The sequence below is a fragment of the Microcoleus sp. POL10_C6 genome, assembly GCF_036701585.1.
Lineage (GTDB): Bacteria > Cyanobacteriota > Cyanobacteriia > Cyanobacteriales > Microcoleaceae > Microcoleus.
In genome coordinates this window covers 172,224-229,894 of the sequence record NZ_JAUBRB010000002.1, presented here as the reverse complement: position 1 = coordinate 229,894, position 57,671 = coordinate 172,224, and the positions used below count along the sequence as shown (strand labels likewise).

Annotated in this window: 45 protein-coding genes (2 of these 45 cut by a window edge); 27 read left to right on the top strand and 18 right to left on the bottom strand. The window is 45.4% G+C overall.

What is annotated here, in order from left to right:
• Window positions 1-1,295, top strand: partial view of an NAD(P)/FAD-dependent oxidoreductase gene (locus QUA34_RS02125; protein WP_333383729.1) — the 3' portion only. 409 nt of this gene lie to the left of the window's left edge; only the last 1,295 of its 1,704 coding nucleotides appear in the window; its start codon lies off the left edge, out of view; it ends in the stop codon at window positions 1,293-1,295.
• Between the two features lie 146 nt (window positions 1,296-1,441).
• Here QUA34_RS02125 and QUA34_RS02120 read toward each other — a convergent pair whose 3' ends face one another.
• Window positions 1,442-2,665: an RNA-guided endonuclease TnpB family protein gene (locus QUA34_RS02120; RefSeq protein ID WP_333383726.1), complete on the bottom strand. Its 1,224-nt coding sequence runs from the start codon at window positions 2,663-2,665 to the stop codon at window positions 1,442-1,444.
• A 629-nt stretch (window positions 2,666-3,294) separates the two neighbouring features.
• Between QUA34_RS02120 and QUA34_RS02115 the strand changes: the two genes are divergently transcribed.
• Window positions 3,295-5,004, top strand: a complete 1,710-nt coding sequence (locus QUA34_RS02115) for an ABC transporter ATP-binding protein/permease (protein ID WP_333383723.1) — start codon at window positions 3,295-3,297, stop codon at window positions 5,002-5,004.
• 462 nt (window positions 5,005-5,466) lie between these two features.
• Here QUA34_RS02115 and QUA34_RS02110 read toward each other — a convergent pair whose 3' ends face one another.
• Entirely contained in the window at window positions 5,467-5,673 is a 207-nt protein-coding gene (locus QUA34_RS02110; protein ID WP_333327235.1) for a tyrosine-type recombinase/integrase, read from the bottom strand.
• Between the two features lie 219 nt (window positions 5,674-5,892).
• Here QUA34_RS02110 and QUA34_RS02105 point away from each other — a divergent pair, with 219 nt between their 5' ends.
• The gene (locus tag QUA34_RS02105) at window positions 5,893-6,333 is read left to right on the top strand and encodes an FxLYD domain-containing protein (protein WP_333383720.1); all 441 of its coding nucleotides are present in this window, start codon (window positions 5,893-5,895) and stop codon (window positions 6,331-6,333) included.
• Window positions 6,334-6,639: 306 nt separating this feature from the next.
• Entirely contained in the window at window positions 6,640-8,367 is a 1,728-nt protein-coding gene (locus QUA34_RS02100; RefSeq protein WP_333383717.1) for an ABC transporter ATP-binding protein, read from the top strand.
• Window positions 8,368-8,477: 110 nt separating this feature from the next.
• On the opposite strand, the gene QUA34_RS02095 is transcribed toward QUA34_RS02100, so the two are convergent.
• Both QUA34_RS02095 and QUA34_RS02090 read right to left on the bottom strand, forming a co-directional pair.
• Window positions 8,478-8,693, bottom strand: a complete 216-nt coding sequence (locus tag QUA34_RS02095) for a hypothetical protein (protein WP_333383715.1) — start codon at window positions 8,691-8,693, stop codon at window positions 8,478-8,480.
• A gap of 19 nt (window positions 8,694-8,712) precedes the next feature.
• A complete protein-coding gene (locus QUA34_RS02090; protein WP_333383712.1) occupies window positions 8,713-13,233 on the bottom strand; it encodes a WD40 domain-containing protein in 4,521 nt (1,506 codons plus the stop codon).
• 374 nt (window positions 13,234-13,607) lie between these two features.
• Between QUA34_RS02090 and QUA34_RS02085 the strand changes: the two genes are divergently transcribed.
• Window positions 13,608-13,964 (top strand): hypothetical protein, encoded by a 357-nt coding sequence (locus QUA34_RS02085; RefSeq protein WP_006631047.1) that lies wholly within the window; start codon window positions 13,608-13,610, stop codon window positions 13,962-13,964.
• A 52-nt stretch (window positions 13,965-14,016) separates the two neighbouring features.
• On the opposite strand, the gene QUA34_RS02080 is transcribed toward QUA34_RS02085, so the two are convergent.
• The 3 genes from QUA34_RS02080 to QUA34_RS02070 form a co-directional block, all read right to left on the bottom strand.
• Window positions 14,017-14,985 carry a YegS/Rv2252/BmrU family lipid kinase gene (locus QUA34_RS02080; protein ID WP_333383709.1) on the bottom strand — a complete coding sequence of 323 codons (969 nt, stop codon included), beginning with the start codon at window positions 14,983-14,985 and terminating at the stop codon, window positions 14,017-14,019.
• Window positions 14,986-15,158: 173 nt separating this feature from the next.
• The gene (locus QUA34_RS02075; RefSeq protein ID WP_333383707.1) at window positions 15,159-15,887 is read right to left on the bottom strand and encodes a DUF3891 family protein; all 729 of its coding nucleotides are present in this window, start codon (window positions 15,885-15,887) and stop codon (window positions 15,159-15,161) included.
• A gap of 145 nt (window positions 15,888-16,032) precedes the next feature.
• Window positions 16,033-17,634: a metallophosphoesterase gene (locus tag QUA34_RS02070; protein WP_333383705.1), complete on the bottom strand. Its 1,602-nt coding sequence runs from the start codon at window positions 17,632-17,634 to the stop codon at window positions 16,033-16,035.
• A gap of 353 nt (window positions 17,635-17,987) precedes the next feature.
• On the opposite strand from QUA34_RS02070, the gene QUA34_RS02065 reads away from it, so the two are divergent.
• Window positions 17,988-19,163, top strand: a complete 1,176-nt coding sequence (locus tag QUA34_RS02065; RefSeq protein ID WP_333383703.1) for a DNA cytosine methyltransferase — start codon at window positions 17,988-17,990, stop codon at window positions 19,161-19,163.
• Here QUA34_RS02065 and QUA34_RS02060 read toward each other — a convergent pair.
• Window positions 19,129-19,353 (bottom strand): type II toxin-antitoxin system HicB family antitoxin, encoded by a 225-nt coding sequence (locus QUA34_RS02060; RefSeq protein ID WP_006631052.1) that lies wholly within the window; start codon window positions 19,351-19,353, stop codon window positions 19,129-19,131. The two genes, QUA34_RS02065 and QUA34_RS02060, sit on opposite strands and share 35 nt — an antisense overlap.
• Window positions 19,354-19,625: 272 nt before the next feature.
• Between QUA34_RS02060 and QUA34_RS02055 the strand changes: the two genes are divergently transcribed.
• From QUA34_RS02055 to QUA34_RS02035, 5 genes are all read left to right on the top strand, one after another.
• Window positions 19,626-21,659 carry a hypothetical protein gene (locus QUA34_RS02055; RefSeq protein ID WP_333383702.1) on the top strand — a complete coding sequence of 678 codons (2,034 nt, stop codon included), beginning with the start codon at window positions 19,626-19,628 and terminating at the stop codon, window positions 21,657-21,659.
• Window positions 21,652-22,662 (top strand): hypothetical protein, encoded by a 1,011-nt coding sequence (locus QUA34_RS02050; protein ID WP_333383698.1) that lies wholly within the window; start codon window positions 21,652-21,654, stop codon window positions 22,660-22,662. The genes QUA34_RS02055 and QUA34_RS02050 overlap by 8 nt, the downstream gene beginning before the upstream one ends.
• 11 nt (window positions 22,663-22,673) lie before the next feature.
• Window positions 22,674-28,373, top strand: coding sequence for a DEAD/DEAH box helicase (locus QUA34_RS02045; protein WP_333383695.1), 5,700 nt, complete (start codon window positions 22,674-22,676; stop codon window positions 28,371-28,373).
• Between the two features lie 219 nt (window positions 28,374-28,592).
• On the top strand, window positions 28,593-29,888 hold the full coding sequence (gene purB, locus QUA34_RS02040) for an adenylosuccinate lyase (protein WP_333383692.1): 1,296 nt from the start codon (window positions 28,593-28,595) through the stop codon (window positions 29,886-29,888).
• A gap of 300 nt (window positions 29,889-30,188) precedes the next feature.
• On the top strand, window positions 30,189-30,914 hold the full coding sequence (locus tag QUA34_RS02035; RefSeq protein WP_333383689.1) for a M15 family metallopeptidase: 726 nt from the start codon (window positions 30,189-30,191) through the stop codon (window positions 30,912-30,914).
• A gap of 73 nt (window positions 30,915-30,987) precedes the next feature.
• Here the strand turns inward: QUA34_RS02035 and QUA34_RS02030 are convergent, their stop codons facing one another.
• The gene (locus tag QUA34_RS02030) at window positions 30,988-31,830 is read right to left on the bottom strand and encodes an SH3 domain-containing protein (RefSeq protein ID WP_333383686.1); all 843 of its coding nucleotides are present in this window, start codon (window positions 31,828-31,830) and stop codon (window positions 30,988-30,990) included.
• Window positions 31,831-32,075: 245 nt separating this feature from the next.
• On the opposite strand from QUA34_RS02030, the gene QUA34_RS02025 reads away from it, so the two are divergent.
• On the top strand, window positions 32,076-33,449 hold the full coding sequence (locus QUA34_RS02025; RefSeq protein ID WP_333383683.1) for an NACHT domain-containing protein: 1,374 nt from the start codon (window positions 32,076-32,078) through the stop codon (window positions 33,447-33,449).
• A gap of 102 nt (window positions 33,450-33,551) precedes the next feature.
• Here QUA34_RS02025 and QUA34_RS02020 read toward each other — a convergent pair whose 3' ends face one another.
• Window positions 33,552-34,124, bottom strand: coding sequence for a Uma2 family endonuclease (locus QUA34_RS02020; protein WP_333383680.1), 573 nt, complete (start codon window positions 34,122-34,124; stop codon window positions 33,552-33,554).
• A gap of 194 nt (window positions 34,125-34,318) precedes the next feature.
• Between QUA34_RS02020 and QUA34_RS02015 the strand changes: the two genes are divergently transcribed.
• The 4 genes from QUA34_RS02015 (at window position 34,319) to QUA34_RS02000 (ending at window position 38,670) form a co-directional block, all read left to right on the top strand.
• Window positions 34,319-35,302, top strand: a complete 984-nt coding sequence (locus QUA34_RS02015; protein ID WP_333327202.1) for an alpha-ketoacid dehydrogenase subunit beta — start codon at window positions 34,319-34,321, stop codon at window positions 35,300-35,302.
• 151 nt (window positions 35,303-35,453) lie between these two features.
• A complete protein-coding gene (gene secD, locus QUA34_RS02010; RefSeq protein ID WP_333383678.1) occupies window positions 35,454-36,851 on the top strand; it encodes a protein translocase subunit SecD in 1,398 nt (465 codons plus the stop codon).
• Between the two features lie 215 nt (window positions 36,852-37,066).
• Window positions 37,067-38,035, top strand: coding sequence for a protein translocase subunit SecF (gene secF / locus QUA34_RS02005; RefSeq protein WP_333383675.1), 969 nt, complete (start codon window positions 37,067-37,069; stop codon window positions 38,033-38,035).
• Between the two features lie 254 nt (window positions 38,036-38,289).
• Window positions 38,290-38,670: a hypothetical protein gene (locus tag QUA34_RS02000; RefSeq protein WP_333383671.1), complete on the top strand. Its 381-nt coding sequence runs from the start codon at window positions 38,290-38,292 to the stop codon at window positions 38,668-38,670.
• Between the two features lie 307 nt (window positions 38,671-38,977).
• On the opposite strand, the gene QUA34_RS01995 is transcribed toward QUA34_RS02000, so the two are convergent.
• On the bottom strand, window positions 38,978-40,462 hold the full coding sequence (locus tag QUA34_RS01995; RefSeq protein WP_333383668.1) for an ATP-binding protein: 1,485 nt from the start codon (window positions 40,460-40,462) through the stop codon (window positions 38,978-38,980).
• Window positions 40,463-41,017: 555 nt separating this feature from the next.
• On the opposite strand from QUA34_RS01995, the gene QUA34_RS01990 reads away from it, so the two are divergent.
• Window positions 41,018-41,203 carry a hypothetical protein gene (locus QUA34_RS01990; RefSeq protein ID WP_333383664.1) on the top strand — a complete coding sequence of 62 codons (186 nt, stop codon included), beginning with the start codon at window positions 41,018-41,020 and terminating at the stop codon, window positions 41,201-41,203.
• Window positions 41,204-41,367: 164 nt separating this feature from the next.
• Here the strand turns inward: QUA34_RS01990 and QUA34_RS01985 are convergent, their stop codons facing one another.
• Window positions 41,368-41,493, bottom strand: a complete 126-nt coding sequence (locus tag QUA34_RS01985; RefSeq protein ID WP_333169341.1) for a hypothetical protein — start codon at window positions 41,491-41,493, stop codon at window positions 41,368-41,370.
• A 398-nt stretch (window positions 41,494-41,891) separates the two neighbouring features.
• On the opposite strand from QUA34_RS01985, the gene QUA34_RS01980 reads away from it, so the two are divergent.
• Window positions 41,892-42,290, top strand: coding sequence for a DUF4342 domain-containing protein (locus QUA34_RS01980; protein WP_015175606.1), 399 nt, complete (start codon window positions 41,892-41,894; stop codon window positions 42,288-42,290).
• Window positions 42,291-42,880: 590 nt separating this feature from the next.
• Window positions 42,881-43,717 (top strand): hypothetical protein, encoded by an 837-nt coding sequence (locus QUA34_RS01975; RefSeq protein ID WP_333383661.1) that lies wholly within the window; start codon window positions 42,881-42,883, stop codon window positions 43,715-43,717.
• 430 nt (window positions 43,718-44,147) lie between these two features.
• Here QUA34_RS01975 and QUA34_RS01970 read toward each other — a convergent pair whose 3' ends face one another.
• From QUA34_RS01970 to QUA34_RS01960, 3 genes are all read right to left on the bottom strand, one after another.
• On the bottom strand, window positions 44,148-45,533 hold the full coding sequence (locus QUA34_RS01970) for a hypothetical protein (protein WP_333327188.1): 1,386 nt from the start codon (window positions 45,531-45,533) through the stop codon (window positions 44,148-44,150).
• 452 nt (window positions 45,534-45,985) lie between these two features.
• The gene (locus QUA34_RS01965; RefSeq protein ID WP_333383657.1) at window positions 45,986-46,147 is read right to left on the bottom strand and encodes a hypothetical protein; all 162 of its coding nucleotides are present in this window, start codon (window positions 46,145-46,147) and stop codon (window positions 45,986-45,988) included.
• Window positions 46,148-46,338: 191 nt separating this feature from the next.
• Complete coding sequence (locus tag QUA34_RS01960; RefSeq protein WP_333327184.1) at window positions 46,339-47,868, bottom strand: YifB family Mg chelatase-like AAA ATPase; 1,530 nt, start codon at window positions 47,866-47,868, stop codon at window positions 46,339-46,341.
• Window positions 47,869-48,074: 206 nt separating this feature from the next.
• Between QUA34_RS01960 and QUA34_RS01955 the strand changes: the two genes are divergently transcribed.
• The 3 genes from QUA34_RS01955 to lnt all read left to right on the top strand — a co-directional run bounded on the left by QUA34_RS01955 (window position 48,075) and on the right by lnt (window position 52,035).
• Window positions 48,075-48,422 (top strand): histidine triad nucleotide-binding protein, encoded by a 348-nt coding sequence (locus QUA34_RS01955; RefSeq protein WP_333071428.1) that lies wholly within the window; start codon window positions 48,075-48,077, stop codon window positions 48,420-48,422.
• Window positions 48,423-48,967: 545 nt separating this feature from the next.
• Window positions 48,968-50,050: a photosystem II q(b) protein gene (gene psbA, locus QUA34_RS01950; RefSeq protein ID WP_333327182.1), complete on the top strand. Its 1,083-nt coding sequence runs from the start codon at window positions 48,968-48,970 to the stop codon at window positions 50,048-50,050.
• A 188-nt stretch (window positions 50,051-50,238) separates the two neighbouring features.
• Window positions 50,239-52,035, top strand: coding sequence for an apolipoprotein N-acyltransferase (lnt, locus tag QUA34_RS01945; RefSeq protein WP_333383780.1), 1,797 nt, complete (start codon window positions 50,239-50,241; stop codon window positions 52,033-52,035).
• Between the two features lie 66 nt (window positions 52,036-52,101).
• On the opposite strand, the gene QUA34_RS01940 is transcribed toward lnt, so the two are convergent.
• Window positions 52,102-53,007, bottom strand: a complete 906-nt coding sequence (locus tag QUA34_RS01940) for a bestrophin family ion channel (RefSeq protein ID WP_333383654.1) — start codon at window positions 53,005-53,007, stop codon at window positions 52,102-52,104.
• A gap of 356 nt (window positions 53,008-53,363) precedes the next feature.
• Here QUA34_RS01940 and recJ point away from each other — a divergent pair, with 356 nt between their 5' ends.
• Window positions 53,364-55,445 (top strand): single-stranded-DNA-specific exonuclease RecJ, encoded by a 2,082-nt coding sequence (gene recJ / locus QUA34_RS01935; protein WP_333383652.1) that lies wholly within the window; start codon window positions 53,364-53,366, stop codon window positions 55,443-55,445.
• A 121-nt stretch (window positions 55,446-55,566) separates the two neighbouring features.
• Here recJ and psb30 read toward each other — a convergent pair whose 3' ends face one another.
• The gene (psb30, locus tag QUA34_RS01930) at window positions 55,567-55,707 is read right to left on the bottom strand and encodes a photosystem II reaction center protein Ycf12/Psb30 (protein ID WP_333054512.1); all 141 of its coding nucleotides are present in this window, start codon (window positions 55,705-55,707) and stop codon (window positions 55,567-55,569) included.
• A gap of 356 nt (window positions 55,708-56,063) precedes the next feature.
• On the opposite strand from psb30, the gene QUA34_RS01925 reads away from it, so the two are divergent.
• From QUA34_RS01925 to QUA34_RS01910, 4 genes are all read left to right on the top strand, one after another.
• Window positions 56,064-56,432, top strand: a complete 369-nt coding sequence (locus QUA34_RS01925; protein ID WP_333383650.1) for a YkgJ family cysteine cluster protein — start codon at window positions 56,064-56,066, stop codon at window positions 56,430-56,432.
• Between the two features lie 74 nt (window positions 56,433-56,506).
• Complete coding sequence (locus QUA34_RS01920; RefSeq protein WP_333211073.1) at window positions 56,507-56,830, top strand: hypothetical protein; 324 nt, start codon at window positions 56,507-56,509, stop codon at window positions 56,828-56,830.
• A 230-nt stretch (window positions 56,831-57,060) separates the two neighbouring features.
• Window positions 57,061-57,348, top strand: coding sequence for a YggT family protein (locus tag QUA34_RS01915; RefSeq protein WP_333083660.1), 288 nt, complete (start codon window positions 57,061-57,063; stop codon window positions 57,346-57,348).
• 89 nt (window positions 57,349-57,437) lie between these two features.
• Window positions 57,438-57,590, top strand: coding sequence for a hypothetical protein (locus QUA34_RS01910; RefSeq protein WP_333383646.1), 153 nt, complete (start codon window positions 57,438-57,440; stop codon window positions 57,588-57,590).
• Here QUA34_RS01910 and QUA34_RS01905 read toward each other — a convergent pair.
• Window positions 57,587-57,671: the 3' portion of a hypothetical protein gene (locus QUA34_RS01905; protein WP_333083661.1), read on the bottom strand. 347 nt of this gene lie beyond the right edge of the window; 85 of the gene's 432 nt are visible here — the last part of the coding sequence; the start codon falls outside the window, past its right edge; its stop codon occupies window positions 57,587-57,589. The genes QUA34_RS01910 and QUA34_RS01905 overlap by 4 nt on opposite strands.

Genomic DNA, 57,671 nt, shown 5'->3' with positions numbered 1-57,671 from the left:
TTGACACCGGCCACACTAATTTAATCTCGCTGGCGACGGAATTGGGTTTGCGGGCGATCGACTTAGCCCAAGTGCAGAGTGGACTGGTGAAGGATACTTTTTTCTTTCAAGGGCGCCGCTTTTCTCTTGAGCAAATAATCGCGGAATTTGCGCCACTAGCGAGTAAAATTACTGCTGATTTGGAGGCGGTTGGCGATGAAATTAGCTATCAAGATTTTACAGAAGCAGCGGAAAGATTGGACAATCTTTCGATCGCTGAATATGTAGACCAAGCTGAGACTAGCACGATTGTCAGGCAGTTACTCCGCATTGCTTACACGACTGAATACGGTCGAGATCCTGAAGAACAGTCGGCGTTAAATCTGCTGTTTTTAATCGGTTCTGAACCTGGCAGTTTTGAATTGTACGGCAACAGCGATGAGCGCTATCAAATTGACGGCGGCAACAGTCAAATTATCAACCGTTTGGCGGGTCAATTGTCTGGTTCGATCGAGGCGGGGACGGTTTTGGAAGCGATTACTCTTTTGCCGGATGGCCGCTATCGGGTAAATTTGCGATCGGGACAAAGCGCCTTCGAGCGCACTTACGAGCGAGTTTTGTTAACTTTGCCGTTCAGCACTCTGCGAGACGTTAAAATTAACGTACCTTTGCCCCAACCGAAGCGTAGGGCGATCGAGCAGTTGGGTTACGGTACTAATTCTAAGTTAATTACTGGCTACCGCAGCCGAATTTGGCGGGAACCTTATCGATCGACGGCTTCTGTTTATAGCGATTTAGGATTCCAGAATACCTGGGAAGCTACGCCTTTTGCTCCTACTCCTAACGGTTTAGTTACTAATTTTACAGGAGGAAAGCAGGGTTTGTCGATCGGTGCCGGAACTCCCGAAGACCAAGCACAAAGATTTTTGAACCAATTTGAAAGAGTTTTTCCCGGAGTGAGAAATTTGCGATCGGGCAAAGCTGTGCGAGCTTATTGGCCGGGAGAACGCTTTTCTAAAGGTTCTTATTCCTGCTATTTAGTCGGACAGTGGACGCAAATGTACGGCGTTGAAGGCGAACGAGTTGGCAATTTATATTTTGCCGGGGAACACACTTCGCTAGAAAATCAAGGTTACATGGAAGGCGGTTGCGAAACTGGACAAAGGGCGGCTGTTGAAATTTTGCAAGACTTGGGTTTGATACCTTCTGCTGATGCTTTGAATGCTCGATCTGCTAGCAGTTTGAACAGTCGCCGTCCCAGCCGGAAAATTCCCGGAGCGCGGAATCTTGGCAATAGAAAGCCGAGTATTAGATAATCTCGTAAGGTGTACATCTAATTCTTGTTGGCCGTTGCTCCTAGCCCGTGCATCTAATTCTTGTGGGCTGGCTTCTAGCCCGCCCAAAAATACAATTTAGATGCCCAACAGCTTAAAGCCATTTTACTGATTGTGAACTACCCACACTAAATCGAAACGATTATAGTGTCGGCTTCTAACATCACGGAGGAATGCCTCAGAACAGACTTGCGTCCAATCTTTGGTCTTACTTCCCCTCCGTTAGCAAAAACGGCTGTTCCATCCGTCTGTAGTATCCTGATGCCTTCCGCTCTAATGTTTATTGCAGCATTACCATCACGGTCATGACGAGTACCGCAATTAGGACAAGTCCACTTCCTAATATCAAGCGGTAGCTTATCAATCTGGTAATAGCAATTAGAGCAGAGCTTGGAGCTGGGGAACCAACGGTCAATTTCAACCAACTTACCACCTTTTTTCTCTAGCTTGTAAGCTAGGAAATTGACAAATATTCCCCATCCCGCCTCAGATATGGCTTTAGCTAAATTGTGATTGCATACCATGCCTTTGACATTAAGATTCTCTACTACGACAACTTGGTTTTCATTGACGAGCTTTCTCGAAAGCTTATGTAGAAAATCCTGACGGGATTTAGTTACCCGTTCGTACACTTTAGCTACAGTCTTTTTGGCTTTGTTCCTTGAATTACTTCCTTTCTGTTTTTTAGCTAGCTTTTGTTGCTTGCGTTTGAGGTTTTTCTCGTGTTTGGCTAGATGCTTGGGGCGATCATACTTGGAGACTTTGCAGCCATTGCTCGTAATAGCAAACTGAGTCAATCCCAAGTCAATTCCAATTACTTTGCCTGCCGTTGAAACAGTTGGATTGTCGCCTTCACTCTCCGTCAATATTGAGGCAAAGTATTTCCCAGAAGGATCTAAGCTAACCGTTACGGTTTTGATTGTTCCTTCTATGTTCCTGTGCAACTTGGCTTTAACTTTGCCGACTTTGCCCGGAAACTGAACAAACCCATCAAGTACCTTGACATTTTGAGGATACTGAATCGATTGCTTATCATGCTTTGACTTGTAGCGCGGGAACCTAGCACGACCTGCAAAAAAGTTTTTATAGGCAGTTGTGAGGTTGAGCGTTGTTGCTTGCAAAACTTGGCTATAGCATTCAGACAACCAAAGTGTTTCTTCGGCTTTCTTGAGTTTGGGTAAAAAGGCATTGAGTGCTGACTGACCAAGGCTTTTACCCGTTTCTTTGTAAGTCTCAATTGACTTGTTTAGAGCATAGTTCCACCACCATCTGGCACAGCCAAAGTGCTGAGACAGTAGGGCTTGTTGCTCTAATGTTGGATCAAGTCGAACCTTGATGGCAGTATGCAGCATCTCATTACCTCCTTACTGTATTATACACATTCCAGTAAAACAGCGACCTCGATAAAGATTTGGAGATTTCCGTACCTACAATCTCCCTGCCTTTCATCCCACCGCTAAACTGGGTACAGTTATAGCGGGGGACAACAGGAGCGAGGAGTTAAATCGGAACTTACCCCCTGCGGGGGTAGTTCTGGGGGCTGTATTCTTTTTCCCGTCTCGGTTTTAGCGACTTGACTGCCGACAAACCGTAGTCATGTATTTAAGATTTTCTCAATATTTAGGGCGAGAGTATTGTTCGAGGATGAATTTAAGCAAAAACCCAGCCACATAAGGGTTGTAAGAGATTGTATTTATGTAAAAGACTTGGAGGCTCCGGGCAAGTCTCACCTCGCAATGGTTTCAGACGGAACTTACCCCGTGTGCCGGGTAAGTTGCATTAACTCAGTAAAATTACTGATGTTTAAAATCTGTCATCTACCTTAAGATATAAATTCTGAAGTTATCCGAGCATCATTAGGGAAGTACCACGGGAGCATCACCCATACCAGGTGTCGCTGATGGACAAGAACGATGAGAATTGCCCCATCCGCTACAGGTAGTTTCCACCAAAGCACAATTTTTCCTACCCATAAGAAAAGATGAATCAATTGAAGCAGTCGGTAAAGCAGTTTTGGTCGATCGCAAACCCCTACTTCTTTTCCAGAGAAAAATGGGGAGCTAGGGGGTTGTTCGCCCTCGTAATGTTATTAATGCTAGGTTTCAATGCTGTGAGCATAGTCCAGAGCTATATTATGCGGGACTTGATGAATGCAGTCACGGGAAAGAATGTTTCAGACTTCTATAAGATGTGGCTGATGCTATTGGGTCTGTTTGCCATATTCACGCCCATTATGGTTTTCTTCTTCTATTCGCAAAATGTACTGCAACTCTACTGGCGAAAGTGGCTAACGAATCACTTACTGAAGAAATATTTTAGCAATCAAGGTTTCTACAAAATTAAGTTCAATGATAAGGTTGATAATCCCGATCAACGTTTAGCTGAAGACGTTAATTTGTTTGTTAAGCAAAATATTGATATTTGGGGATTATTATTCAACCAAGTTGTCACAATAATTTCTTTTCTCGGCGTTCTCTTTACAATTGACAAGGCACTGACTTTAGTTGTATTTATACTGGCTGGTTTTAAAACTGTTTTCACTATCTTTATAGGGAAGAGATTAAGTAGATTAAAGTTCAATAAGTTACAACGAGAAGCAAATTTTCGCTATAGTTTGGTTCATCTTCGAGACAATAGTGAATCCATTGCATTTTACCGAGGTGAAGAGCGTGAATATAGTGCAGTATCACAGCGATTTAATGAAGTTTTGAATAATTTTAATAACCTGATTGTCTTGCAGCGTAACCTTGGTTTATTTACCCAAGGAACCGGGATGATATTTACAAATTTACCTATAGTTTTTTTAGCTCCTCGATACTTTGCGGGTCAGATAGATTTTGGGCAGGTAACGCAAGCTTCTGGAGCGTTTGTGTCTATTTTAAGTGCCCTGGGCTTTATTGCCGAGAATTTTGATATGATAACTAACTTTACCACTCAGATTAATCGTTTAGGAACATTTGATCGGGTTCTGTCCGAGCAAATGGCAGCACCTCGAGCCGGCATGGCAACGATTGATGTTGTGGAACAGCACTATCTAGCCCTCGAACGGGTTACCTTAGAGACGCCTAACTATGAGCGAATCTTAGTTAGAGATTTATCTTTCAAGGTGGGGCACGGTGAAAGCGTCTTGATTGTTGGACCTTCTGGCGCTGGCAAGAGTTCGTTAATGCGAGCGATCGCAGGATTGTGGAATGCGGGTACGGGTTGCATTGTCCGTCCTAAACCGGAGGAAACGCTGTTTTTGCCCCAACGGCCTTATATGCTGCTAGGGGACTTACGCAGCCAATTGCTATATCCCAACACCAGCGGTCAAGTTACTGATGAACAACTGCACGAAATACTCGCACAAGTCAATCTTTCCCATTTGCCAGAACGGGTAGGTGGATTTGATGTGGAATTGGAATGGGCTGATGTTTTGTCACTAGGAGAACAACAACGGTTAGCATTTGCACGCCTACTGCTGACTAAACCTCGCTACGCTATTTTGGATGAATCAACGAGTGCATTGGATGTGGCTAACGAGAGACGGCTCTATCAGTTGCTCAAAGAAACAGGAACTGCCTTTATCAGTGTCGGTCACCGTCCGACTTTGGTACAGTATCACGAGCAGGTCTTAAGGCTAGTTGGTAATACCAATTGGCATCTGATATCGGCTAAAGATTACAGCCCCGATCTCGCCGAGTTTACTTAAAAAATGCAATGGCCCCACTGCAAGTAATGGTCTTTACCGTATCCGCCTCAAAATTCCAGGCGTGCGATCGGGTAGAACAGAATAACTTTTGACCGTACCCGTCCATCACTTCCCTTTTAGGAGTTTTTCAATAGCGTCGCGTGTTGCCCTAGCATTGACATCACTTGAAAGCAGTTGATGAAGACTCCAACGCAGTATAGCAATCCTAAATCAATCAGATAAATTTGTAGGGGTAGTGCTAAGAGTGCCTACCCCCTATCTATCGGGGCAACCACGGGGGGATTGCCCCTACAATAATTACGCAAATCATTTAGGATTGCTATATACTGATAGCGATCGCCCTGTTGTAAAAGATGTAGTGGAGAAAGCAGTTATAGTTCTGCTGCCCTAGTCCTAAACCAGCAGATGCAACCCGCTACTATCAGCAGGGTTCGCGTGAAGATAGCGACCCGTCGTCTCAATTTAGCTGTGTCCCAATGTTGCTTGCACCAAGTGGATGGGCACGCCCCTATTCAATGCTTGACTGGCGGGAGAATGCCTTAGCCAGTGCGGCGAAACTTTCCCCTCAACCTCGGCCCGCTTGCCGGCAGTCGCTACAATTTTGAGAACGTGGGATGAGGTCAAGTGCTCTCCTTTCCTGCTCAAGAACACCACAATCAGTTCTAACATTTTTTGTCGTGGGTTATCTTGAGTAACGACAATGACTTTACTTTACTTTCTAAAGTTTGATGTCTTATCATAGCACTATGCAGCGTGAGTGCGACGACCCCTAAATATAGATATGCTAGCCTAAATTTTAGCTGTATTGTATTGTAGCAATTAATTTCCTAACTTGCCTAAAAAAGCATGATTTATTTACATTTAACACTAGCTTTCTCTAGTTTACTAATGTCCCCGATATCAGCTAGCCCTTTGATAGCATACGCTACAAATACAATTGCCCAAAACTCCGAAATTGACGAGCCGTTTTGCTACATGAAAACCCCCGACGGCAAAACAGTAGACTTAGGCAAGTTATGCGAGAAACAGCCATCTTTAGGAAATTCCCAAACTTGCATTCCCGGTTCCAACATTGCTGCGAAAGTGTCTATTGCGGCGACTAATTATGACGGCTACTTTTTCAGCGGTCAAGTCCTTAATCAAGGCTGCAAAATAATCAAGAATGTCAAAGTCAATTATGAAGTTTTGGACGAGTCAGGCAATTTAATTGACAACGGATTTATCTACGCTGAACCAGTTACTCTTGCACCCGGACAGTCAGCCGCCTTTCGGGGCGAAGTTGTCGCGGGGGCTAAAGTACAGGCTACTCATGCCGACGGTCAAGAATGATTTTAGATTTTAGATTTTAGATTTTAGATTGAAGAATTGGACAGTTAACCCACGGATGAATCCGGGGGCTTTGTATCCCGGATGCTTTCGGTGAAGAATGATTGTTGAGATTTGTCCGATCGCTGTTATCATGTTTTGGCTCAGATATCTCTATGACTTACGCAGAGATCCCCCTAAATCCCCCTTCAAAAGGGGGACTTTGAATAATAATCTTGTCCCCCCCTTATTAAGGGGGGTTAGGGGGGATCGAAGTTTGAATATTCTTGCAGAGATCCCCAAAAACAGAATTTGCGAGGGCAAAATATCTTGAAAACTCGATCGACATACTGGCAAATCTTACCCTACCTCCGTCCCCAAAAACAAACCATCGGTAAAGCATTAGCTTGTACCGTAGTATTTACCATATTTTGGCCGATTATAGCGTGGCTAGTTGGCGAAACAGCAAAATTTATAGGCAAAGGAGATTTACAAGGGTTCGCTCAAATTGCTGCACTCAGCGCCATTATCTTTCTAATTCGCGGTACAGCCCAGTACGGTCAAGATACGCTGATGGCAAAAGCTGCTTTGACTATTGCTTTAGAAATTCGCAAAAAAGTCTACTCCCACCTGCAAAAACTCAATATCGGCTACTTTGAAACTGCCAAAACCGGAGACTTATCCTACCGCCTCACCGAAGATATTGACCGCATTGGCGAAGTCGTAAATAAATTTTTTCATCAGTTTATCCCTTGTGTTTTGCAGCTAATTGCGGTTCTGGGATATATGATTTATCTCAACTGGCAATTAACCTTGGGTGCATTAATTATTGCACCGCTGATGGCTATCTTAATTGGCTGGTTTGGCGAAAGACTGCTGAGTTACTCGCGCCAAAGTCAAAATCGCATTTCTGATTTATCCGCTTTGCTGACAGAAGTATTCAGCGGCATTCGTTTAATCAAAGCATTTGTGGCTGAAGACTACGAAATTGCCCGCTTTGCAGAAGAAGCAGAACAAAACCGCCGCGCTAAGTATTTGTCAGAAAGAATAAAAGCACTTCAGTTCGTTGTAGTTGGCTTTCTGGAAGCGATGAGCGTGATTTTGCTCTTTTTCCTGGGAGGTTGGCAAATTTCTCAAGGAAACCTCACAGGTACTCAATTTATCAGTTATATCGCAGCGGTGGCACTTTTAATTGATCCCATCGCTATTACAACTGCTAATTACGGGGATTTTAAGCAGGGAGAAGCTTCTAGCGATCGCATTTTTGAACTATTAGCAATTGAACCCGCTGTAGTCGAAAAACCGGGTGCAATTGAACTTCCCCATGTTACCGGAAAAGTCGAATACCGCAATATTAATTTTGCCTATAACTCAGAGACACCCATTCTGCAAAACATGAGTTTGTTGGTGCTTCCCGGAGAAATGATTGCTCTCGTGGGTGCATCCGGTGCGGGTAAAACTACTTTAGTAAACTTGTTACCCAGATTTTACGATCCGCAAGCGGGACAGATTTTAATTGACGGTATTGATATTCAAGATGTCACCTTAAATACTCTGCGGAGGCAAATCGGAATTGTACCGCAAGAAACGATTTTATTTTCGGGTACAATTGCTCAAAATATTGCTTTTGGGCGATCTTATTATGAACTGAAAGATGTGCAAAAAGCTGCGGAGATTGCTAACGCTCATCAATTCATTAGTGAGTTTCCTGACGGCTATCAAACTTGGGTAGGAGAAAGGGGTGTAAATTTATCTGGGGGACAAAAACAAAGAATTGCGATCGCCCGTGCAGTTTTGCTTGATCCGAGAATATTGATTTTGGATGAAGCGACATCGGCGCTGGATTCGGAATCCGAAGGTTTAGTGCAGGAAGCGCTGGAAAGATTGATGCGCGATCGCACTGTGTTTATTATCGCTCATCGTTTGGCGACTGTGCGGAGAGCCGATCGCATTTTAGTTTTGGAAAAAGGCAGAATTGTGGAATCGGGGACGCATGAGGAATTGCTCGAAAAGGGCGATCGCTATGCTGGCTACTACGCTCAACAGTTTAGTCAGTAGGCTACGTTAGAAACCGGGTTTTTGGCCATTTCTGCTGGCCTCAACGAAGTATTCTCGAAAAAAACCCGGTTTCTTGTTACCCGTGCGTAAGTCCTAATCTAGCAAAAATTTCATTCAAAAGCCTCTCTCGTCTCCAAAGACAATTGATCTCTGACTAGCATAAAGTCGTCAGAAAACCTATTCAAACTATCAAAAAAAGTTTTCCAAGGCTTTTCTGGTCTCATCACAAAAACTTCAACCTCTTCGCCCACAGATCCAGGCGGCACTTGAATTTCAAGTTTATTTCCTGCAATAACTTTGGTTGTAATCCGTATTGCTGACTGCATACTTCCTCCTTTGCAATGATTAATTTTCAACAGCCCCTAAAGCTTTGAGCGTGGCTTTCTCAACTTCAGTTAAACCCGTAACGCCCGTGATATTCATCTCCTCATAAGGTCTGTCACTTTTAAGTATTTTGAGGCACTCACCAGTCTCAAAATCCCAAATTCTAATTGTGCCATCCCGACTACAAGCAGCAATGATTTTTCCATTTGAACTGAAGGCAACAGAGTTAATTCTACTGGTATGATCTTGCAAAATTTTGAGACATTCACCTGTACTGATATCCCATAATCTTACCGTTCCATCGACACTTCCACTAACAACTATTTCACTAGAAGAACTAAAGGCAACTGAACGTATCCAATCAGTATGCCCCTGTAAGATTTGAAGGCATTCACCGCTGCGGACATCCCATAGTCTAATTGTTCGATCGATACTTCCAGTGGCAAGTATTTCACCGTTGTGGCTAAAGGTAATCGCGCGTACCCAATCCGTATGCCCCTGCAATATTTGGAGGCATTCACCAGTATGGATATCCCACAGCCTCACCGTTCCGTCCAAACCTTCACTGGCAAATATCTCGCCCAAAGGACTGAAAGCAGCCGAGTATACATAATTGTTATGTCCGTGCAACGTTTTGAGGCATTCGCCAGTACCGATATCCCACAGCCTCACCGTTTGGTCATAACCTGCACTCGCAAGTATTTCACCATTTGGACTGAAGGCGATCGATCGTGTTTCATTGCCAAATTCTGGCAAAGTATGAAGGCATTCACCACTGCGAATATCCCACAGTTTCAGTGTTTGGTCATAACTAGCGCTGGCAAGTATTTGACCCGAAGGATTGAAGGCAACTAAGTTTACCCGATCGAGGTGCCCGTGCAAAATTTGGAGGCACTTACCACTGCTGACATCCCACAGCTTGACAGTTTGTTCGTCATCGCCGCTAGCAAGTATTTTACCGTTTGGACTGAAGGCGATCGATATTACTTGATTGCGATGCCCTTGCAGTGTATTCAAGCATTCACCGCTGTCGATATCCCACAGCCTCAGCGTTTTATCGTAACTACCGCTAACAAGTATTTCACCGTTTGGACTGAAGGCGACTGACCCTACTTGATTGCTATGTCCTTGCAAAGTATTCAAGCATTCTCCAGTGCGGATATCCCACAGCTTTGCAGTTCGATCGTGACTTCCACTTGCGAGTATTTCGCCCGAAGGACTGAAGGCTATTGACCGTACTCGATCGCCATGTCCCTCCAAAGTTTTGAGACATTCACCGCTACTGATATCCCACAGTTTCACTGTTTTTTCGCTGCTGCCACTAGCAAGTATTTCACCCGCAGGATGGAAAGCTACTGAAAACACGTTTTTAGTAGGACCGTACAAAATTTTGAGGCATTCACCAGTACCGACATTCCACAGCCTTACTGTTGTGTCGCCACTTCCACTGGCTAACATCTCACCAGCAGGATGGAAAGCCACTGAAAATACAACTTTAGTATGGTCTTGCAAAATTTTGCAGCATTCACCCGTGTGAATATCCCATAACCTGATCGCGCCATCAAAACTCCCGCTAGCGAGTATATTTCCATCAGGATTGAAGGTGACTGACATTACCGATCCGGTATGTCCCTGCAAAATTTTTAAACATTCACCAGTCTTGACATCCCATAACTTGATTGTATTTTCATAACTCCCGCTAGCAAGTATCTTACCGTCAGGACTAAAGGCGACTGACTCCACCACGTTGGTATGTCCTTTACAGGTCAATATTTCTCTGCAACTGCTAGCTTCCCACAAGCGAACTATGCCATCAGTATCACCTGTAGCTAACAGTTTGCCATCGGGACTAAATATGACCGATCGCACGCTGCTGAAGATTTTAGTAAAGGTAGAATTAGCTAAATTTGCTTCAGCAAAATTGACGCGGCGCAGACTAGCATTTGTAAAATCAGCACCTAAAATAACGGCACTAGAGAGGTCTTTTCCTTCTAAAGCAGTCTTGTCCTTTTTTAACAACAGAGTTGCCGCATTCCCTCCCACATAACCCACCTCGCTTTCAGTTTTACCTCGCGTTGCTTCTATAATTTCGAGTAGGGGCAATCCCCCCGTGGTTGCCCCTCTTTCGGTGGTTGCCCCTAAACCAGGGGCGGGCGGGCACGGGGACACCGCCCCTACTAGCATCGGCAACAACAAATCCATGACTGCTTTCGTCAGTGGTGCTTGTCCGAAACTCTGAAGAAGTTGACCTAAATCTTCAGCAACAAATCCTTTCAAAGGTGCGATAAGTTCGTTGTTATTTCTCTTCTGGGCCTGAAGCCGACAATAATTTGACCAAGTGTATAATTGAGGCGCTGCATTACGATCTAAACAAGACTGTTCCGGCGCAACTAATTCGGTAAAATCTGCCGCCAAAACTCCCAATTCTGCTGCAAATTTATAAGCGACAAAAAACTCTAATAACGAACGGTGCGCCGGAGCATAATCGCCATCTGCATTGCGGATCAGCATCGTTTGACCCATCATGTCGTAGTGCCAGTGGTCTAAGTCTTTTTCTTCTTGGACGACGGAACCAAACAAGCTGCGAATGCGATCGGGAAAACCGCGATAATTCAGGCTCATTTGGTTGGTTGACAGCATTTCCCACGATAACTCGCACAAAAAGTAAAGCTTATCTGCCAAAGAAGTAAAAGTCCGTTCTGCTTTGATATCTCTCTCTATTTTCCGCCGCACCGCATACAGATAGATTCGCGACATATCCACGGGTTTTCCAGCTTCAATATCGGGCAATGCTTCCAAAATTAACTCGGTCATCACCGGGCGGCGCGCTAAATCCAATAACTGCGGGTTTCCCATCACTTTTTCGACAGTCGCGGCTTCTGTTTGAAATGACAGCGCTTGCCCAATTTGCTCGTCGTTAAATTTCTCTAATTCTAAGACTTCAAATTGGGGAGTTTCGCCTGTTAAAATCGTTGTTGATGCTTGCAGTTCTGCATTGAACAATGCCCGTCCTTCCTTGCCTTCAGGAAAGTGTTCGGTACGGCAAGTGAGGATGACTTTTGCGCCAGGAACCACGGCTTTTGCTAGTTCCCAGAAGTTGTTGATGGTTTCTTGCCGATCGCACTTAGCGGCCATTTCATCAAAACCATCGAAAATCAACAGAAACTTGCCCATGCGATTGAGTTGTTCAAAGGCAGAATAACCCGCCAAAGGTATCTCGTGCTTCCGAAAGAAAAACTCGGAAAATAGCGACTCGACACTCACTGCTTTGGCGTAATCTCGCAAAGGAATTACTAACGGCAAACGCGGACGTTCTAAGCCGCGCTTTTGAGCATCTCGGTAGCGTTGTAGCGCCATCCAAGCATAGTGCATCGCAAACCAAGTTTTCCCGGTTCCAAATTCTCCTAAAACTGAAATATGTTCTTTTACTGGGTCTTCTAACCACAGGTCAATATAACCTTCGATCCAGCCATCTCGCCCGTCATAATGACTCACGCCTATCTTGCGGTGAGTATCGGGATCAATTTCTTCTTTCGTACAGGCTAGCGGCACATATTTGGTATCAATTTCTCTGCTGGTTATTTCTTTTTCTAGCCAATCCAGATAAGCGGTAAAATCGGCATCTTGGTCGAGCAATTCATCGAAAGTATAACAAGCTAAATTACGATTTTCGGCTTTCTCTATCTCATCCCGCGCGGCGCGACTGATGCGGCGGGCTGTGACTAACCACCCTTCATCGGTGCGCTGTCTTTCTACCGACTCGCGCAAAGCTGAGATATCCCTGAGTCCCGCTTCTCCGGCAATTCCGCGCACTAAAATGCGATCGTACCGATTGCGTCTGACGGGGACATTGATAATCCATTCAAAATAGTTATCTTCCGAGATTTGATAGGTTTCAAACTTATAACTTAATGTTTCAAACCACCCGCGAACTTGTTGTGATAAAATAAAAGCTTGAGACTTTTGAATATTAGTTGATGCTGCGGCGGGAAGTGCGGGATAATCTTCAGCTTCCAGTCGTGCAAACTCGGTGCGAATTCCTTCGATAGTGGGGAGGCGTTCGATGCGATCCATTACCATAGATAGGCGTTTTTGCAAAGAGGCGATCGAATTTCCCATCATCACATCTCCCAGCGTCCGCGTCCGCTTTGCTACTTCCATAAACACGGCGGCAAATGCCATGAATTCCCGTCTGGGGTCAATGCCTAAATCTCGAATTTCTTTGCCTAAAGCACTCTTATTCAGATATTCATCGCCTGCTTGAATTAAAATGGCTGGGCTATCGGACTCGAAAGCTTTGCGAAATGCTGATTCAATCTCTTTTTGGCGAAACAGTTCTAAAATCTGCTTGGGTTTGCCAGCGCCGTACTCTACTAAAGTATAAACATAAACTCCGCTAAAATCTGCGGGCGGAGCATCGGGGTCGAGGTTAAATCTTTTTAAGATTTTGATGACACTTTCATTGCGCTGAAACTTGTCTTTGATGGTGCCGAAGGGAATTGTCGTCAGGAGGCTGATAACTAAGTCGAGACTAATTAGCATGATTTAGGCTTTCCTGTTTTTCCGTGGAAGTAATGCTCAAATCTAGAATCGGTAGGCTGTGTCCCTGAAATGCGCTGCGTATCGCAAACTGCTCTAATTTTATGTTAACAGGATTTACGCGCTCCGACCAAAGAAACCGGTTTTTTACCGAATCTGCTGGTAGGAGCGAAGTATTTTCGTAAAAAACCCGGTTTCTGACCCACGGCTTGTAAGTTATATCCAGTTAATTAAGTTAGCATTTTTTAGTAAAATTGACAACGATTAAATATAGAAAATACCGACACATATTGTAGTGTAAATAGCTCGGATATTAGTTGTTATATCATAGTGCAAAAGTTAAAATATAGATAACTAACAAATAAAAGTTGCTATCTATGAAAATACAATCTTCTGTCTTAGTCCACCTGGGGTTTGGCAAATATGTACGCTCCGATCGAGTAACAGCAGTAATACCAATTGAAGAAGAACGGGGGCCTGGTCGGCGCACTTTCGTACACGTAGACGGCGAAGCAGACCCGATCGTTGCTTCACGCGCCGAAGATACAATTGTTCGTGATTTGGTGCAGGAACCGCGCGAAATAACTCAAGCTCGGCAGCAACAAGAAATCCTGCAAGATTTGCTGGCAGATTTGAGCAATGTTAACGTCACCGTGCGCCGCATCAGCCGCGATGAAGGCGGACTCGATCTCGAACGTTTGGAGCGTCGCATTCGCCAAATTTTAGACGCCTAAAAAAGAAAGACCGCCCGCGCGGTCTTTCTTTTTATTTGTGTAGCTAAAAATTTTAAGTTACGGGTTTCAATGTAATTTCGATGTCCGCTAAACCCGTGAGTTTTTCTACCACTGGCTCTTCTTCAATTCGCGGTACAAAAATAGTTAAACCTCCCGGAACGCACTCAATTGAAACCGGAGTCATACCGATGATTTCCCCGTCTAAAACCACTTTTTGAGGCGGATCGGTAGTAATTTTTATTTTTTTTGCCCGCAAATAACCGATGTCGTCGCGATCTGTAGGATTGCCGCTCAAAGCTGTTTGCAATAGGTGATAAGAAGCTGCGATCGCCCCTGCTTTATTCTGAGGTGCAACCAGCGTTACGTCCAGCAAGCCGTCATCAAAAACAATCCCCGCCGGGCCTTGAGCTAAAATGGAAGTAGGTGGCGCTGCATTCGCCACGGTGACGGCCACAGCAGTAAGGCTGATAATTCTATCTTCGGTTTCGATTTCGGCTTCAAATCTTTCTAAATTGTTTAACTGTTTAATTCCTGAAAGAATGTAAGCCAGCATTCCCCAGCGATTCTTCATTTCGCGATCGGCTAGTTCGACGGTTTCCGCCTCAAAACCCACTCCGGCTAACAAAACCATCGGCATTTCATCGTTGCAAATCGCCGCATCCACCACCCGCGTCAACCCTCCCAAAATATTTTCGCAGGCGGCTTCAATTGTATTCGGAATATCTAAAGCATTAGCAAAAGCATTAGCAGTTCCCCGCGAAATAATTCCTAAAGGAATATTGGTGCTGACAATCGCCCCAGCAACTGCGGATAATGTGCCGTCGCCCCCGCAAGCAATAATTGCCTCAACTCCCCTAGCAACTGCTTCGCGGGCGATTTGATCTGCGTCTAATTCTGGGGTTGTCAGCCGAATGTCTAAGTCAATAAAAGGCTCTAAAAGTTCCTGAATTCTAGCTAAGTCTTGGTCGGGGTCGCTGTTACCGGCGACGGGATTGAAAATTAGGCAAGCTGAACGTTCCATATTTGGTAATTGGTAATGGGTAATTGGTAAGGACTCATTGATAATATTATGTCCGGTAAATCGCCAACAATCAAATTGGTGTGTAGCGAGAACTTCAGTCCTCATAAAACTCGATAAAACTGAAGTTCTCGCTACACACCTAGAACGGTGCAGTATTTGTGCGAGAGGTTTAATTAAGACTTGACAAAAGTCCACTCTAAGACTTCGCGGGGAGCTTTGTGCAAGGCTTCCTTGATTTCCTGGTTGCTGTCGAACTTGACTTTATCCAAAAGGCACGCTTCGACGTTCACAGTAAACTTATCTTCTTCAAAAGGCCAAGGAGTTACAGTCACGAGTTCGTTGCTGTGCTGTACAATATCGTAGCGCTTGCCGTCCGGGCCGACACTAATTTCTAAAGCTCGTTCTCCTGCGGGTAACTCGCGGCTGCAAAGAATTAATGATAGCCGATCGCACCACTGGAAAAAAGCATAAGCTGCCTTAGCATCATCCTCGGAAATATTCAACTCTTTTTGCCATTTTTTTTGATTTTCCAGTTGTTTGTCCAAAAACTCGTCGAGTTCCTTCGACTCTCCCCGCTTTCCTTCATTGAGATAGCTCATGTGCATAGAAATCAGCATTGCTACCCACCTACCGCGATATAGGGAATTCTCCGTCATGGCTTTAATTTTCGGCAGAGAAGTTTCCGTCTGCAAGGTAAAATCAAAGGGCGCGCCCGCTTCAGTCAAAATATTTTCTTCCCATTCTTTCTCCAAATCGTCGTGATGGGAAATAGCCGCTATGGTTTCATAGAGGCGAAGCGGAGATTTCGAGCGCTTCCACTGTCCGCCCAGTTGCGCCGCGAGTAAAGCGTGGGCGCGGTGGTAAATAATTTCCCAGCCGGTGGCGGTTAAGTTAGCAATCATTGAATTTTTCTCCTGAATTAAATTGATACAAGTATTTTGTGCGAGCATTCCGCTCTCGATCCCCCCTAGCCTTAAAAAAGGGGGAACCGGAATCGGTCAAAGCCCAGGTTTTTAAGGGCGATCGAGACTTACAGAAAAACGAAAGTTAAATCACAAAAGGTTCGATCGGGATATCCTGCCATTTCCCCTCAAAGCGTTCGACAACCAAAGGTCGGATGCGGAACTTCGGGGGACACCCATCGAGAACATCAATCCGCAAACACGAATAAGGACGGCGTTTGTGGGAACCTTGACCGCTGCGGCCGACAAATAGCAAAGATTCCGCTACCCGCCGGCTGGCTGTTTCGGAACCAGACTGCCGCGCCAACCGATAAGCTTCAGGACTCAATGCTTCCTGCAGCATCGGCCCTTCCGGGCGCTGGCGGCGGAGACTGTGGCCGCTTCCCCCGCAGACAATCCAATTAATCCCAGAGTCGCCGTGTCCGGTATCCCCAGTCCGCAGGTATTCCAAACAGTGAGCGTGGCCCGTCAGCACCAAATCTACTAGCGGACGCCCCCGCGCCACATCCCCAACTGCATCGGCCACCCCGTCGAGTACCTCGCGCAATCGCAACCGAACCGCTAAAGTTTGAGCTTGATTCCACTTTGTCGCCTCGGTCACGTAGGGGGGATGGTGCAGGTAAATTACCCGCCCCCGCACCTCGGAATCGCGCCAAGAGTTAATCAGCCTTTTTTTCAGCCATTCGAGCTGTTCAACGTCCGTGGCGGCTGTTTTGTGGGACGACAGTTGTTTGTCAATATCCATCAACATTTCGTCAACTTGCTCTAACTTGGCGCCCAAGTCGTCTAGCTGTTCGGCTTCCTCGGGAATTTCGGGGTTGAGCCGATCGCACATTTCGATCATTGCCAATTTTTCTTGTTCCAACTTCTGGCGATCGAGTTCCAAATCCTGGCGGCGGATGTCGCCCTGTTTGGTTTTCGGGATTGGTAAGGGCTCGTTGAAGGTGTTGGAGTCGAGGGCGAAGAAGTCGATGCCGCCGCTGCGGAAGGTGTAGTAGCGGTTGGGTAAGCGGGTAAAGCGTCCGGGTTGGTAGCGGAGGCAGCGGCCTGTGCTGGTGCTGGCGGTGTAGTGGGCGTCTAGGTGGCGATCGAGTTCTCCCGGTATTTTGTGAGCTTGCAGGTAGTCGAGAAACGCTTTGGCGTAGGCATTTCCGCGATCGGAACCGTGCCAGCCGACATCGAGATCCAACTTGGAACCCAACAGCCGCCGCAGCGGTAAGGCTGTGGCCGAGAGAATGCCGTAGACTATCGGCAAGTCGTAATAGTCGTGGTTTCCCGGTACTGGCAAAAACGGAAAATTAAACACCATGCGATCGTAGGCAATCCGAGAGGGATGCTCGCCGCCGACGATAAATTCTCGGTAGGGGCGAATAAAGTTTTGCAAGTAATATTCGCTGGAACCTACGAGATAAACTACATCGCCCGTGTGGAGGACGAAACGGCAAGTTTCGCGCTCCGAGACCATCAGTTCGGCAATCTGCCGCTGGGGATTGTAGCCGCGGTGGTTGCCCGTGCCGCTGTCGCCTACGACTAAAAACGAAAACTCTGGAGAGTCGGTGGTTTGAGATTCCAAAACCATCCGAGTTTGGTCGATTCCCCGATCGACGATCGACTGTTCTTGCCACCGCACCCGCTCTTTCATTTTGCGGATTTTAACTTTTATTTGCGGGTCGGAAACGAATTTCAATTCACCTCTTCTCCAAAATTGCTGAGTTCCTACTTAATAGTGTAGCGATCGGGGAAGTTTTTACATCTCTCTAAAAGCTGAAAATCGACGCGCGGGTACTCAGAAACCGGGTTTTTGACGACAATACTGCCTGACAACTGAGATATTGCACCTTTCTCAATCAGCCTTTTATGGGCGGACTCTGGGGTTCACCCCCAAGAAAATTCACTCTTTGTGGAACAGGTCGTCGGGTTTTTTAAGCGAGAATGGTGCAATATGTGAGACGATCGCACTCTCCGACTCCAAGCGCGATCGATCCCTACACCCTGCCCCAAGTGGGCAACATCAGATAGAACGCAGTAAAAAAATATAAAATGGAAGCAATACAACTGTCTTTATTCTCAAAAGAGGAAGAACCAATTCCTGCCAAAAAGCAGAAGAAAGCAAAATTAGGGCGTTACGAACGCATCCAACGCGAACTAGAAGCAAATGACTGCGACCCCTACAAGATATTCATTGATATTGAATCTCAGTCACTGCCAAAATCAGACTATACATTTGTCGATCTTTTTTGCGGTGCGGGCGGCATGACCCAAGGTTTATTGCAAGCAGGTTTTCGACCAGTAGCAAGCGTTGAAATTAATCCCATAGCCTCGGCAACTCATACAAAAAACTTTCCCGATTGCCATCACTTGTGCGACGATTTAAAAAACTTAAATCCCCAAAAGTTGCTCGCTGAAATTGGTTCGCCAGAAGTTCATCTTGTTGTAGGTGGGCCGCCGTGTCAAGGCTTCTCAGTTGCAGGAAAACGCGACCCCAACGACCCTCGAAATCGCTTATTTAGAGAGTTTGTCCGCGTAGTCTCTGAAATACGTCCTTGGTATGTTGTCATGGAAAATGTACCGGGAATATTGACTATACAAAAAGGATCTGTTAAGCAAGCCATTTGCGAGGCTTTTGAGGAAATTGGCTATCCCAATATGTCCGTTGCTGTTCTGGAATCAGCCGCCTATGGAGTCGCGCAAATCCGCCCGCGAGCTATTTTTATTGCCAATAGATTTGGGATGCAAAATCCCTATCCGAAGCCACAATTGTTGCCCGAACAATATAAAGCGATTGAGTCAGCCATTGATGATTTACCAGAGTATACTCCCATACCGGAAATTAACCACCAATGGACTCGTCATTCTGTTGAGTACATGGAAAGACTTGCTAAAGTTCCACCAGGCGGTTCTTTGTATGAAAGCTACGCCGATGCTTTCAAGCGACAGTATCCGGGAAAACCGAGTATGACTGTTAAAGAAAATCACGGCGGCACTCATATTCATCCTTATCTTAATCGCGTGATTTCCGCTCGCGAAATGGCTAGATTGCAAAGTTTCCCGGATTCATTTATTTTTGAAGGTTCAATGAAAAAGGCTATGTGGCAAATTGGAAATGCCGTGCCGCCCCGTTTAGCAGAGTGTATCGGTTTTGCACTTATTCCATACTTGACTGATATTGCTGTAAACAAATTTAAGCAGCCTGAAATAATCGTTCTAGCTTCTTAGTTGCTGGCAATGGTTTACCTTCAGCTTGACAACTCTCGATTAGTAACTCTAGTACCTCTCGCGCATTGTAGATAGCTTCTTCATAAGAATCTCCGTGAGTTACCGGTTGCATGACATCCTCAAACTCCGGCAAAAATACGACAAAGCATCGATCTTCTTCTGACCATTGGATAACAACTGTATATTTCATAGTTCTGTCTCCTCTGCTTTGATTTCCCTAAGCAACTCAATTGTTTCGTTGACTAACTTCTCTAAATAATGCTTCTAACAATTATTGTCCCTGTTTGGCGGTTTCCTCGTAAGTGTGCCGATTGAAAAGCTACCTGCTCTCAGTAAATTAACGCAAGCTGACAACAAAAATTTTATCTTCTTTTGACCACTGGACGATCAGACTATAATGGCTATTCATGGGCTATAATACTTAAAATTACCAAGCTCACTTAAATTATATGAAATATTAAAATGGATTATTTAAAATGGAATAATTCCATCGCAGCTCATTTTTTCAATAATGAAATGGCAGGGCGCAGCGTTCACCTGTATGTCACAGAGGAACTAATAACAGATATTGGTCAAAATTACGGTGCGGATCTTCCCGATTTTATTAAGGCAGTTAAGGCTGGTCCTATTGGGGTGCAAGGGAAGGGCATCTGCGAGAAAGCCTTGCAGAGTATGGATGACTGGAAGTACCGACACGGACAAAAAGGTTATCCTCTTTACATCGGCTATTTGGCGCTATTCGTCCTCGCTGCTGGTATCGAAGAAGATTTTGCAGCCCATGCCTACTACCGCCGTCTCCGGGCATTACTGCGCGAACAATCTACATCTGGACAGTATCGAGGGTTCGACCAGATGAGGAGGCTTTGGGATGACTTAGCGCGGTGGGCAAATGAATACAAATCAGGTGAAGTAGGGATCTTCAATATCAACAGTGCTGGGCGTCGGATTCATGTTGGCATACCCATCGCCCAAACTCTTTTGACTGAAAAAGAGCGTCGCGCACTACCTGCTATATTTGCGGCTGCTGACTTAGATCCTGTTTCACATCCTACTGAGGGGGCGATCGCACTTTTGTTAGCCAAGCACGGGCGTAAACAACTGCGACCACCGACGCTGCGCTTATTAGAAGAAACCAGGGACAGTGACGAACATCGCCAAGCATTGCTCGAATGGATTATTGATGAATTGCGTGGTTGGGATGGAACGGCTGAAGTTTCAGATAGAACGCAGATTTACGGACTATTGAGATTGTGCTGTCAACTCGATCCAATTGCCAAACGCGCCACTATAACCTTGCGTTGCAGTACAAAACACGAATTTTCAGAAGACGATTTATTGTTATTTTCAGATGGTAATTGTCAGCCCTTCTCTTGTTACGAAGATAGTGGGGGTTGGTCTTCAACTCTGATATCTGAGTCAGACGGAAAACCACTGGTTGCCTCTGAATTTGATTGGTTGAAAGGTTTGCAAGTGCGATCTGATGACTCTAAATGGTGTTTTAGGCTGCCAGCATCACCCATTCGAGTATTCATTGATGGAGGTAGTCAGGGATTACCGGGATTTGTAGAAGTGCGACAGTTGCCCATTCAAAAGCCATTTTATTTAGCAGCTCATCAAGAGTGTTTGGAATTGCTGACAAGATGGGGAGACTCTAGCTGTCAAGACTTTGAAAATGTGCAAATCATAAATGGTTTGCCCAGTGGGTGGCACTTCTTCAAAGCGAAGGGTGCTTACAGTGACGAGCTTGTTAAACGAGAATACCCAATCTTAGCTTTCCCGACTAATATACGCCTAGAGTTAGCTGGGGGAATACGCCTGGAAAAAGGTAATAAATTCTTTAAATTTGCACCGCCAAAATTGGTGCTGCAAGGTGGCAGCGAATCAATAAAAGTATATTGCAACGATCGCCTATTAGATTCCACGGAAGCAGCAGATATTTATGAATTGCCAGCCGATACTCCAGCGGAAACAAAGTTGCTAATTGAAGCACGCAGTGGAGAGGATATTATCAAGCGCTGTTCTCTGTTATTGGTAGAAAACTATTCTTTGCCATCCCAAACCAATTCCCAACAGTTCGATCGCTTCGGGAAGCTCCAGACAGGAGATAATGGGAGCGCGGGCGTTGCTGGCGCATTTGTGCAGGGTCTTGATTTCCCGGACTTTAACTTCAACACTTTTTTACCAATACAAGGAAAGCAGCGGATTTTCTTTGTTGGTAAAGAACCAGGTCAAATAGCAATTTGGCCGGCGGAATCACTGCCTACAAATTGGGAGCCTGTTTGGGCTATTTCCAAAGGTCGTCATCGCGGTCAAGTAATGTTTTGCAGCACCAATTTAGCCGAATCACAACCGTCGATGTCAAAGTGCAAAGACCGCAAGAAGATTCGGGCTTGGAAAGAAATATTGTGGCACGATCGCAAGAAAATTTCCCCGCCCGATCGTTCTAACTTGAAAGTATTGTGGCAACAGTTTCAAAAGGAGGCAGAACGTGTCTGAAACTAGCGAAAAACTGCTCTACATTATTTCTGCAAAAAAGCAAGTTACTTGGCTATCCTTTAAGGAAACCTTTGATTATTTGTATAATCTTGAGACGGGTGTGAGGGAAGAAAACATGGACAAAGACGGAATTAAGAATAAAAGATTTCAAGTAATTCGCGCCCTCGATTCTCTGGGTCACTGTGACTTTAATTTTAGCGATGATAGCAGCAAGAGTAAGGCTTATTCTGCTCCCCCTCTATTGGTACGATTGCCCAGTGCCGGCTTTCCTCAAGCCATTTTAGCAGGAGCGCGATCACCTACTACTATTCAACAATTATCAGATGCTTGTCAGTCTGTGGGAAATCACATCAACGTTGAAATCCAAGACCAAGCGAGTGAATTAGGGCTGATACCGAAGCGAGTGGCTGTACAAGCAGAGGATATAAGGGAATTACAGGCGATCGCATCTTCTCTCGGCATACCTTTTATCGAAACGCCCTCAGCCTGGTCTTTGCTGCATTTTGCCGCCAGTATTGACGACTACTTAGCTACTCTCAAATGGGCTAACGCTCCAGAATTGAACTGGAAAGACCAAACTTTTGAACCTAATTCATTACAATTTAAAACTATCAAAGAAACCGACACTAATATTCGTCTCAGTCGATACATTCATCCATCGCGAAACACCCTATCGTACTATCATTGGCGAGATGGAATTTGTACAGAAATAGACCTTGATTGGGGAAGGTATGCTATTCTTAAAGCACTGCGGCGGAATGTCCTAATCTACGACAAACGCAGATTCACTATGGCAGTACCTGCCAGCGCCAATCTGCCACGACTTCTAGAAAGAGCCTTAACCCTTTGTTCCGGTTATGCAGCAACATATGTAAAAAAATTGCCGCACGATCCGCAAATTCAGGGATTCAAGTTATTCTTCGCAATTCCCCCTCAAATAGCAGAAATGACCGCAGCTAAATTAGGGCAAACACTTTTACAGCAATCTTTAAATATAACATAGTGAGGTAATTTATGCACGATCCAATTAACGCCTTTAATACAATCCGTGACAACTTCCTACTGTACATAAAAACCGCTTTCGGAACTCAATTTACTGAAATAGAACAAGAGCGCGAAAGACTGCTGCGCCAACCCGGTGCATTCCATCAAGAACCCTGGATTGAACCGATGCCCCGCTATCAAAGATCGGGTAAAACTATCTATGATTTAGATACTTCAAACGTACCAGGATTAGATGAATCTGCCATTCAAGATTTTAAACAGCTTGCCTCCTGCGGACTTGTAGGCAATTACGAACTGTACAGCCACCAAATCCAAATGCTGCGACAGGCATTAGAAGGTCAAAATGCTGTAGTAACGGCAGGTACTGGTTCAGGGAAAACAGAGTCTTTTATGTTGCCGCTATTTGCTTACCTTGCCCAAGAATCGAAAAATTGGGATAATCCTAAGCCAGAGAAACCTCATCTCAACGACTGGTGGAAAAATGAGGATTGGCAGAATGAATGTAACCCTGTAGGGAAGAAAAACCACAGTTTTAAGAAATCTTATCGCGTTCCTCAGAGAAGTCACGAAAACCGGGATGCTGCTGTTCGCGCCCTCATTTTATATCCCATGAATGCCTTAGTTGAAGACCAACTTACCAGGCTGCGCCGCGCTTTAGATTCTGAAGCAGCGCGAGAGTGGTTTCAAAATAATAGAAAAGGCAACCGAGTTTATTTTGGAAGATACAACGGCGTTACGCCCGTACCGGGACATGAATACACAGAAAATCGTAAACCTAATGGCAAAAAAATAAAAGAACTGCTGGAAGCAATACAGCAAATGGAGCAATCAGCCACTAAAGCTAGCGAACACGCAAATCAAACTGGCGATGATGATGTCAGGTTCTTTTTCCCGCGTTTAGATGGGTCAGAAATGCGCTGTCGCTGGGATATGAAGGATGCCCCGCCAGATATTTTAATTACTAACTATTCTATGCTCAGTATTATGCTGATGCGGAATATTGATCAAGATATCTTTGAAAAAACGAAGGAATGGTTAAACAAAGATGGTAGTGTCTTTCATTTAATTGTTGACGAATTGCACTTGTATCGTGGCACTTCTGGGACTGAAGTAGCTTATTTGCTGCGACTGTTGCTGCAACGATTGGGGCTCCATCCAGGTCATCCAAAATTGCGGATTCTTGCCTCTAGTGCATCTCTGGAACCAGACGACCCAAAAAGCTTAGAATTTCTGAATCAATTCTTCGGTGTCGAATGGCATTCCCAACAGATTATACCCGGTCATTTAGAGCCAATTCCGTCAATTGAGGGTCAAGAATTCCTTGATGTCGAACCGTTCATCGCATTGGCCGAAGCACCTGAAATCAATAATATAGAACGGTTGCAGGAAACTGTGGCATACAGTGCTTGCCGCGAAATTGTGGAATCAGAAAGCGCGGCTATTGGCGCTAGAATGGTCGATGCTTGTAACGTTGATGACAAAATTCGTGCCGTATCGATCGCTGATTTTGGTCAAAAAATGTTTGGCAATAACTTAACAAATGAAAGCCTCAAGCTGGCAGTAAGAGGATTGCTTGTCGCTCGCGGTTTGTCCGACCAAACATCCTTGCCATCTTTTAGGCTGCACTGGTTTTTCAGGAATATCGAAGGGCTTTGGGCTTGCACTAAACCGAATCACGGGTGCGAGGAAAACGAAATCAGCGAAAAGCGACCTGTTGGCAAACTTTTTGTAGAAAATCCTCCCATACTTTGCGATAATTACCGAGTTTTAGAACTTCTTTACTGCGAACAGTGCAAAACTGTATTTCTTGGGGGAAACAGGCTGACCAGACAGAATAATGACGGATGGGAACTTTTGCCTACCGAACCGGATATTGAGGGAATTCCTGACAAACAAGCTGGCAAATTTCTCGCTCGGAGGACGTACAAAGAATTTGCTATATTTTGGCCGTCCAGACAGAGTGATATTGATGAATATGCGAAGGGTTGGGGACAGTATAAAAAAGCAGAGTCAGGTTGCTGGAAGAAGGCATGCCTAGATACTCGCAGCGGTATAGTTAGTTTAGGCGACCCTCATTCCTCTGATGACTTAACATTAAAAGGCTATATTTTTTATCGACCGAACCTGTTACCAGAGGAACAGGAAAAAGTTAAAGCTTTGCCTGCGGTTTGTGCTTGCTGCGGTGCTGACTACAGCAAGCGACTGTATCAAAAATCTCCAATCCGTGGCTTCAGAACAGGTTTTTCTAAAGTGAGTCAACTGCTGTCTAAAGAACTGTTTTATCAGCTACCAGAAGACGCGGAATCCCGCAAATTAGTAGTGTTTTCTGATAGTCGTGAAGATGCCGCTTCTATATCCAATGGAATTGAGCGATCGCACTATGACGATCTAATACGAGAAGCACTTTTTGATGAACTTGGACAAATCGCAATCGGAAAACCCCACCTGTTAGAAGATATTCAACAATACGGTCAGCCTGCTCGTTCTGAATCTATGTTTTTTGTTCAACGTCACCCCCATATAGTAAGCGAGTTAGAGGAAAAGCTTGAATTAGCTAACTCGACCTGGCCAGCAGAACTTTCGCCTGTGGTAGTAAAAAACTTGCAGGAAAATCGAGATAACGCTCAGAAGGTAATCAGCGAAATCCAGCAAATAGGTAATACCCGCACAGTTCCTCTCAGAATACTGTTTGAAGGCGACAATCAAGAGCCTGGTTTGCTCATGCAGCGATTGAAAGTTTTGGGGGTCAATCCTGCGGGTAACGATGTCGATTACCAGGAATTTAACTACGACAGTAACTGGCATCATTGGACAACATTATTTGATTTTTCCTCTGATACCGCAGGGTGGAAATCTAAATTGTCTCCTGGCGCAGAGGAAAGGCGAGAAAACAAACTTCGCTCTAAAGTTAAATCTGAGGTCTGCGACACACTTTTCAGTCGTCTGTACTTTGGGATTGAAGCATCGGGTCTGGGTTATGTTCGCCTGAATTTACCGCCAAATCAATTAGAACAGCTAGCAATCCAATGTGGACTTTCACCTTCAGTATTTGAGAGCATTTGTAACGGCAGCTTGCGAATTTTAGGTGAATTGTACAGGTATCCGCAAGAACCTAAAGATTATCCGTTAGATGACTGGAAAGACTGGGGTGATGTGCGATCAAAATTTCGGAAATATATTAAAGAGTGTGCAGAAGCTTGCGGAATTTCAGAACAGGAATTGCAGCAGGCATTGAAATCTGCCATTTGCGAATGCGGTCAGCACCACCACTTTATACTTAATCCCCGGCATTTATCTGTACGAGTTGCTGTGTCCGATGACCCCGTGTGGCAGTGCGATTCTTGCCAGCGTCCTCACCTGCACCGTGCGGGAGGTATTTGTACTAATACTAATTGCTTGGCAAATTTAGCGTCGGAACCTAATAAAATATGTGCAGATTTATACGCTCGCAATTATTTCGCCACCCAAGCTGTAAATAAGCGTCAACCCTTGCGTTTACATTGCGAAGAGTTGACCGGACAAACCGACGATCAAGCCGAGAGACAGCGACATTTCCGCAACATTATCGTGAATTTTGGCGAACAAGAAAGAGATTTTATCCCAGAGGTAGATATCATCGACATTTTGAACGTGACTACCACAATGGAGGTGGGAATTGATATTGGCAGTTTAATGGCTGTGGTGATGGCAAATATGCCGCCTATGCGCTTTAATTACCAGCAGCGTGCGGGTCGCGGCGGTCGCCGGGGTCAGGCTTTCGCGATCGTACTTACTCTTTGTCGGGGTCGATCGCACGATGAATTTTATTACCGCCATCCTGAAAAAATTACCGGCGATCCGCCGCCGGTTCCTTTTCTTTCTATGTCACAGGTTGAGATCGTGCAGCGCCTCCTAGCCAAAGAATGTTTGAGACGCGCATTTAAGGATGCTGGTGTCACCTGCTGGGAGGTAGAAAAAAAACCGGACAGTCACGGTGAATTTGGGACACTTAAAAAGTGGAAGGACACGGAAGAACGCCGCGAACAAGTTCGTAATTGGTTAGAAAAATCAAAGGAAGTCACCGAGATCGTAAATTCTCTGCTAGTCGGTGTTGAAGGTATCGATTGCAACAAACTTGAAAACTATGCACGTCAGGATTTGTTTAAAAAGATTGACGAGTGTGCCAATAACTTAGAATTGACTGGAGATGGATTGGCAGAGCGCCTCGCTGAGGGCGGGGTTTTGCCGATGTACGGGATGCCCTCAAGAGTGCGTGATTTGTATCATCACGATCCGTCCCGAAAACAAAAAGTTCCTACTATCGATCGAGATTTAGATTTAGCTGTCTCTGAATTTTCCCCTGGTTCAGAAAAAACTAAAGATAAGCGGATTTATACTGCGATCGGGTTTACAGCATCGTTAATTCCCGACACTAAAAATGGGTTGGTTCCTGCTGGCGAACCTCTGAGCGTTCGCAAATGGATGTTGAGGTGTCAGCGCTGCCAACATACGGATACAAATAATGCAAAATTTGAACATATAATCTGTCCAGAATGCGGGGCAAATGAGGAAGATGGATTCCGACTTTTTCAGTGGGCTGTCCCTTTAGCTTTCCGTACCAGCCTCAATCCTGGGGCTGACGCTAAAGATGAATACGATGCGTTAATTACAGGTGCAGCCAGCGTAGCCGAATCACAAATTCAATATTTTGAGTTAGTAAATAACACAAATACTCAGACAGCTTTTTCTGAATCCGGCCGCGTTTTCCGGGTGAATGACAATCGAGGACAGCTATTTAAAGGAGCAACAGGAAATGCAACATTTGGACGCGGTGATAAATTGTTACCAGATCAGTGGATTGATGAGCGATTTCAGAATAAAAATAATGTGAAGTTTAAACAGCAGGGAGAGTCAGAAAAAATTGCGATCGTTGCCCCAAAAACCACTGGTGTCCTGCGAATTAAACCCGCTGCTGTACCAGATGGATTGTGCCTCGATCCTATTGCACGCGGTTCCGCCGTCAAAGCTGCTTTCTACTCAGCCGCTTTCATGGTTCGTGCTGTAGCAGCACAAGAGTTAGACATCGATCCTGAAGAATTAGACGTGAGCGGTTTGCGACAGGCTGAATTAGAGGATACCGGGGAAAAAGTAGGAGAAATTGTAATTAGCGATCGGCTTGCAAATGGTTCTGGCTTCACCTACTGGCTAGCTAATTACTGGGAAGACATCCTTTTAGACAAAATTCTGAATTCTCAAAATAGCTTTGCTGAGGCGATAATGTCACCAGAACACCGCCAAAAATGCGACTCTTCCTGTTATGATTGCTTGCAGCAGTACCGCAATATGAACTATCACGGTCTGCTGGATTGGCGTTTGGGGCTTTCCTTGCAGAGGGGATTAGCTAGTAGTGATTTTCGTTGCGGACTGGATGGGGATTTTTCTACTCCCGACTTAGAAGATTGGGTGTTGAAAGCAACTGCTTTGCGCGATACATTTTGTGCTTCGTTTAGTTGTTCCGCGCAACAGTTCGGTGCTCTACCGGGTTTGACTGTGGGGGATATAAGTGTTATCATCGTTCATCCTTTGTGGAATCTAGATTGCCCTCAAGGCTTATTGAATGAAGCCAAGGAAGCCGCTGCTACAGTCGCACAAGCTGATCGGATTCGATACCTAGATACCTTCAATCTCCTGCGGCGTCCAAGTTGGTGTTATCAGTCACTAGCTGATTAGAGCAACGCAGTCCCGTGCTGCTTTACCAGATGGCCTAAAGCGTGCAGAATCTTCTGTTTCGATCGACTCATCTGCCAATTTTCAGTCTCTGCGGACGATCGGTCTACGGACGATGTGTCACATATGTGGAAAGCCCGATCGCCCGAAATTCCCCATCCCGACTGAAGACGGAGGCCGCGCAGAGGTACAATAGGACGATCGCATTCCCCAACTCCCACCGTGATAGAGCGCTACACTTTGCCCGAAATGGGCAACATCTGGACTGAAACCGCCAAACTCAAAAGCTGGCTGCAAGTAGAAATCGCTGTCTGCGAAGCTCAAGCCGAACTCGGCTACATCCCCGCCGCCGCAGTCGAAGAAATCAAAGCTAAGGCTAATTTTGACCCCAAACGAGTCCTCGAAATAGAAGCCGAAGTCCGCCACGACATGATCGCCTTCTTGACAAATGTCAACGAATATGTAGGCGATGCCGGCCGCTACATTCACCTCGGCTTAACCAGTTCCGACGTGCTCGATACTGCTTTGGCGCTGCAATTAGTCGCCAGCGTCAATATCTTGTTAGAACGTGTCGAAGAATTGAGTCAAGCTATTCGCTATCAGGCTCAACAGCATCGCAATACCGTCATGGTTGGCCGATCGCACGGAATTCACGCCGAACCCATCACCTTTGGCTTTAAACTAGCAGGATGGCTGGCAGAAGTCTTTCGCAACCGCGCCCGATTAGTGAATTTGCGATCGTCCATAGCAGTCGGCAAAATCTCCGGCGCAGTCGGAACCTATGCTAATATTGACCCGCGAATTGAAGCGATCGCCTGTCAAAACCTCGGACTCGAACCCGATACCGCATCGACTCAAGTCATTTCGCGCGATCGACACGCCGAATATGTCCAAACCTTAGCACTCTTAGCAGCATCGATCGAGCGTTTTGCAGTAGAAATCCGCAACCTGCAACGCACCGACGTTCTCGAAGTCGAAGAATTCTTTTCCAAAGGGCAAAAAGGCTCATCCGCCATGCCCCACAAACGCAACCCGATTCGATCGGAAAGACTCACAGGAATGGCGAGAATCGTCCGCGCCAACGCCGTCGCAGCCTTAGAAAACGTTGCACTTTGGCACGAACGAGACATCTCTCACAGTTCCGTAGAACGGATGATTTTGCCCGACAGTTCTACAGTAACTCACTTCATGTTAGTAGAAACCACAGACTTAGTAAAACACCTGCTAGTCTATCCCGAAAACATGAAGCGAAACATGAACCTTTACGGCGGAGTCATTTTCAGCCAGCGCGTGATGTTAGCCTTAGTAGAAAAAGGCACGAGTCGCGAAGACGCATACAAAATTGTGCAATCTTGTGCTCACGAAGCTTGGAACAAACCGGGCGGCAATTTCTACAATTTAATTGCTAAGGACGATCGGGTAACAGCTAAGATGACGACCAAAGAAATTGATGATTGTTTCGATCCGCAGTATCAATTGAGGCACTTAGATTTAGTGTATCAGCGCTTGGGAATTTGAGGACAATTAACAATTAAAAATGACTCAGAGAGAAAAGAGAGCGAGCGTTCTCGCGCTTGTCCCACAGTCCGCCGGGGGTTTAAACCCCCGTCTCATAGCTAAAGTCGGTTAAAACCGACTGAAAGACTCATAAAATAAAAGTTTTAGAGAAATATTTCAGTCCTCTTCAGAGGACTTTAGCTATGAGACAGGGGTTTCAACCCCTGTCGGTCTGGCGGGCTAGCAGACAACACGAAAAGCGCGAAAATTCCCCAAGATATGAAATGTAAAAACTCTATTAAATATCCACTTAACAGAGCTATGAAATTAAACCGATTTACAAAATATCTACTTGTATTCGCTCTAATATTACTATCTACAACCACACTGAATTATACAACGTCGATTCGCGCCCAGGAGCCGCCACAAGTGCAAATTACCCAAGCCGAACCAAACTCAGTAGTACCTGAAAGTATTTTCATGAGTCAACTTCCCCCTTCGGCACGACTGGTTGACATCCGCACCGTAAATCCCAACATTCGCCTCGATATCCGATACGCCACTACTAACAATTTCTTGAAACGAAAACTTTACCCTATATCGAAATGCGCCTTGAGAAGTTCTGTTGCTCAACAGTTAGGGCTAGTTCAAACAGATTTGGAAAAAATTGGATTGGGTTTGAAAGTTTACGATTGCTACAGGCCTTTCTCTGTGACTAAGCAAATGTGGCAAGCTTGGCCCGATCCGCGCTATGTTGCTAATCCTGCTAGAGGTTCGCGGCACAATCGCGGCGCTGCTATTGATTTGACTTTAGTCGATCGCACTGGCAAAGAATTAGAAATGCCTACACCTTACGATGATTTTACCGAAAAAGCTCACGGAGATTATCAAGGCGGCAGCGCCGAATCTCGGAAAAATCGTCAAGTGCTTAAGGATGCAATGAAAAAACACGGATTGATGAGTATCACAACTGAATGGTGGCACTTTGATTCGGAAGATTGGCAGAAATTTGCGATTCTTGATATCTCGCTGGGGGCTATTCCTTAATTATACTATTTATTAATAGTCGCAGATACAGGTAGGGCACGGCAGTGCCGTATCCCTACCTATATCAGGAAAATTATCGCAATTTTACCGAAAATTCGTATTCGTATCCTCGGAAATTCGAGTCTAATTGTAATGTGTAATTGCCTGTTACTGGCACTTTTCCACTCCACTCTGTTTCATTGCCTTGATAAGGATCTCCGGCTAAAAGTTTGCCGCTAGGAGTTATAATTTGCGGGAAAACATCTTTCCGATTCCTAACAGTCATTGTTTGACCTTTTCGGGCGCGAATCCGGTAAGAATGGCTGCCGCCACCAATAATTCGACCTTTGACGATCGCCTCATCTCCTCCCGGCAGAAGATTAATCTGCTGGTTGACATTAGAACAACTGCTTTCGGTGCGTCTTTTCGCAATCCAACCGGGAACTGGATCGGTAATTCGCAGCCAACCGTTTTGTTCTTCGGCAACTGAAACAAAGGTATTATTTTTAAGTTTTCCTACTATGTTGCTGCCCCTTACTTGCGGGATCGATCGCACATTTAGCGGTGGATTCGGATCGCTGACTACAGCCATACTGATTTTGCAACCCGAATCTGGGGGTGTGACAACTACTGGCTCAACTTTTGGCCCAGGGACTCCTGCAACTAGCGAGGATTGAACAGCCGGGGTTTTTGCCGGTTGGGGTGGGAATTTCGGAGATTCTGCAGCCGGGGTTTGTGCTTGCAGAGATTTTGGTTGCCGAGATTCAGGGTTGTTCGTCGGCCCTGCAATCTGGTTTCTGGTGGATGCCGGGGATTCTGCAAGGGGAAGATCGGATTGTTTCATCGCACCCGACTGTATAGTTGCAACAGCCACTCCCACCGCTGTTGCCACTCCTGCTAAGCTTACTGTGATGATTTGAGCCTTCGTAAATGACATAAAAAACCCTCTCTGTATCTATACTAATAATTTTTGTTTGGGAGTTGGGGCGATCGCCAGTTAATTTACAGTGGAAATACCTAGTGCTGCCCACAGGGTCAGGATTTTTAGATAAAATTTCAGAGCCATAATTGTCGCAATAATTTGAGTAAATATATACTGGACGCCTATACTGATGGTAATCTTGCTCTGGGTTATTTGCGCGCCAATTTGCGAAGGTAAGCGTTCAGCGCGAGGTACATAAAATGTCAAAATTGATTCCTCTAAGATTACAACCGCCTCGCGATCGATTGTTGGAGAAGGTGAAGCAGGAAGTCCAAGCAGGGCTCGCGCAGTCTTTGCACGCCGCTGTACTGGCTAACCTCAGTCAAGACTCGTCGCCAACGGGTGTTAACCGCTGTTGGGATGTGGAAGTGAAAGCGGGCAACCGTCCGAGTTTTCGGCTTCCTCCCAAAGCAAGCATGGCTAAAGTGTTCGATCGCGCCGGCGGCAAATTGGTAATTTTGGGAGCCACGGGTGCAGGCAAAACTACGACGCTGCTAGAATTAGCTCGCGTGTTAGTTTCCCGCGCCCAAAAAGATGCTAGTTTGCCAGTACCAGTGCTGTTTGAACTCGGATCGTGGAAAGCAGAATCTGGGGCGATCGCCGATTGGTTAATTGCTCAACTTCAGTTCAAATACGGCATCTCTCCTGCTGTCGGCAAAAAATGGCTGACCGAACAACAATTGCTGCCTCTCCTCGACGGCTTGGACGAAGTAGAAACCCACCGCCAAAATAGCTGCATTCAAGCAATCAATCAGTTTGTGGAAAGCGAATTTAAACCCAAACATTTAGTAGCTTGCAGCAGTTTTGAAGCTTACAAAAACTGCGAAACTAGATTTCGCCTGCAAGCAGCAGTTTTGTTGAAACCTTTAAGAGAAACTCAAATTCAAAATTATCTGCTAGAAGCCAGAAGCCGCGAACTTTGGTACAGCATTGAACACGAGCCGGAGTTGTTGAAATTGGCAAAAGTTCCCTTGCTTTTGAGCATGATGGCTCTGGCTTACGACGATATTTTAATCGAAGCTTGGAAGCGCATAACTTCTCCAGAAGAACAGCGCAAATATCTGTTAACTGCCTATATTCGCCACCAAATGACCGGGCAAGTCAAGCAGTATCCCAGAGGTAAGGAACTGCGGCCGGAACAAATTCGCCACTGGCTGGGATGGTTGGCCAGAAGGATGGAACAGCAAGGAATTCAAGAATTTTACCTCGATCGCATACCGTCTAGCTGGCTGCAAACAGCCGATGAACGGCGCAAGTATCAGTTTGGAGTTAAGCTGGTTGGCGGGCTGATTTGGGTGATTTTAGGATTAATTGCCAGCCTAGTCTCCGGGTCAATTTGGGGATTAATTGCGGGTGCTGTTGCTGCGGTAATTAGTGCTTTTTTGCCGGGAATTCCGGGGATTGAAAGTTTGATATTGCGCCTGGTGCTGTGGTCGAACGGCTACATTCCTTGGGATTACAAGCGTTTTCTCGATGCTGCGACCGATCGCCTGCTACTGCAAAAAACGGGCGATCGGCGCTATCGATTTATTCACGATTTATTGCAAAAACATTTTGCTGAAATTAGTCATTAGACAAGATAAGAAAACTCGCCCTCCCTCTTAAAATCATCTGCGTTAATCTGCGTTAATCTGCGCTTTTCTGACAATAAAACATTTATGCAATAAGCCTATTAGTTAAAAGTTTGGCGGTATTTTTGCCATCTGAAATAGCTGTTGCGCTGTAAATTCTAATCCATCAAAAAGTGTATCTATTAATAGCGTATCTCCCATATAAGTCTGCGGTGCTGCATCGGGGTAAAAAACTGTAATGCTTCTCGCCTTGCTATCTACTACCCAAACCCGCAATACCTTAGCATCTAAATAATCTCTCGCTTTAGCAGCTAACTGACCGAAAGTTTGTTCTGGGGAAATAATTTCTATGACTAATTCAGGGACTACAGGACAGGCTTCATCTTGATTCCAGTCAGGAGATAAGCGGTGGTAAGAAACATATAAAAGATCGGGTACTGGCACCCAGTCTCGCCCGTGGCGGGTTAATTTTACCGCCCATTCTACACCAATTTCTCCCCGTTCCTCACCCCACTGTTCTAGGAGTTTTATTAGGCTTCTGGTGAGGCGAGAATGAAATTTTTTAGGTGACATTTTCGGTACTGCTTGCTCGTCAATAAGTTCGTAGGTAATATCGCCTTCTCCTTCGGGAAGAGAGAGAAACTCTTCCAGAGTGAGTTGAGTTTTTGTCTGGAGCATAATATTCCTCTGCTGTGGGCAGGCAAGTTACTATTATTTTAACTTAAATATTCGTTGACATAATACAAATGTTATGATAAAGATTGGCCAAGTCTCAGGTTTTAACTGTCAAATTTGCGATCGACTCCTAGATCGACACCCCCAAAAGGTTAATATTCTAGTCTGACCCTCCTGCAATCATTGCTTAACCTCCTATGGCAGAAACCTTATTGTTCAACGCCCTCCGCGAGGCGTTAGACGAAGAAATGGCCCGCGACTCCGCCGTATTCGTACTCGGCGAAGACGTAGGTCAATACGGCGGTTCCTACAAAGTCACCAAAGACCTCTACAACAAATACGGCGAACTTAGAGTGCTCGACACCCCGATCGCCGAAAATAGCTTTACAGGCCTAGCAGTAGGCGCAGCAATGACGGGACTCCGGCCGGTCATCGAAGGCATGAACATGGGCTTTTTGCTGCTGGCCTTCAACCAAATTTCCAATAATGCCGGAATGCTGCGCTACACATCCGGCGGCAACTTCAAAATGCCGATGGTAATTCGTGGGCCTGGCGGCGTGGGCCGGCAACTCGGCGCGGAACACTCCCAGCGGTTAGAAGCATATTTCCAAGCTGTACCGGGTTTGAAAATAGTCGCCTGTTCGACTCCCTACAACGCCAAAGGACTCTTAAAATCAGCCATCCGCGACGATAACCCCGTTCTGTTTTTCGAGCACGTTCTTCTTTACAACCTCAAAGAAAATTTGCCAGAAACAGAATATTTAGTGCCGCTGGACAAAGCAGAAATTGTGCGATCGGGCAAAGATGTCACAATCGTGACTTATTCCCGGATGCGGCACCACGTCATGCAAGCCGTGCCCGCCCTGGTAAAAGAAGGTTACGATCCAGAAGTAATCGACCTAATTTCTCTCAAACCCCTGGACATGGAGACAATTGGCGAATCCATTCGCAAAACTCACAAAGTAATCATTGTAGAGGAGTGCATGAAAACAGGAGGCATTGGTGCCGAACTCATTGCTTCGATTAGCGATCGATTTTTTGACGAACTCGACGCACCGGTTTTGCGCCTGTCTTCACAAGATATTCCCACACCTTACAACGGCAATTTGGAAAGACTGACCATTGTCCAGCCCACTCAAATTGTCGAAGCCGTCCAAAAAATGGTAGCTTTGCGAGTATAAATAGTGATTAGTCAGTAGTCATTGGTTGACTGTTGACTGTTGACTGTTGACTGATGACTGTTGACTGATGACTGATGACTGATGACTAAAATCTGCCAACCGCCAACTGCCAACTGACAACTGCCAACTGACCAATGACTAATAATTAAATATGCAAAAACAACGTTCAATATTAGCCCTAATTTTTGTTTTAATCATCGCCGCTATTACTGTAATAGTAACAATTCCGACGCGGCTGGGATTAGACTTGCAAGGAGGATCGCAACTCACAATTCAGGTAAAAACTACCCCCACAATTCCCAAAATAGACCAGGGAATGTTAGAAGCTGTGCGGCGGATTGTCGAAAACCGGGTTAACGGTTTGGGAGTTTCCGAAGCATTAGTCCAAACAGTAGGAGAAGACCAAATTCTCGTGCAGTTGCCCGGAGTAAATGACCCGCAGCAAGCAGAACGAGTTTTGGGAGGCACGGCAAAGCTAGAATTTCTGGAACAACTGCCTGGAACAGAAGCACAATTAGCCATTGAAAGGCAGTTGCAGCAGGAATTGCTGGTCAAACAAGCAGAATTGAAAACCAGCCCTAATGAGGCAGCAATTAAAGAAAATCAGGCTGCTTTGAAAAGAAGCAATGAGGCGATAGCCAAACTCTTCAAAAGCACCGGCCTCGGTGGCGAAAACCTCAAAGACGCTCAACCTCAACCCTTGGCGGCTGGGAACAACTGGAATGTTGCTCTTGTTTTCGATACCAAAGGAGGCGAACTCTTTGCCCAACTAACTAAAAATTTAGCAGGTACCGGACGCAGCATCGGTATTTTCCTAGACGAAAGAATGATCAGTTCTCCAGTCGTCGGCGTTGAATTTGCCCAGGCAGGAATTACTGGTGGAAGTGCCGTAATTCAAGGCAACTTTACAACGCAAGAAGCCAACGATTTGGCAGTGCAATTGCGGGGCGGCGCTTTGCCGGTGCCTGTCGAAATTGTAGAAAACCGCACGATCGGCGCTAGCTTGGGTAAAGACAGCATTCAAAGCAGTATTAACGCAGGTATCGGCGGCTTAGTTTTAGTCTTGATTTTCATGGTTGCGTACTATCGACTCCCTGGCGTAATTGCTAATATTGCGCTGTTAATTTATGCTCTATTAACTTGGGCAGCTTTCGTGCTTTTGGGAGTGACATTAACGCTGCCGGGAATTGCTGGTTTTGTGCTCAGCATCGGGATGGCAGTGGATGCTAACGTGCTGATTTTTGAGCGCACGCGGGAAGAGTTGCGGGCGGGGAAATCGCTTTATCGATCGGTTGAATCGGGTTTTTACCGCGCTTTTTCCAGCATTTTAGACGGTAACGTCACAACAGTTATTGCTTGTGCTGCTTTGTTCTGGTTGGGTGCTGGTTTAGTTAAAGGGTTTGCTGTAACTCTAGCATTGGGCGTAGTAGTGAGTATGTTTACTGCTATTACTTGCAGCCGCACTCTGCTGTTCGTAGTATTGAGCTTTCCAGCATTGCGGAAACCTCAGTGGTTCTGTCCCGATTTGTCGAAAACTGCTAATAGTTAACTGTTGACTGTTGACTGTTGACTGTTGACTGTTGACTGTTAACTTCTTCCTTCCTTCTTACATCCGTTACATTCGTTAAGCTGAGGCGCATCTAAATTTGACAATCAAATTCGAGCAAATTCTTGTGGGGTGGGCGTCCCGCCCGCCCAAAAATACAATTTAGATGCGTAACAGCTTACACAATCCGTTGCCGAACTTCCCTCTTCCTTCAAATTATGAAATTTAGTGTAATCAAATATCGATCGCTCTGGTGGAGTATTTCCGCCGCTATAATCCTCGCAGGTATAGTGTCGATGGCGATTTCTTGGACTCGTCCCGACATCCGCGCACCACTGCGCCCCAGTTTGGACTTTATCGGTGGCACTCGGCTGCAATTTGAACTCGACTGCACGAAACCGGGAAATTGTAAACCCATCGATCTTGCTGCTGTCCGCCAAGTCCTGGACACCCAAGGTTTAGCGGGCAGTAGCATTCAAGTTATCGGCAAAGAACAGCGAGGTTTATCGCTGCGAACAAAAACTTTGGATGTCGAACAGCGGACTAATTTGCAAACAGCTTTGAGCGAAAAAATAGGGGCTTTTGCTCCTCAATCTACTCAAATTGATACGGTTGGGCCTACCCTCGGTAAACAATTATTTACTTCGGGATTGTTGGCTTTATTTCTTTCCTTTGCTGGAATTACGGTTTATCTAACATTTCGGTTTCAGTTGGATTATGCCTTTTTTGCTTTCGTTGCTCTCTTCCACGACGTGTTGGTTACTCTGGGTGTTTTCTCATTTTTGGGTTTAGTTCAAGGAGTGGAAGTTGACAGTTTATTTGTGGTCGCGCTCTTGACAATTATCGGTTTTTCTGTTAACGATACTGTGGTAATTTACGATCGCGTGCGAGAAGTAATCAAGCTAAATCCGGGACAGTCGATCGATCAAATTGTCGATGATGCTGTCATGCAGACACTGGGAAGGTCAATTAACACAACATTTACCACGCTGCTGACATTGTTTTCAATCTTTTTGTTTGGCGGCGAAACCCTCAAATACTTTGCTTTAGCTTTGATTGTCGGCTTTATTGCGGGTGCGTATTCGAGTATTTTCATTGCCAGTACGCTGCTAGCTTGGTGGCGCACTCGGACGGCCCACTCTATCCCCGTCCCAGCAGAAGGAATCAACCAGTCAGAGGAAGTTTAATTGACTGTGAACGGTTAACTGTGAACGGTTAACTGTTGACGGTTAACTGTTGACGGTTAACTGTTGACTGACTAATAATAAATAATCAATAACAAATGACAAATGACAAATGACAAATAATATCATGTCCGATCGAGCGATTAAAAGGGCGGGTTTTTGAGATTGTCAATTATTGGCAGATATTTTTCGTGAACCCGCCCCTACCGTATTAGGGGTAATCGACCGGACATAATATAACAAATAACAAATAACAAATGACTACTGACCAAACTTTTCAAATCGAAGTCCAAAGGCTTCACAAACTAACAGTTTACGGCCGCTGGTTAACAGTGATATTGCTGTGGATTAGCGTCGGTTCTTTGAGCATTTGGGGTTTGCGCCGCGAAATCGCTTTGTGGTTAGAACACTTCACTTGGGCGGCGGTGCGCTACGGTTTATCTTTTCATCGCTGGCCCACTCTCGGTTTGGGTTTGTGCTTGGGGATGACTTTAGGAGTGCTAACTTGGCAAAGTCGCAATATGGTGCGAGGATTGCCCCTGCGGGAAAAACAGGGTTTGGAACAACAAGTTCGCCGCATTCGCCAACAGGGGCCGAGTCATCCTTTGTGGAAGTGGGTTTGCAAAAATTCGCGGTAGCTGACTGGCTTTATTCTTTAGTCTCAAGCAAAAGGGACGAAAGTTTGACTCTTAAGCGGTTTCAACGGCCGATTCCCTAACTTTTATTGCTTGTTCCTTCTTCCTGACATCCGTTACATCCGTTACATCTGAAATCTTGCACCCTTCTCAATAAGCTTTTTATGAACAGGCTTTCCGGCCTGTTCCACAAAGAGTGAATTTTCTTGTGGAACAGGCCGGAAAGCCTGTTCTGGAGAATCGTACAATATCTCAGTTAAATCCGTTACATCCGTCGAGCGAATCCGTTGCCGAACTTCCTTCTGCTATATCACGCAAAGCGAGGCAAAATCTGTGCTAGGGAAGACTGTTGAAGCGGAATTTCGATCGCAAATTCTGCTCCTTTTCCTGGTTCCGAAAAGCACTTCAATGCGCCGCGGTGTTGGTTGACAACAATTTCATAGCTAATCGACAGTCCCAAACCCGTTCCTTGGCCGACCGGCTTAGTAGTAAAGAAAGGGTCAAACAACCGCTTCCGAACATCTTCTGTCATCCCAGGGCCGTTGTCATAAATTTTAATTAGTACCTTTTTTTTCTCAATTAACTCGGTGCGAATCCGAATCGTAGGAACGAGGCGGGTAGACTGAGAAAGTGATAATTGAGTCTTTGTACAAGACTGCTTTTCTTCGCCGGATTGCGACTTTTTCGCGTTTTTTTTATCAACATTTTCGTGTTTATTAGACTCAACCAGAGCGTAAATTGCATTAAGTAAAATATTCATAAATACCTGATTGAGCTGTCCGGGATAGCACTGCACCAGCGGCAAGTCGCTGTATTCTTTGTGAATTTCGATCGCCTCCTGCCCCGGTTTCCCTTTAAGCTGGCTTTGCAAAAGCATAATCGTGTTGTTGAGACCGTCGTGAATGTTGACCTGCTTCATTTCAGCTTCGTCTAATCTGCAAAAATTCCGCAGCGACAAAACGATGTCGCGCACTCTTTCTGCACCTTGCTGCATAGAATTTAAGACTTTAGGCAAGTCTTCTAGCAAATAATCGAGTTCGATTTTTTCTGCTTCCGCTTCAATTGCTGCGATGGGTTCGGGACAGTGCTGTCGGTAGATGTCGAGCATCCGCATTAAACATTGCGTGTACTCTTTAGCGTGGTGCAAATTGCTATAAATAAAGCCGATCGGATTGTTGATTTCGTGAGCTACTCCTGCTACTAACTGCCCCAAAGAAGACATTTTTTCTGTTTGAATTAGTTGAGTTTGAGTGCGCTGAAGTTCCAGCAGGGCAAGTTCGAGCTGTTGGGCTTGATGTCTCAATTGTGCTTGCGACTCGCGCATCGCCACGGTTGATAACTCGTGAATTTGCAACTGAGAAAGAAGCAGTTGGTGTACGTCTAAAAGTTTGTAACTTTCTGGTTCTACTTGTACTACAATTGGTTCGTGGATTAGTTCGGCCGATCGCTCCAAAGACTGCCGCACTGCCGTCATAATTGAGGTTTCGCGATCGAGAACCAACATATCAGTTTTAGTAAAGCGGTAGAGTATGAACAAAGGCTGTTGAGAAAATAACTCCAAGCTGTAGGGGCGGCTCATGTGTTCAAAATAACGCCGCCGCGAAATCATCCCGATAAACTTTCCTTGCTGAGTGATGATGATGCCGGGAACTAAAGGGTTTGCTTGAAAAATTTTAGCAACTTCGGCCCCCGGACACTCAGATTCTAAGAGAAAGTCGTACAGGGTTAATTCCTGTAGAGTCGATCGCAAACCAAGCGGCGATTTTAGGGGACTCAACCCGTCAGTTTCATACACTGCTCCCTCCTTTGGTAATTGGCAGTTGCGGTTGGCTGCTGGAGTCTTGCCTACTATTTAGAAGGTTTTTTCAACTCTTTTTATAGCTTAGTCATCAACTTCTCTCTGCTCCCTCGAATCCAGTTAATTCAGCAGGATTTTTTTTCCTTAAATCGTGCTGGTGTCCCCCGAAACGATATTGCAGGTTAGATTGATTTAACAGCAGACACCCCTTTGAAACCTGACTATGTAGTAAATTTTATATATCCAAGATTTTAGTAATCCGAATATAACAGTCATAACTATTTTTAATGTTTGATGACATTAATTTGGTTCAGATGGATAAACATCTGCGACCTGTGGCAGTACATTTCGTATTACCCCTTGCGTAAAATTATATTACAATAAGACAAGAATAGCGACAAATCGGCTGCCGATCGCGCGATTTTAAAATTCAGGCAAAACAGGTTTCCGGCAATTGCTAATAAATCTCAATTGTCAGTTTTTTGCACAAATTGCCGATCGCACTCAACCTGGGGATTGTATTGTAGGTTGTCTCCGAGCCAGGGAAAGCCGATGGCGAGCAATTTGTCAAGTTGGGCAGCTTATAGTTTAGCCGCATCGACGCTCCAAAGCTTCACCGACGAAATTTTTCCCGGCAGATGCTTAAGTTGTGCGATCGCAACTAAAACTCATGCTCCACACATCCGCTTGATGTTCCTTAAAAATTTGCAGAAAAGTACCGTCTGGCTGCCAACTTGATATTTAAATTCTCTCGCTGGAAAATCCGAGACGGAGAATCAAGAGGAAGCAGAAGGAAATAATTGTATTTTACCCGACTTTTCTCCAACCTCCACTTCACTTTGAGGAAGTTGGTTTGGTTGCGATAATCTTTCGATCATTATTACTTCTCCTCCCCCTTGATTTTAGGCAATTCTCATTAGAAACTCTAAGATGTTGATTTGAGGAACCTCCGGGGGTGGGGTTTGGTTGGGCGATCGCACTGAGCTAAATTGAAATGACATTTGAGGAAAGTAAGCGACGGTTTCCATGTGCGGTTTCCCGAATTAGAGGTGGTAATTGTATACACGGCGGCACGATCGTACTTTCAGTACAATGTCACTATTTCAACCGGTACACCTGTTGAGTCTGAGTCTGTGAGAGTGTGAAAGTCGCTCTCATCCTTTGGCTATCTGAATTGGAGGTTTTTCAAGGGTGGGGCGACGCGAGGACCAGAAGCAGACAGTTAACTAAACTGCACAAGGAGAGAGGGACAGATGGGATAAGCCCAGAAGCGAGAGAGTGAGAGAATTTTCATCATCATACCTTCATAAAATCACGACAGCAGCACCAAGATCACCCAAAAGAATGATTGATTCAAAAAAAGTTGCGTGTTATATTTAAATATAATTCTATACAAAAATACTTTTACCTAAAAGGAGAACAAAAAATGGACACACCTACAGATCGCGAACAAGAACCTGTCGGGACAAGAGAACTCGAATCAATACCTGTATCTGAAAAAGTTTCTGCCCAAAAAGTTACTGAGGTTAATTTTGAAACGACTCCTTTAGAAACCCCTGCTTATACTCAGCAAAAAGTTAGCGTCGAGGAGGTGAAAATTAACGGCGACGATTTGGTTGCTAAAGTTAAAGAACTGATTCACGAAGGAAATATCCGACGCATAATTATCAAAAATGAAGAGGGGCGGATCTTGGTAGAAGTTCCTCTGACAGTGGGAGTAGTCGGTGGAGTGATTGGTGCCGCCTTATTTCCAGTCATTGCAGCAGTGGGAGCGATAGGTGCATTAGTCGCTCACATGACCATCATCATTGAAAGAACAGAATAAAAAAAATTCAGTTGTTAGTAAGGCTCCTGTCCGGTTAATTTCCCGTAATCAAGCTTCTTGGTAGTGAGTACGACTATCCTCTCTTGATAGATGAGAAAAAACTTGTCTTTATTACTAAAAACTTAATTGTGGTTATCTAACCGGACTTAAACACATTTCAAGCACAAACTGGCTTTATAAACATAGCAATCATTGCAGGAGTCGTAAAAAAAATTACGACTCCTGCAATGATTGCTATCTGCTTGCACAGTAAGCATTATAAATAACTCATTTAGCCGATATTCTTTGTTGAAGTATGGCTAATTCTATGCCTTTGGGGACTTGGGAATCACTCTAAGGGTAGAGCCTGGTTAATACCTTAACGAGTTACATTGGATACATATGAAGGAAAAACCAAAAGTTCTCTAAACTCCCTAAGCTAAAAGCTGTTAAGCATTTAAACTCATGAACCCAACACCCAACGCTTACACCTGAATCTTGACAGTAAATCAAAATAAGTGATTTAAATGCTCAACAGCTTAGCTCAAGTTTTCCAACCAGAGCATCTCCTACAGACAAATATTTTTTGAATAGTTGTGGCGAAGATAATTATGAAACCTAACGAAGAAAATAGTTCGAGCCGTGAAATTCATGAAGAAGTTCACACCGATGCAACTAACGGTCACGTCAGTACAACGCGAACCACTACAAATGTTCCGAGTACAACTGCGAAGGCTTCTAAAGAAGCAGCTCATCATCAAGGTTATGTACAGGGTGAAATGGCGGAAAACCACCGCCAACTTGGAGTCCAAGAAGTCCGCGATAACGAGAATGCTGGTCGCGGGTTACTGTTAGGAATTCTTCTTGCTTCTTTGGTAGGCTTAGTTCTCGGCAGTGTATATTACTTCAATCGGGGTGAGGAGGCTCCTACTCCTACCGCTGCTCCTGTGATTGTTGTACCGAAAGCGAATCAGCCTTCAGCAACACCAGCTCCGACTCGGACTATAGAGAGAGAAAAAACGATCATTGAAAGGGTTGTTCCGGTTCAACCATCTCCAGTTCAAAAGGCTACGCCTGCTCCTCAACCAAGTCCAGCTCAAAACGCAACTCCGACTTCTCAACCAAGTCCGGCTCCCAATATCAATATTACAATTCCAAATTCACAGCAGCAAGATGCACCCGCTCAGCAAGCAGCGCCGTCTCCATCTTCGCCGTCAAATAATACCAATACTACGGTTCCGAATTCGCAGACGGAGCCAGATTCCACTCCACCAACTCCAGCACCTGAGAGTTCAGCTACTCCATCTCCAACTCAAGATGATGGTGCTTCTGGAGCAGGTACCAGCGGCGAAACTAATACCGAAAGCCAGAGCGATTCTAATCCTAGAGATACGGCGGTACCTGATAGCAACTCCGGCGCAGAGGGTACGGCTGGTTCACCGCAATAAAAATTTGATGGCGAATTAGTCCGCCAGGGGTTCAAACCCCTGACTCATAGCTAAAGTCCTTTAAAGCTGATATCTGGCACCATTCTCAAGAACAGGCTTTCCGGCCTGTTCCACAAAGAGTATATTTTCTTGTGGAACAGGCCGGAAAGCCTGTTCATAAAAGGCTAATTCAGAATAGTGCAATATCTCAGTTCAAGAGGACTTTTTTAGGGTTTAAACTGAGATATTGCACCATTCTTAATAATCTTTTTTTTTGCGGGTTCTCCTACCCAACCCCTACTCCCCACAAGAAAACTCATTCTTTGTGGAACGGGCCCCAGAGCCCGTTATTGAGAATGGTGCAACATCTCAGACTAACCGGACATTGTGGCTGAACTCAAGACACCAGGTTTCTGCGATGGAAAACGTTTTAAGATTATGCCAACCTATCCTAAGAAACTGTTTGGTGAACTAATTTAACTTTCCCTAAAGCCGTCTTTCTGCTATCAAAGAGTTTCATCACGCCGGAGGAGATGGTCTCGATGACATCAGGAGCGCAGTAAGAGAGAAACTCTTCCGAGGAAGTAGGATCTGCAAAAAACTCTTGAGCTTTCTTCAAAAAGTTTTCTGTTTCAGCAAAGCCGATAGATTTGATAATAAACGTAGAAACGGGGGAGTTTTTAATATCATAGCGCGATTCTTGATTGCGTCCTATTTCTAGCAGGTCTAACACTTCTCTTTGCAACTGACTGTCTAAGGGGTAGGCGCTCTGTCTGTTGGGCAAGTAATCCTCCAAAACCGAGGTTTTAAATCCTGGTGTACGCAATTCTCCCATCATAGTTGAAAGCGGAATATCACGCCCCAAACGGTAGGAAAGAGCTTCTAAAATGGCGATAGTAATTAGCTTTACCCCCAGATAAAGTTTAGCAACTTCGATATTTTTGCGAGTTCGGGCAACCAGGTTAGCGTAGGTTTCATCGTCGGGCTCTTGCATAAACTGCTGGAAAACCAGTTCGGGTTTGAGGAAGTTCAAAAATCCTTCCATTTTTTGCAGAGACCTGCGATATCCGGCAACAGTATAGGAATTAACATTTGTCAATTCGTGGTTGGTTTCTGGCATCAAATTCCAGGTATTGTCTAAGAAATTAGAGGAATTTCGAGAGGCAAAATTCTCGACATCTCTATTTGCTAACCTGACAGCACGCTTGACAAGTTCTACAATTTCTGCAGGGTTCCATCCCAAGTTAAAATCGCCATTTATACTTACCAAACGCTCGTGCAAAAGTTCGATCGCGCTCAAACCGCTGGGCGCAACCGGACGAAAAGGAATAGTAGCTTCGATGCAAGCTGTTATCTCAGCGATCGTACTAGCTGGCAAAAAAGGCTCCAAAGATTTGGCAGCAATAACGGCACTCAAAAATTCGTTTTGGCCGCCAAACGGAGAGAGAGTCTTGCCGGGAATAAACCCAAATACTGAGGCCACTAGCTGATACATGGCATCGTCGGGCAGTTCGGTTTCATCTCTAATAACTAACTGCGATCGCACCTCTTTGACAAAAGGACAAAGGGCGCTGCTAATGTTGAAACTAACGCCCTGATCGACTTGCACGTACACGAGGTCGTGAAACAGCGCAGCCAGCACCTCGATCGGATCGACTGACCCCCCGACCTCAAAAATGTGTTCCGACGTGTGAAAGTAGCGCCAAGGCCCTCTCATCGTTTGAATAATTAGCTCAGCTATCTGCTCCAGCTTTGGAATGTCTACTCTGCCTCCCAATTGCTCGATCGAGCTTACCAAGCAATCCAAGCACCGTTTTTGTTCTGCCAAAAGCTCCATTTACACACCTCCAGTGCATTCCCTGATTGTCTTGCGCTTGATTGAATGGTATCAAAACGCGCTGCGATCGTGCCATAATTCGTCACTCAAAAATTTCAAATTTTATGGTGAAACAGGGAGAGGGGGCGAAGGAAAGAGAAAGAGGGAGGAAGAGCGAGGGAGAGCGAGGGAAAGCGAGAGCGGGAAATTAAATATTAAAAATTCGGCCGTTGTGGAGATTCGGGCAACTTGGGCGATCGGTATCATAAATTACAGTAAAAATGATAAAAAGTGGGTAAAAACTTGATGAATTTTTGATGAAATTATGAGGGATTTTTGACAAAAGCTGTGGGTGGGTGTCCTTGACACCAGCATCAAACTGCGGTGGTATAAATACTGCGTCCGGCCTCAGAATAAGATTCCTAGACTTGCTGATAAACCTCTTGATATTTGCGCTGATACACTTGAGTTGATTAGCTTTCGGGCAGTTGGCCTAAAGCTTCCTCGATCGCCACTTTAACTGCTGCCTTGGTTTGCTGTCGCATCCCCAATCTAACACTAACAGAACTTACACAACTGTCACAAGTTATCCTGACACCATGCACCAAAAAATCAGACAATAAACATGGGAACATTGGGGCATTTCAGTTGCTCAATTAAATACTTGGACAACATCAATCGAGCTTCAATACCCCCTTAATCCCTTCGTCCCCCTCTGCTGCGACTTCGTATGTTTAGAAGCAATTTAAATCGCCGAATCAACTGTTAGATCCCCAACTTTTTTAAGAAGTCGGGGATCGGGGGATTGTGTCTTTTGAGCCGCTGTTTACTGCATTCGATCGATCGTCCGATACTGCACCGCCTCCGCCACATGATTCGTTTTCAAGCTTTCATCCCCCGACAAATCAGCAATAGTTCTAGCAACCTTCAAAATGCGATCGCTAGCCCTCGCTGAAAGCCCCAACTTCCGAATCGCCATCTCCAATAAATTCCGAGAAGCATCATCCAACTGACACCATTGGTTAATATGGCTGCTTTGCATTTCCGCATTACAGCGCAAACTAGATTCCGACTGAAAACGGCGAGTTGCGAGTTCTCGCGCCCGCTGCACCCTCACCCGCACCGGTTCCGACTCTTCCCCCGTCGGCTGTCGCGTAATTTCCTCGGGTTTCAAACGATTAACCGCCACTTGTAAATCGATCCGATCCATCAAAGGCCCCGACAGTTTTGCCCAATATTGCTCCCTCTTTTGCGGCGAACAAGTACACTGTTGAATAGAATCCCCGTAATAACCGCAAGCGCAAGGATTCGTACTTGCAACTAAAGTGAATTGAGCCGGAAACATCACCGATTGTCTAGTTCGAGAAATCGTCACATAACCATCTTCCAGCGGTTGTCGCAAAAACTCCAAAACATCTCTTTTAAACTCAGTTAATTCATCCAGAAAAAGAATGCCGCGATGTGCTAAAGAAATTTCACCCGGACGCGGGAAACTGCCGCCACCTACCAAAGAAGGGCCGGATGCTGAATGGTGAGGACTGCGAAAAGGTCGATCGCCCACCAAGCTTCCCTTATCCTTCAACAACCCCGCCACCGAATGAATCTGAGTTACATCCAAAGCTTCATCAAAAGTCAGCGGCGGCAAAATACCCGGCAAACGCCTCGCCAACATCGTCTTACCGCTCCCTGGCGGCCCCACAAAAATTAAATTGTGTCCCCCCGCCGCCGCAATTTCCAAAGCCCGCCGCGCGTGAATTTGCCCCTTTACATCCTTTAAATCTAGACCCGGAAACCGCGTTTTTGCTAACTCTTCTCGACCGTTTACTTCTACAGGCGAATAAACTTGAGGATTGTTCAAAAAATCAGTAACTGCAAAAATATTCTCAAAACCATAAACAGATATTCCGTGCACCAAAGCCGCTTCCTGCGCGTTACCAGCCGGTACAACTAATCCTGAAATACCCATTTTTTGAGCAGCAGCGGCGATCGGCAAAACCCCAGCCACAGGCCGCAAACTCCCATCTAAAGAAAGTTCCCCTAAAAACAAATAATCTCCCAAAAGTTCAGCGCTGACTTGTTCCGATGCTGCTAAAATGCCAATGGCGATCGGCAAATCAAAACTCGGCCCTTCCTTCCGCAAATCTGCCGGTGTCAAATTAATCACAATACTCCGCATCGGAAAACCATATCCCGAATTTTTTAGCGTAGCCTTAACCCTTTCTTTAGCTTCTTGCACCGCAGAATCGGGCAATCCCACAACCACAATTTTCGGTAGCCCCCCTGACACATCAGCCTCAACACCCACCTTTACCGCGTCAATTCCAACGATCGATGCACTCCAAACCCTAGCAAGCATTTTTCTTTATCCTTAATTTGCCTGTCCTTGATTCATCATCTATTATGATTAACAATGACTAATGAATATCGGGAGAGGCAAGAAAAACTTTTCCTTGCCTCTTCTTTTTCTCCTCTTCCCTCTCTCCTGCTGAGTCTTCCCTCTTCCCTCTTCCCGACATCCGTTACATCCGTTACACAATCCGTTGCCGAACTTCGTTAACACCCATGACAACTCAAGAAACGCTTTTCAGCAAAATCATCCGCAAAGAGATTCCCGCAGACATCGTTTATGAAGACGACTTGGCCCTCGCGTTCCGAGATATCCATCCGCAAGCACCCGTCCACATCCTCGTCATTCCCAAACAGCCTATTGCCAAATTAGCCGATGCCGAGTCAGAAGATCATGCTCTCATGGGGCACTTGCTGCTGACTGTCAAGCGGGTAGCAGAACAACTCGGACTTAGCAACGGCTATCGCGTCGTCATTAATAGCGGCAGCGACGGCGGCCAAACTGTAGACCACCTGCACCTTCACATTCTCGGCGGTCGGCAGATGAACTGGCCCCCAGGCTAAATCCTAATTTTTACCCCGAACTTGCGGACTCATCCTCAGAAACCCGGTTGATTTCTATTGCCAAGCGCCTCAGAAACCGGGTTTCTTTTTTCGTCAATAAACCCGGTTGATTGGAGATTATTGAGAAGGCAGCCCGCACTAGAAACCCGGTTTTCACTATTCTCCAGATAAAAATTTTCCCTCGCAGAATCCACAGGGTATATGTGAATAAATATTAAAAATTCTCTACCCCAGACGTAATTAAGAGATATTTAAACAGAAAGAGAATCGACCTGAACAAAAATAACTTGCTAAAACTGCTGAACCCATCTACAGCTAATAGATGCAGTTCTTCAGGTCGCTATATTTAACCTGTTATGTGGGTAATATTGCTTTGTAAAAAACTACAAATATTTACCAATAATCCAGTTTTTGTAAAAGTTTGTAAAATGTTTAAATTGTCAGCAGAAATCCCTTGGCAAACTTTAGTGAATGGTGTTACTAATATAAGCGTGGGGCATCCCCACAACGAACTTTGAAAATTCAATTAAGCCATCATAAACCAAATGACAACAACCGTACAGCGTCGCGAAAGCGGCAACGTTTGGGAACGCTTTTGTGAATGGGTCACAAGCACTGAAAACCGGATTTACATCGGTTGGTTCGGCGTCTTGATGATTCCCACCTTGCTCAGCGCCACCATCTGCTACATCATCGCCTTCATCGCTGCTCCTCCAGTGGACATCGACGGCATCCGCGAACCAGTTGCAGGTTCCTTGATGTACGGCAACAACATCATTACTGGTGCTGTTGTTCCTTCATCGAATGCGATCGGGCTTCACTTCTATCCCATCTGGGAAGCAGCTTCCCTCGATGAATGGTTGTACAACGGCGGCCCCTACCAATTGGTAGTATTTCACTTCCTGATTGGCATTTTCTGCTACATGGGTCGTGAATGGGAACTGTCCTACCGCTTAGGTATGCGTCCTTGGATCTGCGTCGCTTACTCTGCACCAGTTGCAGCAGCAACCGCAGTATTCTTGATTTACCCGATCGGACAAGGCAGCTTTTCTGACGGTATGCCCTTGGGTATCTCCGGCACATTCAACTTCATGATCGTGTTCCAAGCTGAGCACAACATCCTGATGCACCCCTTCCATATGTTGGGAGTAGCTGGTGTCTTCGGCGGTGCTCTGTTCTCCGCCATGCACGGTTCATTGGTAACATCTTCTTTGGTTCGCGAAACAACCGAAACTGAATCTTTGAACTACGGTTACAAATTCGGTCAAGAAGAAGAAACCTACAACATCGTGGCAGCCCACGGCTACTTCGGTCGTTTGATTTTCCAATACGCTAGCTTTAACAACAGCCGTTCTTTGCACTTCTTGTTAGGTGCATGGCCAGTTGTCGGTATCTGGTTTACCGCTTTGGGTATCTCCACGATGGCTTTCAACTTGAACGGTTTCAACTTCAACCAATCGATTATCGACTCTCAAGGTCGCGTCATCAACACTTGGGCTGATGTCATCAACCGCGCTAACCTGGGTATGGAAGTAATGCACGAGCGCAACGCTCACAACTTCCCCCTCGACTTGGCCGCCGGTGAAACAACTCCCGTAGCTTTGGTTGCTCCTTCCATCAACGGCTAAATTTAGCTTTTGATTAACAAAAAGCGCTCCTAGAAATAGGGGCGCTTTTTGTTTTGGCAACTAGAATTTGAGAGATTTCCTTCTGTTAAATTCGTTAGATCCGTTAAATCTCATACACTGCGCCTTGCCGAACTTCCCGATCGATCTGATATATTGATTAAGAATTATTATTTTTGGCAATCATCAAAGTGGCGATATTTAACAGGCACAAATTTGAAAAACTCGTGGTTCATAAATCCAAAACATTAGCCTGGGCGATCGCATTTTTTAGCGGCATTTTGATGGCATTGACAACCGCACCAGTAAATGCTTGGCTATTGGCTTGGGTAGCATTAGCTCCCCTGTGGGTTTTGGTTGCCAGTTATCAAAAGCCAAAAATAGAACAACAAAAACACAAATTCTTCCTTCTTCCTTCTTTCCTCAACATCCATCCGTTACATCCGTTACATAATCCGTTGCCGAACTTCCTTCTTCCTTCACTCTGGGGAATTGGCTATCACGGATTAGCTTTATCTTGGATTATGGGAATTCACCCGATGACTTGGTTGGGAGTTCCTTGGTGGCCGAGTTTGGCGATCGCACTTTTTTGCTGGGCCTTCATCACCCTGTGGGGAGCCGCATTAGTCTCCGTTTGGGCGTGGCTATTTGTAATTCTCAACTCCCTCACTTTACCAGGCAAAAATCCTATTGTTCTTCTTAACTCCCCGCCTTTACAAGGGGGGGCTGGGGGCGGTAGCTCCGATCTTATTATTCTTAACTCCCCCCCTTTACAAAGGGGGGCTGGGGGGGGTAAAGCTCAAGTTTCAGCATTAACTCGCGTTTTAATTGGCACAGCTTTGTGGTGTGCCTTAGAAAGTATTTGGAGTACAGGTTCGCTGTGGTGGACATCACTATCTTACACGCAAAGCCCCCACAATTTAGCAATATTGCACCTCGGTCAACTCTCCGGACCCAGCGCAGTAACAGCCGCTATTGTAGCAGTAAATGGCTTAATCGCCGAAGCTTTTATTGAAGGCAGAAGGCAGAAGGCAGAAGGCAGAAGGCAGAATTGGATTGCTTATATTTTGCCTGTAAGTTTGTGTTTAATTTTGCATATTGCAGGCTGGAGTTTGTACAACCGCCCTTTGAATGAAGAAGCTGCAACCGCTTTAAACATTGGCATTATTCAAGGCAACATTCCTAACGAGATTAAGTTTGATTCAGGGGGTTGGCAGCGCGCTTTGGAAGGTTACACCACTGGATACAAACAGTTAGCAGACAGAAAAGTCGATGCTGTGTTAATTCCAGAGACAGCTTTGCCTTTTATCTGGACAAACGAGTATCAGCGTTCTACTCTTTCTTTTTACCAAGCTATTCTCGAACGCGGCGTTGTGGCTTGGGTGGGAGGCTTCGCCCAGCAAGACAATAGTATCACTAACAGCTTATTGGCGATCGATCGCACTGGAGAAATTGTCGGCCGCTACGATAAACTAAAGCTCGTACCTTTAGGCGAATATATCCCTTTTTACGAAATCTTAGGCGGGATTATTAATCGTCTTTCTCCCTTAGATGCTCATTTAGTACCCGGTAATTCTAAACAATTGTTTGATACGCCGTTTGGCCGCGCCATTGTCGGAATTTGTTACGATTCAGCCTTTGCTGAAATCTTCCGATATCAGGCGGCGATGGGAGGCGAATTTATGATTACCGCTTCCAACAATGCCCATTACAAACCGCCGATGTTAGCTCAACATCACGCTTTAGATGTGATGCGGGCAATTGAGACGGATAGATGGGCAGTTATCGCAACTAATACAGGTTACTCTGCTTTTGTTAATCCTCACGGTGAGACAATTTGGAAGTCGGGAATTAATACTTATGAAGTCCGAGATGTTACTATTTATCGGCGGCGAACTCGGACTTTGTACGTGCGGTGGGGAGATTGGCTGACGCCTGTATTGTTAGTATGGGCTGGGTTAATGCTGTTTATTGTTAAAAAAAATTAATCCGAAGCTTTTAGATTTTAGATTTTATGTACCAATCTAAAATCTAAAATCTAAAATCGAATGACTCTACTTATCTTTCACGTGTTCGTGAACGCTAGGAGATAAAGAAATTAAATCGTCGATATTGCGCTGCATGGCAGCACAAATATTGTCTAAAGGCAAATCATTGGCATCGTGTCCAAAGGGATTTTCTATTTCAATGCCGATTTCTTCAATCCCGAACAAAGTAAAACTAATTAAAGCCACAACAGGGCCAGTTCCCCAACTCACATCGTTTACCATTTGAAAGGGCAGTGCCAAACAGTAAAGCAACAATAGTTGTTTCAAGTGAATCGCGTAAGCCAAAGGGATAGGGGTCTTTAAAATTCGCTCGCAGCCACCTAATACATCTATCATAGAGTTGATTAACTCCTTCATACCAGTTAACTGATAGACATCAACGCAATTGCCCTCGTACTGTTCGTGCAAGTAATCCTCAATCCAAAAGGCAATCTCTAGGGGCGGATTGTTCATCGACTTGAGCTTTTGGTACTGCGATGGGGACATCAAATGCTCCAATTCTGAATTTACTAATTCTTGGCGCAAGTGCAGTTTCAGGGCTACTGCAAAGGCAGGTAAGAGGCGCAGGACTGACTTTTTGATTACGATATCCTGCAGGTCTTTTTCCTCGATTGCTACCCAGATTTGGCGCGCCAAATTGCGGACGTTGTTGACTAAAGTTCCCCACATTTTTCGACCGTCCCAAAATCTTTCGTAGGCTGTATTTGTCCGAAAAACTAACAGTAGACCCAGGACAATACTGGGTACAATACTAGACAAAATTGGTAAGGAAACCGGCCACTTTAAAAAGTGCAGCAGGGAAATAAGAACTCCAAAGCCGCCACACAGCAAAACGCGGGGCAAAATTGAGGGAATGACAGACCCCCGAACCTGTAATGCAATTTTAAACCAAGGTGGTCGATCGACACTCATGCAAGTCTCCTCATTAAATTAAATTAGCCCCGTCCTAGCACGGGCGGCACAACTGCCTGCTACACTTATTTCTTCGGCTCCCACCAGTCGATTTGAGATTCGAGATTTTAGATTGACTCCACAGATAAATCTGAGGCGTTTGAACTTTGGTCTAAAATTTTTTGGTCTCCACGACTGCTGTCAGGGGCTTGTATCCCTATTTGGGTGCGGTGAGAGCTTCCGAAAAAAGCTTTCCTACAAACAACCTTTGGATTTTACCCAAAAAACTCATCAATCTAAAATCTAAAATCTAAAATTGATGGACGGATGCACTTAATTAGGTAAGATTAACTATGTATATTTAAACCTCAGCTTCCGTGCAAGAGCTACCCACATCTGTACCCCCGCATTTTCACCGATTGCCAAACCAACGGTGGCAAATTTATTCGCCTCAAACACAGCAAGCCGAACAGTTTGCCACTGAAATCGGTTTGTCGCCCTTGCTGGCACAGGTACTGATTAACCGGGGCATCGATTCTGTTAAAGAAGTGCAAGGGTTTATCGAACCGGAATCTCTGGTTTTGCCCGCGCCAACCGATGAGTTTCCCGATTTGGCGGCGAGTGTCAAATTGTTGCGGGAGGCGATTTCGGGAGCGCAAAAAATTGCGATTTGCGGTGACTACGATGCTGACGGGATGACGAGCACCGCTTTGTTGCTGCGAGCTCTGAGGCTGCTGGGGGCGAATGTGGATTATGCTATTCCCAGCCGGATGCGAGAAGGTTATGGGATTAACGATCGCATTGTAGAAGAATTTCACTCGGAAGGTGTCGCTCTCATTCTCACGGTTGACAACGGAATTGCAGCTTACGGCCCGGTTGCCAGAGCGCGAGAACTCGGTGTCAAAGTTATTATTACAGACCACCACGATTTGCCGCCCAAACTGCCGCCGGCTGATGCTATTCTCAACCCGAAATTAATTGCGGAATCTTCACCTTATCGCGGTTTGGCAGGCGTAGGCGTTGCTTATGTTTTGGCTATTACTTTGGCTCAGGATATGCAGAAAGTGGGCGGGTTGGTGAATCCATTGCTGGAGTTATTTACTTTAGGAACTATTGCGGATTTAGCACCTTTGACAGGAGTTAATCGGCGCTGGGTAAAGCGTGGTTTACGGCTGTTGCCTCACTCGCAATTGGCGGGTATTCAGGCTTTGATTCAGGTGGCAGGAGTGCAGCCGGGAAGTGCGGAAAGTTTACCTCTTATGAATTCAAAAAGCCAAGCTAGCAATACGTTAAAGCCTGAAGATATTGGTTTTAGGCTTGGCCCCCGGATTAATGCTGTGGGGCGGCTGGCTGACCCTCAAATTGTGATAGAGTTGCTGACTACTGACGATCGCGAATTGGCTCTCAAAAACGCGATGCAGTGCGAACAAATTAATCAGCGCCGGCAGGAGTTGTGCCAGGAAATTGAGCAGGAAGCCATCGCTTGGTGCGAGGAAAGTGATCTCGACTTGCAGCAAGAACGAGTTTTAGTTGTCGTGCAACCCGGTTGGCACCACGGGGTGATCGGGATTGTGGCTTCTCGGTTAGTGGAACGCTACGGCGTACCTGTGTTTATTGGTACTTTTGAGGATGAGGCTGTAGGGGCGGTTGCCCATAAAATTATCAGGGGTTCGGCGAGGGGAATTCCTGAGTTTAATGTATTTGACGGGCTGAATTTTTGCGCGGATTTATTAACTAAATTTGGCGGACACAAAGCGGCGGGCGGTTTTTCGATGCCGGCTGATAATCTCGAAGAATTCCGCAATCAACTGTCAATTTTTGCCAATCAATGTTTGCAGCCGGAACATCTAAAACCTCTGGTTTCAGTAGATGTGCAGGCAGATTTGGCTGAGATTAATCTTGACCTTTACCGACAAATTGATGCTCTGGAACCTTGCGGGATTGAAAATAAGGCTCCTGTATTTTGGACGCCTAATGTTTGCATAACAGAACAGAAAATTGTGGGTAAAGGAGGCCACGTTAAACTAACTGCAACTCAAGATGGAAATGTATCGGCTAGTGTGAAGGCGATTGCTTGGCGTTGGGGGGAATATTTTCCTTTGCCTCGGCGGGTTGATATTGCTTACCGATTGCGGGAAAATAGTTTTAATGGCAAGACATCGGTTGAATTAGAATTGTTGGGCGTTCGGCTACCGGCAAATGCTGCTACTTCCAGGCCACCGAAGTTCGGAAAAGTGGAGTTTGATTATTGCGATCGCACTTATTCTTGCAGTCTATCTCCTGCAGGCTCGATCGAGGAATTGAGAATTCGCAACTCTCAAGGGCAAGTTTTGGCTGTTGCACCCGGACAAAACATCGGTTTGTTAGGTAACTCCCGCAAAGATGCTAGAGAAGTCGATGTATCTCTACCTTTTTTTGAGAATTTGATTCAAACTGCTAAACACGCCCTCGGTATTTGATAACTCGGTATTTGATAACAAAGCAGGTGCAGCATCGAAAATTGGCGATCGAGCCTTGTGAATTTTGCATCATTTAAAACTCAAAACTCCCAACTCTCGATCGCCCCGGAGCGTGCTATAATTACAGGTCGCCGCCTTTAGCTGCCAAGAGAAAAATCACGATCGGGCCCGAAAGCACGACGGCTGCGAGTAAAGCTACCTGAACAATGAGTTGGTAGTCTACACCACCCATACCACTGAAAAGATCGGTTATAAAGTCCATGTGTCCTCCTGACTGTAGTGATTAAGTCTAGATTGTTGAATTAGAAAATCCGCTTCTGATTTTACCGGGCGATCGACCATATTTTTTAAGGAACTTTACAAAATTCAACAAAATGTAAACTACGATCGACCTCTCAGTGACAGCAAACCAGGGACTTGATGCCCCTTCCCGGAAACTCCCCCCAATCTCCAATCTCAAATCTCAAATCGAACCCCCTTTCGGGATATCCGTCTCCGGCGCTGGCAATTGATATACTTTAAGAGCCCCAATTTCCTAAAGTTTGGCATTTTCCACATAATGCTCCGAATCTAAAATCTAAAATCTAAAATCTAAAATCTAAAATCTAAAATCAAACTATGGCTACTTGGCGTTGCGTAAAGCAGTGCGGTGCTTGTTGTTACCTCGACCCAACAGAGCGCCCAGACTTAGACGAGTATTTATCTGAAGACGAATTAGCGGTCTATTTGAGCTTAGTTGGAGATGACGGTTGGTGTATAAATTTTGACAAAACCACCAGAGAATGCGGAATTTACGCCGATCGACCGCGCTTTTGTCGGGTAGACTCAGAGGTGTTTCAGGAAATGTACGGCGTTGAGCCGACTGAATTGAACGATTTCGCGATCGAGTGCTGCTTGGAACACATTGAAGATCTTTATGGCGATCGATCTTTGGAAATGATCCGCTTCAACTCTGAAGTAGGAATTCTCGCCTTACCTGACAACTAACAATCTCCCGGTTTCTCACCGGGAGAGTGTCAAAATAAACAAATTAAGGAAATATCGCGCAGTTGAGTTGAGCTATGAGTAATCGAGAGGGTTTTACAGGGGGATTTATTGCCGGAGCTGCCGTTGGCGGCTTGGTGGGTGCAGTTTTGGGCGCGGTGCTGTCGCGGCGCGCTGCTGAAGCTTTGCTGAGTGAACCTTCAGACGCAAAAACCAGAAAAATCCGCCAGAGGAAAGCCAGCCAACTCGAAGCCGACGGGATGGAGGTAGCAAGACTGAGTTTAGAAGATAAAATTGCCCAGCTAAATCAGGCAATAGATGACGTGCGGCTGCAACTCGGAGACGTAAACGGCAACACGCCGGCTCCGGGCAGCGAGGGATCGATCGCTCAAGACTCATAACTCCATTTAAGATTTTAGATTAGTCGGGCACATCAATGCGGGCTACTCACATCTTGCACCATTCTCGCTTCACAGACCTTTCGAGTCTGTGAAGCAAACAGTGATTTTTATTGTGGGCAGTTGCTCTTCTAGCCCGCCCGCAAACAGCGTGATGCTCCCCCTCTCCCCCACCTATGCTAAACTTTAAGTTAAAGTGTCTGTAAACTTTACTCAAACTTCAACGAGAATATATGAGTTATTCCATAGGCCTTTTGGCAACCACGCTGTCCACATTTCTGCAAATCTATGTAGCCCTAATGATTTGTCGCGTGCTATTAAGCTGGTTCCCGAATATCAATTGGTACGACCCCCCCTTTTCAATTTTGAGTCAGTTAACAGACCCTTACCTGAATCTATTCCGATCGATTATCCCCCCCTTAGGAGGGATTGACTTTTCGCCACTGATTGCATTTTTTGTACTTCAGTTCGGCTCGGAATTCTTGATCGGTCTTTTGACCAGCTTGCAAACATCCTTGTAGTTGGAAAAGCTTAAGTTTTTAAGCATCGAGCGTAAATTCTTTGGCAGACCTAGCAGCCGGCAACTAAATTTTAGATTTGAGATTTTTAGATGGACTCCCCGGTTGAAAAGCTGGGGAGTTCATCGTACATGAGAAATGAGAAATTGCCAGCCAATCAACAATCTCAAATCGAAAATCTCAAATCTAAAACAGCATCGCACTTTCACGGGCAGCCAACCCTAAATCTCAAAGAGTTTCCTTAACGGCGAACCACGCCAGTAAAACCTGTAGCTTTAAATTGCTTGAGCTTCAAAGGTGTTCTCTGATTGGCGGCAACCGAAATT

Excerpts from the sequence above, each read along its gene's own strand:
- secF (WP_333383675.1), top strand. The coding sequence starts at position 37,067 with ATGAAATTTAGTGTAATCAAATATCGATCGCTCTGGTGGAGTATTTCC.
- QUA34_RS02030 (WP_333383686.1), bottom strand. The coding sequence starts at position 31,830 with ATGTCATTTACGAAGGCTCAAATCATCACAGTAAGCTTAGCAGGAGTG.
- QUA34_RS01955 (WP_333071428.1), top strand. The coding sequence starts at position 48,075 with ATGACAACTCAAGAAACGCTTTTCAGCAAAATCATCCGCAAAGAGATT.
- psb30 (WP_333054512.1), bottom strand. The coding sequence starts at position 55,707 with ATGGACTTTATAACCGATCTTTTCAGTGGTATGGGTGGTGTAGACTAC.
- QUA34_RS02115 (WP_333383723.1), top strand. The coding sequence starts at position 3,295 with ATGAATCAATTGAAGCAGTCGGTAAAGCAGTTTTGGTCGATCGCAAAC.
- QUA34_RS01990 (WP_333383664.1), top strand. The coding sequence starts at position 41,018 with ATGGCGAGCAATTTGTCAAGTTGGGCAGCTTATAGTTTAGCCGCATCG.
- QUA34_RS01940 (WP_333383654.1), bottom strand. The coding sequence starts at position 53,007 with ATGAGTGTCGATCGACCACCTTGGTTTAAAATTGCATTACAGGTTCGG.
- QUA34_RS02035 (WP_333383689.1), top strand. The coding sequence starts at position 30,189 with ATGAAATTAAACCGATTTACAAAATATCTACTTGTATTCGCTCTAATA.
- QUA34_RS01965 (WP_333383657.1), bottom strand. The coding sequence starts at position 46,147 with ATGTTCCCATGTTTATTGTCTGATTTTTTGGTGCATGGTGTCAGGATA.
- QUA34_RS02045 (WP_333383695.1), top strand. The coding sequence starts at position 22,674 with ATGCACGATCCAATTAACGCCTTTAATACAATCCGTGACAACTTCCTA.
- QUA34_RS02120 (WP_333383726.1), bottom strand. The coding sequence starts at position 2,665 with ATGCTGCATACTGCCATCAAGGTTCGACTTGATCCAACATTAGAGCAA.
- QUA34_RS02020 (WP_333383680.1), bottom strand. The coding sequence starts at position 34,124 with ATGCTCCAGACAAAAACTCAACTCACTCTGGAAGAGTTTCTCTCTCTT.
- QUA34_RS02080 (WP_333383709.1), bottom strand. The coding sequence starts at position 14,985 with ATGGAACGTTCAGCTTGCCTAATTTTCAATCCCGTCGCCGGTAACAGC.
- QUA34_RS01925 (WP_333383650.1), top strand. The coding sequence starts at position 56,064 with ATGGCTACTTGGCGTTGCGTAAAGCAGTGCGGTGCTTGTTGTTACCTC.
- QUA34_RS02095 (WP_333383715.1), bottom strand. The coding sequence starts at position 8,693 with ATGCAGTCAGCAATACGGATTACAACCAAAGTTATTGCAGGAAATAAA.
- psbA (WP_333327182.1), top strand. The coding sequence starts at position 48,968 with ATGACAACAACCGTACAGCGTCGCGAAAGCGGCAACGTTTGGGAACGC.
- QUA34_RS02110 (WP_333327235.1), bottom strand. The coding sequence starts at position 5,673 with ATGTTAGAACTGATTGTGGTGTTCTTGAGCAGGAAAGGAGAGCACTTG.
- QUA34_RS01980 (WP_015175606.1), top strand. The coding sequence starts at position 41,892 with ATGGACACACCTACAGATCGCGAACAAGAACCTGTCGGGACAAGAGAA.
- QUA34_RS02060 (WP_006631052.1), bottom strand. The coding sequence starts at position 19,353 with ATGAAATATACAGTTGTTATCCAATGGTCAGAAGAAGATCGATGCTTT.
- QUA34_RS02055 (WP_333383702.1), top strand. The coding sequence starts at position 19,626 with ATGGATTATTTAAAATGGAATAATTCCATCGCAGCTCATTTTTTCAAT.
- QUA34_RS02075 (WP_333383707.1), bottom strand. The coding sequence starts at position 15,887 with ATGATTGCTAACTTAACCGCCACCGGCTGGGAAATTATTTACCACCGC.
- QUA34_RS01975 (WP_333383661.1), top strand. The coding sequence starts at position 42,881 with ATGAAACCTAACGAAGAAAATAGTTCGAGCCGTGAAATTCATGAAGAA.
- QUA34_RS02000 (WP_333383671.1), top strand. The coding sequence starts at position 38,290 with ATGACTACTGACCAAACTTTTCAAATCGAAGTCCAAAGGCTTCACAAA.
- QUA34_RS02090 (WP_333383712.1), bottom strand. The coding sequence starts at position 13,233 with ATGCTAATTAGTCTCGACTTAGTTATCAGCCTCCTGACGACAATTCCC.
- secD (WP_333383678.1), top strand. The coding sequence starts at position 35,454 with ATGCAAAAACAACGTTCAATATTAGCCCTAATTTTTGTTTTAATCATC.
- QUA34_RS01960 (WP_333327184.1), bottom strand. The coding sequence starts at position 47,868 with ATGCTTGCTAGGGTTTGGAGTGCATCGATCGTTGGAATTGACGCGGTA.
- QUA34_RS01910 (WP_333383646.1), top strand. The coding sequence starts at position 57,438 with ATGGACTCCCCGGTTGAAAAGCTGGGGAGTTCATCGTACATGAGAAAT.
- QUA34_RS01970 (WP_333327188.1), bottom strand. The coding sequence starts at position 45,533 with ATGGAGCTTTTGGCAGAACAAAAACGGTGCTTGGATTGCTTGGTAAGC.
- QUA34_RS02085 (WP_006631047.1), top strand. The coding sequence starts at position 13,608 with ATGAAAATACAATCTTCTGTCTTAGTCCACCTGGGGTTTGGCAAATAT.
- QUA34_RS01915 (WP_333083660.1), top strand. The coding sequence starts at position 57,061 with ATGAGTTATTCCATAGGCCTTTTGGCAACCACGCTGTCCACATTTCTG.
- QUA34_RS02105 (WP_333383720.1), top strand. The coding sequence starts at position 5,893 with ATGTCCCCGATATCAGCTAGCCCTTTGATAGCATACGCTACAAATACA.
- QUA34_RS02015 (WP_333327202.1), top strand. The coding sequence starts at position 34,319 with ATGGCAGAAACCTTATTGTTCAACGCCCTCCGCGAGGCGTTAGACGAA.
- QUA34_RS01985 (WP_333169341.1), bottom strand. The coding sequence starts at position 41,493 with ATGGAAACCGTCGCTTACTTTCCTCAAATGTCATTTCAATTTAGCTCA.
- QUA34_RS02025 (WP_333383683.1), top strand. The coding sequence starts at position 32,076 with ATGTCAAAATTGATTCCTCTAAGATTACAACCGCCTCGCGATCGATTG.
- QUA34_RS01920 (WP_333211073.1), top strand. The coding sequence starts at position 56,507 with ATGAGTAATCGAGAGGGTTTTACAGGGGGATTTATTGCCGGAGCTGCC.
- QUA34_RS02065 (WP_333383703.1), top strand. The coding sequence starts at position 17,988 with ATGGAAGCAATACAACTGTCTTTATTCTCAAAAGAGGAAGAACCAATT.